Origin of the sequence: Halorubrum halophilum, from assembly GCF_000739595.1 — an archaeon.
Classification (GTDB): domain Archaea; phylum Halobacteriota; class Halobacteria; order Halobacteriales; family Haloferacaceae; genus Halorubrum; species Halorubrum halophilum.
On sequence record NZ_BBJP01000022.1, the window covers coordinates 1 to 57,671 of the forward strand.

Here is a 57,671-nt window from a genome sequence, read left to right on the forward strand (position 1 = left end):
GTTCTGTAAGCACCTGCGTGAGTTTTGGTAGGTTCATCAGGTGCGTATCCGGACAGCGGATGAATCAGGTTCCTGATTCATCCGCTTCACTCAGGACTACGTATCAGCTGCTGGACTCCTGAGCCAGAGTGGACAACTAGCGACTGTCCTCAATGTCGTACGTGGTACAAGTATTGCACCCGCCTGCAATGATTTTGACATCGTTATCCAACGCATCACGAGCGGATATTAGCACACGATGGAATCGGGCTGCAATCTTGTGGTCGTCACTCTGGAGCCCACAAGGATCGTCTTTCATATGTGTGTCAACTGTTCTAATCGTTTCAACGTGTCTTGGTACGTTTCTCATTGGTTGTTCAGAATAATTCTCAATCGGATGTGGTTTCAACTCCTACAGGCCTTCTGGGTCAAAATCAGCTAGTCAGCGTCGTTTCGGATCCGTTTGAGTGGTGCTTTGCAGTCTCGGTCCCGCTCCCACTGCTCAGGACTTTTGAGCTTATCCAGTACATACGGTAACCCATCTTCAAGCTGTAGTGAGTGTGCTCCGCGGACATTCTCGTCCATATAGATCGTCGTTTGTGATGCTGAATCCCATGAGACGGGACCATCGAACGTAGCGAAGACGGTGAACGGTACCAGAAGTGTCTCATCTCCTCTATCTAATGCGATCTTGTGGTCTGCGCTGAACAGCTGTAAGTAGTCCTCGACGCTATCTGCTTCGGCTGTATAGACCCTCACATCGATACAACTCGGCTGTTCGTACGTCCCAAGGTGACCAATAGTGATTGAGGAAACGTGATCGAATTCATCCATCGCTTGTTCGATTACCGTTTCTAATTCGACCTCAACCACGGTCTCGTCCAACAGCCTCTCTATCGTTTCTTCAACAGTCTGCTCGTCTTCTCGTGCGCGCTTCCTGAGTCGCAGTTCAATCGGATTTGCTATAGTTCGCGCCATTGCAAATGGGAAAATTACCCACCTTAAAAAAAGGGTTAGCCATATAGCCAGTTAGCAGGGGCAAAAACTAGCAAATCGGGGCTCGTAACCCGGTCACAGCGCATTAATATTTAAAATAGGTATTCCTGTACATATAGAATACTAAATACGAGTCGGCGATTGAATCTGGATAGTTGAGCTTTTCACCGATTCAATCAGGCCGCTACTAATCAGTTTCAGGAGATTCTGGAATAGAAATTCTATTAGTTGCTACTATCTGGTAGGAACAGTCGCACCCAGAATGTTTATAAATTGCTGTGGCTGGGTAGAGAACCTATCTGACTCGGCTGCTGACCGAGTAGTAGTTCACGCGGTCACCCGCTCGTCGAGCGCGTGTGATAGCTGGATCCAGGTTCAAATTCAGTAAGTTCCTGAATCCGGGCTTCGAGTTCCCCGATTTCTTCTCGAAGTTCTGCGGCTTCCTCGCCATCTGTAGCCGCGAGTTGATCTTTGAGACCTTGTAGACGCGTCTCCTTGCGCTCGTCATCAACCTCTGCTTTCCGAACGTACTCACGTTCTTCGATTTCGTACACGTCGGACTCGCTCAACTCCGTTACTTCCAGCGCATCATCGACTTTGCTGCGATCAACGCCCAGCACGCGGTCACGATCGATGCCAGCTGCTTCAAGCGTCTCCAGCACTTCTTCGTCGTCTTTCAGTGATCGATTCCGACGCGTCGTCCGCTGGACAGCACCGAACGGGCCAGTAACTGGGCGGTCGTGATGCAGCCGAGTCAACAGTATGTCTGCCACGTCTTTCCGAAGCGTATCCGCATTGCGCTGGACATCCGAGAGCAACGTGTAGAGGTTGACCAGCCCAGTCGTCTCTAACTCTTCAAGCACGTCCACGTCGTGACGTTCAAGCGCATCAACCAGCAATAGTGCGTCCGCATACACGTCTAAGTCAGGTTCTGTCCGGTCAACCGACTCTCTCGCCGCCTCTTTCTCAAGCAGTTGGCTCGTCGTTGGCCCCTCTGTTTCGACGATTATCTCTTGCTCTCCATCAATTTCGAACCGTGGATGGAGACTCAGTACCGCCGGATACGGATCGGCATCGGGTGGGAGCCGATCAAGCTCAAATCCATCTGGTTCGTCACTTATGCGACGGTACAGCGTTTCGAACTGGTCGCGCTGAAGGGGTCGCTGGTCATCTTTCTCGTCGAACTCAACAATAACGCGCTGTTGCTGCACGTCAGTAATACGGAATCGCTTGTGTGACAGCGGCGTAATGAGCGTCGCTCCCTCAGAAAGCTCATCCAGTTCTTCGAGAAGCGTGTTCCACGAAACGCTGAATGACATATCAGACCCAACGACCTGAAGTGGTAAAATCCTACAGGCCACAGCTATCCCCTACTGCACGAGTAATTGTTTGACAGATTACTGCGGCTGAACTGGTTCTTTGCACTTGGGACACTCAGCGTACACCCGTTCCTCATTATTAACGACGTACTCGATCAGAATTGCGTTACGAGGGACAGGTAGCTCACAGAAGGGGCACGCACCAAGACTGGATGGTGCTTGTGACATGGAAAGGGGGAACTTGGAGCGTGTGACAGGTTCCAAGTTCCATTCTATGATTCGTGTTCTGGGCTAAAATAGCTCACCCAACCAAAGTGAAAGTGGAACGGAGAGAAAAGATTCAGTTAGTCCTGACCGGCGTACTTGCGTGTTCTTCGGCTAATTCCACCACATCATACACATGGATTCCTGACTTGAACCAGAGTACTCTATCTTCGGTCCCAGAAAAGTCATCAGCAGAACACTCCAGGCGCTCCGAAACAGCAACCAAGAGATGGTCAAGATTGGCTTCCTGTATCTTCGCTAGCTTCTCATCCAAGTACTCCGGCGTCCAGAATCCCACAACTTCCAGGATAGCTCGCCTGCCATCGGGATGCTCAAGCGCGAAATCGGGGATCATCACTTCAGCACCCAAGTCTAGCACGTCATCTTCTCTCACTAACTCCCAGTCCGTGTTTGCTCGCGCCCATTTCTGCGCAAGCGTCTGCTCCAGATCACTATCGAAATCAGTCCGTGCGCTATAGTGCGAGGATAACCCTGCCGTGTGATCCAACTCAAACGGGACTGTCTCGTTCGTAGTGTCGTCGTGCAAGATCTCTGCAGTCATCTCCCACCGATCACATAACGGAAGTGCAGGTAGGAAGTTCGCCATCCGGATCCCATACTTCCGGGATTGGGTGAACAGAGATGCTGGCCCGTCAAGTACCGCTTCGTACCCGTCTGCAGAATCCGTATCAGGGACGCGGTTCCCGCCCGTGTCGATCGGGTAGATGCGATGCATCAGCCCGAACAGCTTGACGTAGCTGAACACGGTACTGAAATGGTCCCATACCCGGATCCGCATCCGTGACGCATCGTACAGCACCGCCTGTGCCAGTGCAAGGTTATATCGCGTCAACAGCCACTCAACGGTGATCGTATCCTCTGCGTAGACTTCCTCGCTATTCCCCGTCAACCGTGTCGTCGACACACTATCATCCGACGCCTCGTAACTATCCACGACTTGATCCCCGAAGCGAACGAGCCGCTTGTTATCTTCGAGATCCGCATACATCCCCCGATAACACTCTTCCAGGGAAATCCCGAGCTGGTCAGCTACCGTACTGTAGACTTCCAATTGTTGCGTATCCTCTCCAAGTGTCGGCTGCCGAACGATCGGATACGACTCGTTCGCTTTCTCAAACAGTCGCTGTCGAATCTCTTGTGGGTCGGCTGCTGCGACAGTCTCGAATTCACACTCGTCTTGGAGCAACTTCGCCAGCCCTTGAACGATCTTGTAGTCTGTATCTGCGATCGTCAACTGGTCAATCGTCTCCTCTAACTCGCCTTTCGGCTCGCCCACGTGCTCCCTGAAAATCTGAATCAATTCGGCAGTCGTCTCACGATAGCGCTCGTCGTCGGGATCGATGAACAGCGGCTGAATAGTCCCATCGCGTGTGCGTGTGCGAGCAAGATCAGCTGTCAGCACTCCCAGTCACCCCCTGGCGGCGATGTGATGAGACGTACTGTTCTTTCGTGCCCTCGGTGATGATCTCGTAGAGACGGGCTGGTTGGCGGTCGTCGGTGGGCCGCAGGATTCGGCCAAGTCGCTGGGCATACTGCCGTTTCGACGCGCTACCTGAAAGGATAATCCCGACGTTCGCCGCCGGCACGTCAATCCCTTCGTCAAGTACCTGCGACGTGACAAGCATCGAGTATTCACCCGTTCGGAACCGCTTCAGAATCTCCGTTCGCTCTTCTGTTTCCGTTTGATGGGTAATACAGGGCACGATGAATTCCTGGGAAATCTCGTACGCGAAGTTGTTGTTCGCGGTGAAGATTATCGTGCGGTCCTCATAGTGTCGCTTGAGTAGGTTATCGAGCGTATCCAGCTTCTTTTCGGCGGTCCGGGCGATCTCCTCGGCGCGTTGCTTGGCAATTAACGCCCGCCGTCCCTGCGGATCGTACGACGTGCGCTTCAAGAACTCCGCGTATCCGTCTTCTTTCCAAATGTCGAAGTTATGAGAATCGACGTAGTCGCGGTAGATCTGATATTCTTCGTCGTACTGTTTCCGTTCTTCGTCGGTGAGATCAACTTTGAGATGAATCGTTTCGTACTCGCTGAGATACTCGCCAGCGAGTTCATCTACCTCTTCCTCATAGACGACGGGCCCGATCAGCTCTTCTAGCACCTCGTGTTGTCCATCGGATCGCTCGTACGTAGCGGTGAGTCCGAGGCGATACGGGGCGATGGTCATCTCGGGAATCTGTTGGTAGGTCGGCGCAGGCAAATGATGAACCTCATCGACGACCAGCAGGCCGAATTGATCACCGTACTCGTTGATATACCGATACGCGGAATCGTACGTCGTGACGGTAATATCTGTCACGTTGTGGCTGCCGCCGCCGAGGACGCCGACCTCGTCAGGGAGTTGGTCGCCGAAAGCGTTCGTGAGCGTTGCGTGCCATTGGTTCATAAGATCAATCGTCGGCACGACAACAAGAGTGCTGACGCCAGCGTCAGCGATGGCTTGGACTGCAAGGAACGTTTTCCCGCTGCCGGTCGGAAGGATAACGCTCCCACGGTGATCGTGGTCAATCCATGCTGCGAGGGCGGCTTGTTGGTAGTCGCGGGGCTCGATTGCAACGGTAGGCGTTAGGTCCAGGTCAGTATAGACCCGCGCCGCATCTTCGAATGGTTCGATAGTCGCTGTCGATTCATGAAGCGTTGCTTGTCCCCCGCTGTCAGCCTGCGCCCATGATCGCAGGGCTCTGTAATGATGCGCTCGTGCTCGATATTTGTCGACGCGGTCGTCCCACTCTGCATAAGGGACTGACCCAGGTGCATCTTCCAAGAGCAACGTCCCGTCATCGAACACGATACGCATTCCGTACATAGCTTAAGATGGCCGCAGTACTTGTCCTTGCTGGACAGAAAGAGGTGCAACTTCCCCCCAACATTGCGGGTGAATGAAAGTGAAAGAAAATTAACCGAAATCAGGAAATTCGAGAATCATCACACTGGAGTACAACTCATGTTAGCTACTCTGCGTAGCTACACCTTCTATTGAACTACCTACCGCGCTTTAGCTGCCTATGATTAGGCTTCATCACGATCAGAGGACCTATCAATGGCGTCGAGATCGTCCAGCGTGTGTCTGCTCATATCTCCCGATCTCTGGCCAAAATTCGTCTGTACGGTTAAGCAGCCCTCTGTTTTCTCGTATTCAATCCTCTCGCTCCGCGAGGCGACCTGTTCAAACTTGCTTCTTGCCGCCTTCTGTGTCGTGCCTTTACCCAGAACAGCAACGGCATCTGCTGGTGTATATCGAATGTTTGATTTTGGTTTGCTGGTTGATTTCGCAGACTCGATAGCATCTTTCAAAATTATTTTAATCTCGTCATCTTCGTCTCGTAAGAACTGAAGCTTGTCCCGTGGATCCTGATCAGAACAATCAACCTTGTCGGTGGATATGAACAAACTTGGATTCTCGGGATGATATGTGTAGTCTAGCTCTGCAAGCACACGGGGGAGATATTCTTCTCGGGCATAATCTCCAGAATTAATACCACTTGCCTCTTCATCAACCGCTTGGTTGAAGTCCTCAAGCAGAAATTCGCCGGGAGTAACTGCTTCAATGATTGACTCAGTACGGCGTGTTTTCGCATCTTTATCAGATGTTTTAGCCTCAACGAAGGCTTCAATTCGATCCAACCGATCCGCTACTTTTGATTCAGTCTGGTTACCACACGCGTATGCCCACATAACTGATTCAACAATGTCGCGTGCGTAGGTCACATCCGCGGCGTTTTGTGCTTCCTTTTTTACCTTGTCGCGTATCTCTGCGTGTATCCGGTATCCGACCACTACAGTCTCTCCTGATCGGTTCGGAGATGATTTTTTATTTTCTCCTTGTCTCTCACCCAGAGAGCGTGCCAACTCGTGGGTCCGGTCTACCAGTTTAGATAGTTCTCCCTGCCCAATTACTACGCGTAATTCACGTTCCAACTCTGTTCCGGCATACGGCTCTAAGGTTCCGAATTTTTCCAGTATCCTGTTCTCATAGCGCTGTTTTATTCGGGAGTCGATCCTGAGACTGAGTGAGTCACGGGGTTGGGATGTTCCTGTCATAATTCTCGGACTGTAACCGAAGCGGTTGCACTTTTGGGTATATTATAACCAATACGATTACAGTATGTTGTTGTTGTTGAGGTTGACTTTGTCGCAGCTCTAGTCGTTTGGCTTCGGGGCCGCCGTCTAAAGCGTGTGTTAGCGACTCTAACGAGCGACTTCTCTGATAGGGCTGCGCCTTTCTGCTCTTGGTCGAACCGACACGGGGAAAATAAAAATTCTCTTCGTCCGTCTACTACCAGCTTCTGAAGCATTCGTGCCGACGCTTCCCTACGACGTAACAGCGGTATCGTCAATTTCAGCTATTGGTTCTCATGGATCATAAAAATGGTTTGTAAAATGACTTTCCGACTTGGAACTGTTGGGAATCGGATCTATCCGTGAGTGACTTTCCGACTTTATACAATAGTTCAGGAGAATTTGTGAGTATGCAGAGTATATGGAATACCAGACCTCTGGAAGGTGGTCTTCGACCTCGACCCCACGGGGTCACACGTGAATGTATGCAGTTGCCCCGATGTATGCACGATTTCACCAGCGAGGGTAGAGATGTGTGCATAGATCGAAGGATGTGTTTCCGTGATCGCGCTGCTGGCCAACCTGGAACTGCTGGCACTATTATAATCAATTGGCCTTCAGTCACCGTAGAACCACGGCGAAAACCCCACCGTATAGACATCTGTATATAAATGACTGACAGAACCACTCTCAGACTCAGCGATGAGCGGAAACGCAAGCTTGATCGCGCCAGCAAAATCGTCGCCGGTGGAGCGGATGATGACCCGCCGATGAGCGATGTGATCGACGCAGCACTGACGCACCTCATCGAGAGTGAAGACAATCTTCAGAAGGTTCGTGACCAGTACCCGCCCCAGGAAATCAAGGATTGCTGTAACACATCCGTGATTGGGTTACGGTATCGGACGAGTATTGACTCGAAATGGCGATAGCTAGTACTTCAAATCCTTTGACTCTCGGTTCCTGACCGACTCAGGCGTCTCCTGATCATATGTTTGTACTTGACATTACAGTTATTCAAATCGCGCCATACGGCCACCCCACCGATCACGAAACCGGCGGCATGTCCGCCAATAATCTAGTATGGGTCGAAGTACGGCCCGGTCAAGGGATCAACGATCACCTGTAACAGCGCTACGATCTGCAAGTTTTCCCCACACCTGAATTCGATGTTCATAAGGCCAGAAAAGTCTCCGCAACCAACTCATCGTGTCTAACATTAACTCTTCAGCCGCTATCTGTCCTTCTGTCTGTTTTACGATCCATATTAGCTGAGGGAATACAGTCTGATACGCAGCACTATCGATAGTTGAACTCTTTCTCCACGCTGTCAAGACTGTAGCTAATGCATCCTCTTCTGATAGATCCAACAGGGCCTTAGCAAGGGCTTCAAATCCTGGTCCGCCGATCCACCAGCTCATCAGATCACGTTCTGCAATGACTTTCATTAGAAGGTTCACAGCATCTTCTGATCCTTCCCGATCTGCTAGAACCCGAGCTAACGGGGCTGCTGCTACTGGTTCATACCGATAACTCCTCGCCTGCAGCAGTTTCCCTGCATAGCGTAGTTCATCCGTCGTGAAATCTTGAAAATCTTCCTCTGAAAGTGGATTTTCTTCTGAACAGTCGGAGAGTAACCCATGCATTTCCTCATGATCCTCAGGAAGTTCTTGCTCCTCATCAGATTCTATTCCATCAGATGACTCTTCTTCTTCGACATGGATATTCTCCGGAATACTAACCTCATGAGTCTCTGCGAGTGTCTCAAGAGTCTCCGCCAAGTCCTCACTTACTCCTTTATCTACGTATTCTCCTTTGTTCATTAGCACAAGTGATTTGATAACTAAATCATCCCAATCGTTATCTGCTGCAATTTCTGCAGTTCTCCCGAATATTTGCACCTTTTTATCAGTATATTCACTTCGAAGTACCTTTGCTCGCTCTGCGTCGATCATACCAGCTAGCTCGCTTTGGGAAATTCCGTGCGGGTTGTCTAAACGCCAATCGCGGAGTTTGTTTATCGTGGTTTGGTTAGATGCCCCTTCGAGAGCTGAATGGAAATCAATAACATCCTCGTCTAGCAGATCAGTCAAGAACATACCCTCATAGTGCCTAGTCTCTTTTCCGTCAGTCAATTCGTGAAGTAGTCCTGCCCAGTTGACTAACTGGATCGCAGTACCTATGTGACGATCCCAGTCGCCGTCCACAATCTCCTGAAATCCTTTCCAAACATCATTCAAGAAAACATCTTTCCGGTACCCGTAACGGAAACAGCGTTCTATCGCGCTGTCGAAATAATAATCAGCGTATTCAATATATCCAGCCTCAGCCGCGTTAAATGCTAGGTCAATTAGTGCTCTTGTTGGTGGTTCTTCATCGGGTGGTCGTTTCAAAACCTTCTCAAACTGTTCGTCTAAAGCTGCGGGTAACATCTCATCCGGATAGGTTCCAACAAGTTGCCAAGAGACCGTGGGCAACAGATTCTCGGTCTCACCGTGGGTCTCCTTAGCAAGTTCGTGGACTCGTTGTACACGAGCTGTTGCTCCTTCTTCAACCACGATCTCGAATTCCTTCACAGCAGCTTCTACAGATTTCCTATAACTCCAGTGCTCACTGGGAGACACGGATTCGTCAGCTAATGATCTATTATTGAAGCACTCTTCAAGGAAATCGAGAGTCGCATCAACCCATTGCTCTGATTCATCGGGAGATACTCGCGTTGTTGCTGCTCCCACCAATGCAATAAACTGGTGTAACTTTGGATGGTCAGAAGATATTCCTTCTACTGAAGAAAGTACCTCATTCGGGGATTCATCACAGGTTGCGAGGATTGCTCCAATATAGTAAGCCTCACTAAATCTCGATTCATTTTCCGTCGGACTTCGCTTCGGTTCTTCAAGCCGAAGATTATCGATGATCTCCATAATCTTATCTTCTGGGCCGCCACATAGAAGCAGTGTATGTAGCCCAGCAATCGACAGATCGGACAATGAAGGCGCATTAGCAAGAAGCTCTTCTCGCCACGATTCTGGGAGTTGCTGACCAATACCCTCACAAGCCTCAAAAGCCACTAAGGTATCTTCAAAAAGCCAATCGGGCGGTTCACTCTGATAATTAAGCAGGTCCGGATGTTGACGGACAGCTGCAAGCACTTCACGAGGGAAGTGCTCCCCTGTGTCGACGCGGCGGCTTTGTTCCGCCAGATCCCAAAACTCGTCTGGATGTAGTAGGATAGCTCCTAGTTCAAAATAGGCTTCTGGATCCCAGCTTGGTTTTTCAGCCTCTCGATAGTCCTCTTCCCACTCTTTCAGCCATTCGAGTTCGATCTCTTCTTCCCACTCTTGGGCAAATTGATGCATTGCTGAAAGTGCCTCTTCTGTACCACCACCGTATTCCCGTATCTGGTCAACTAACCGTATAGCGGTATCACGTTCGCCACGTGCTGTATAGAAAGCCAGACGGTCTGTATCGTCGGCATATATATTTAGCATATCACGTGTGACCCCACCTAAGATAGTGCAATCAAAAGCTGTCGTATAGTCACCATCCCGTAGGGAAGCATCAAATGCTAGTTCGATCGCTTCGAGGACCCGGTTTACGTAAACGCCATTTCGCCACCATTGCAGCACATTATCAAGGGAGACTAGATCTTTGAGAGCCTCACGCCCAGGACCGTTTTCTGCATGGTACGTAAGACTATCTAACCTATTGGGGATCTGTTGACATCGCTCAAGTAAATAGTCGAATATATGCCTATGTCCCCCCTCTATTTCATCCGATTCAATTTGATCTAATGTAAAGGACCGGAAACTATCATGAAACACCCTTAGTCGCCCATCGTCAACTTCATCAATAACATGAGATAGTGGTATCTCACCAAGTGAAAGTTTTTGCTGAATCCAGGGAAGATCAATAAGATCAGCAAGAATATCAGCATGAAGACCTAGTGGATTGAGCGCGATCAGAGTCGCTGCATCCCGTTCGTGAGGGCGTAGTGGCTCCCATACCGATTCATAATACTGCTCAAGTTCCCCATCGACATCAGATGCATCGTTTAGAGCAGATTCGAATCCATCTTCTCTATTACCCTCGAAGGCCACCGCCTTGCGAAGAAGGTGAGAGAGGATAACCGGAAGACCGCCTGAAACGGCTCTCACTCGATCAACCAAAGCAGCAGTTGTCGTAACATCATTCTCGTTAAGATAATGGGTGATTTCACTTTCATTCCATTCGGGAACGGTTATTGTTTCACTTACTCGCAGATCAGTGTGTATCTCGTGAGAAAGCGGTCGACTCACTAGTAACAACGATAACGGAGAAGGAAAGTCAAGCATAGCAAGTTCTTCGAGTACTGTCCCCTCAATCCGCTCACCGTGAGTGGTATCCCCAAATGACCGCAAAGCATGATCAAGCCCGTCAATAATGATGAGCGGCTGTTGTTCTTCGCTATTTGCCCAACTGGCCACGCTGTCAATGTATTCCTGAAGTGCTTCAGTTCCCGTCCAGACGGGAGTCACAGTTCCGTCAGTAAATGCCTCTGGAAACGTATTATGAAGCTGTGCAGCCAATTGGTGTCGAAACCAAGCAGGATCGTTCCTTTTTTTCTCTATGTGTTCTGCGTCATCAGGAATATACAGGAAAAACCGCAGTGTCCGCTCATCCGTACCTTCTGACCAGTATCGATGTAGAAGTTCGATTCCAGTCGACTTCCCAGTTCCTGGTCCCCCTTCAATTAATAAACGATCAGTTGTCCCATCAATCTGCTCTAAGTCTTGCACCCACTGGGGTTCGATGTATCCCTCTTGAAGAGGGAATTGTTGAGGTATGTCTGGAGTAGGAATATATCCTAGCCTTCGAACAATATCTTCCCGCGTAAGCCGCGAAATAGAAGAATGATTACGACTCCATCTCGCAAGATCTACAGCGTCTTTGACGAGCGTCGTTGGATTACCAATCTCCGGATTCTCTAGCTCATCAAAAATCGGGGTGATCTTCTTTTCAATCAGCCTAACTAAATCCGTGTCTCGTATGGTTTCAGCGAGTTCTTCATCATCAGCGGTATCAATTCCTGGAAGACCAAGGACGAACTCGATCTCGGTTCCGGGGGACACTTCTCCAGCATCATTAGCTAATTCTTGGGCTGGGAATTCGAGATCATCAAAGAACGATATTTCTCTCTCCTCATCAGCAAAGTTGATGTCCGGACCTGCCTCTTCACGATGCGACGTTAGAATAACAAACCGGGATCCTTCCTCTGCAGAAAGTCGGTCTTGCGCTGAGTCAACGAATTCGTCTATATGGAATTCTGAGGATGTGTTTTCCAAATCGCTCGAAGTTAGTCGTTGGCCTGGCCGGTTTTTTATCTGAAAACAAATTTGCGCACCGTCCTGTTCAAGGACTAAATCATCAAATTTATCTCCTGATTGTAAAGCATCTTCAATAGCTACCGCTTCCGCGTCTTCGAGTAATACTGAAAGGATTGCAATGCCGCCTATAGCGTCTTGAAATGTATATCCTCTGGCCGCCGGAGCCAGACCAGTTGACATCTCTTTAACCCTACAATCGATTGTTGATAAAACCCCAGTTTCCACAGGGTGAGTACTGATTTGACGATACGACATCGCCTTGATTATGAATCCTGAATTCCTACACTTTGTAGCGTAGCCGAAGTCCTGGATTCCCGGAAGGGTGTTCCCGGTTAAGATCATGTCTGAGTCAGTTCGATCAGTTACTGGGTCCACAAAATGTCCCCGATTAACTAATGATGCGCCAGATACTCGGTGGTTCGTCACCTCAGGCTGGATAGCAGTCAGTAGTCATATCCCAACCTTCCTCGAAATGTGATTCGAGCGAACGGCGCGCCGGGTTCAGCAATCTCATACAAGTTCAAACGTCTCATCAACAATCCTCTCTACAAAAACGAATGGTAGCTATTCGTTGCAGGCTGTGAATTCAGCAGGTCTCTCTGGGTGCCCATCCAGCCCCAGATTCCAGAGTTCCGTCATATCCACCATCATACCGACGGTCATTAGCTGCTCCGTTGCTTCCTGAAGATTAGAGACTTTCCGTTCTCGTAGCCCCCAGTAATCATCAGTCCTGCTCCGGCAGGAAATGCGATTTCGAGCGCTATCGATTCGAATCTGACGGCCTTCTGGATGATCGATGACGATGTCGTGGCGCTGGTCTGGATGACGCGCTGGATCCCATGGTTCGTCAACACACTCAATGAATGACTCATATTCCGAGGTTGTGTATGAAGTGGGATGAACGGTCATAGGTGTCGAGCTTATTGGTCCCAGACGAATGAAAAGGCGTGTATATCGAACCCAGTAGGCAAATCACGGAATGTGTTCCGAGAGAGTGAGTGATGGTCAGACCACTTGTGTCTCGCACGAACTCCCGTACGATACTTGATTCAATCATCAGCTTACGCCGACAAGCTGGCGCGCGCGCCAGATGATCCAGTAGTGGCGGCACATCCAACGACCCAACTATTATGCCCGATGCGCGTGAGTTTGGATGTACGCGAACCGCCGGACGGCACCGGCCTCATCGGGAAGCGTTCGATCATCGAACGAAATCAAATTCGGCAGCCAAAGTCGCTTTATAAGTGACCCGCCGCTGTCTGTCGGATGTTGGTCGTTCGAAAATCGGATGGGCGCTGCAGGATTTGAACCCGCGACAGCTTGGTCCGAAGCCAAGCACTCTATCCAGACTGAGCTAAGCGCCCGTACGCCTCGCTACTTCGGTGAGGATGTTAAGTCCCGCGATTCGAAATCGGCGCGGACCGCCCGAAACCGACGTCGGCGATCCCGGCGCCACGGGCGATCAAAAAGAATATTATCGGGACCCGGTATGGTTTCCGTAGTAGATGTGTCCTGGTCGCACGGCGTCACCGCCGAACGAGTGGCCCGAGTCGGTTCCGTCGTCGCTGAGGTACGCCCATGTATGACCTGAGGCCACACTTCGACGAGGAGGTCGAACCCGGAACGAACCTCCTGTTCACCGGACCGCCGCTCACCGGCAAGCGCTCGCTGATGATGGACCTGTTGGCTGCCGGGACCGAGCGCGGCGACGGCGCGATCGTCGTCACGACGAAGGACGGCGCCGACCGCGTCCTGAAGGACTACGAGAAGCGCACGCCGTACGAGGGGAAGCCGGTGGCCGTCGTCGACTGCGTCACCCGCCAGCAGGGCGTCAGCGACGCCCGCGAGTCCGATCGGATCAAGTACGCCTCGTCGCCGGTGGACATGACCGGAATCGGGATCAAGCTCTCGGAGTTTCTGCAGGCGTTCGGCGACCGCGGGATCGAGGAGAACCGCGTGATGGTTCACTCGCTGTCGACGCTGCTGATGTACTCCGACCTCCAGACGGTGTTCCGATTCCTCCACGTGTTCACCGGGCGGATCCAGAGCGTGAACGGGCTCGGACTGTTCAGCATCGACTCGACATCTCACGACGAGCAGGCGATGAACACTCTCAAACAGCTCTTCGACGGCGTCATCACGGTCCCCGAGGACGGCGAACCGGAGATCCGGATCGCCTGAGCGGCGGGCGGGTCGGCTGACGGGCGCCGAGCGGTTTGGCTGCCGAGTCTTTAATCCGCGCGACCGCGTACCCACGGCTATGCCCATCACCGACGACGAGGGACTCGACCGACTGCTCGACGCCGACACCATCGCCGTGATCGGCTGCTCGACGACGCCCGGGAAGGCCGCCCACGACGTGCCGGCGTACCTCCAGCGTAACGGGTACCGCGTGATCCCGGTGAACCCCTTCGCCGACGAGGTGCTCGGCGAGGCGGCGTACGACGAACTGGCGGACGTCGAGGCCGACGTGGACCTCGTCGACGTGTTCCGGCCGAGCGAGGAGGTGCCGGAGATACTCGACGCCGTGCGCGAGCGACACGCGGCGCGCGGCGACGCGGGCGCGGCGTGGCTCCAGCTCGGGATCAGCCATGACGAGGCGGCCGCGGACGCGGAGTCTGACGGGATCGAGGTCGTGCAGGACCGCTGTATCAAGGTCGAACACGGGCGGCTACGGGGGTAGACGAACGGACGCGGCGATCCGCTTCGACCCTACCCCTCCCACTCCTCGAACGACCGATAAACCCCCTTCGAGAGGTACCGCTCCGAGGAGTCCGCGAACACGGTGACGACGGCGTCGTGGGGGGCGTCGATCTCGCCGTCGCGAATACCCCGTGCGACCCGCTTGGACGCGATCGCGTTCGCGGCCGCGGAGGAGGCGACGAGCTGCCCCTCCTCGGCCGCGAGCCGACCCATCTCATCGTGGACGGCGCGGTCAGGGATTGACTGGATCTCGTCGACGAGCGCCGGGTCGAACAGCTCGTTCCGGTCGATGTCGTGGGTGCCGATCCCCTCCGTCTTGTACTCCTCGTGGTCGACGTCCTCGCCGAGGAACTCGCGGTACGCGGAGCCCGCGGGCTCGACGGCGACGACGTGGGTGTCGGGGTGCTGCTCGCGGAAGTAGCGGGCCATCCCCATCAGCGTCCCGGCGGTGCCGCAGCCGGCAACGACGGCCCCGACCTCGCCGTCGAGCGCGTCGCCGATCTCGGGGGCGGTCGTCTCGTAGTGGGCCTCGGCGTTGAGCGGGTTCGAGAACTGCTGGGGGACGACCGCGTCGTCGAGCTCCTCGGCGATCTGGTGAGCGCGGTCGATGGCGAACCCCATCCCGTCCTCGCTCGGGGTGTTGACCACCTCGGCGCCGAGCGCGCGCATGAGCTGCTGTTTCTCCACGGAGAACCGCTCGGGGACGACGAACACCGCGTTCAGCCCGAGTTGCTTGGCCGCGACCGCCAGCCCGATCCCGGTGTTGCCCGCGGTGGGCTCGACCACGGTGCCGCCCTCTCCCACGTCGCCGCGTTCGAGCATGCGTTCGAGCATGTACTTCCCGATGCGGTCCTTGATGCTCGCACCGGGGTTGAACGACTCCAGCTTCGCGTACACCGGCGCCTCGTCCGGGGAGTCGTGTACCCGGACGAGCGGCGTCTCCCCGATCGTCTCCAACACCGACGACAGGGGTTCCCGATGGGTCGTCATGTTCCCGCAATCGTTGCCGGCCCTTTTGCGTGTTTCCATGATCGGCGCGGCCGCCCCTTCTCGTGCCCCCGGAGGGCGTGAGGCCGTGCCGGGGATCGAACAAACTTATGCCCCTCGTCCGGCTCCGAAGAGGTATGAGCGAGACCGATGCGCAGGCCGACGTGACGGTCGTCCTTCCGGACGGATCAGAGCTGGACGTGCCGGCGGGGGCGACAGTCGAGGACGTCGCCTTCGAGATCGGCCCCGGGCTCGGTCGCGACACGGTCGCGGGGAAGATCGACGGCGAACTCGTCGAAAAGCACGCGACGGTCCACGACGGCGCGCGGATCGAGATCGTCACGGACCAGTCCGACGAGTACCTCACGGTGCTGCGCCACTCCGCCGCCCACGTCTTCGCGCAGGCCCTCCAGCGGCTCCACCCCGAGGCGACGCTGACGATCGGCCCCCCGACCGACGACGGGTTCTACTACGACGTGACCGACGTCGACCTCGACGAGGGCGACCTCGACGCCATCGAAGACGAGATGGACGACATCATCGCGGCCGACTACGACATCGAGCGCGAGGTCCGCTCTAGCGAGGAGGCCAAGGAGATCTACGCCGACAACGAGTACAAGCTGCAGATTCTCGAGGAGGAGGCCGACGACGAGGAGGTCACCTTCTACGTGCAGGACGGCTGGCGGGACCTCTGTCAGGGCCCCCACGTCGAGTCGACCGGGGAGATCGGCGCGGCGGCCCTCCTCGAGGTCTCGGCCGCCTACTGGCGCGGCGACGAGGACAACGACACGCTCACCCGCGTGTACGGGACGGCGTTCGCCTCCGAGTCCGACCTCGAAGAGCACCTGGAGCTGCGCGAGGAAGCGTTGGAGCGTGACCACCGGAAGATCGGGCAGGAGATGAACCTCTTCTCGATCCCGACGGTCACCGGGCCCGGGCTCCCGCTGTACCACCCGCCGGGCAAGACCGTCCTCCGCGAGCTGTCGGACTTCGCGAACGAGCTCAACCGCGAGAACGGGTACGAGGAGGTCGAGACCCCGCACGTGTTCCGGACGGAGCTGTGGAAGAAGTCCGGCCACTACGAGAACTACAAGGACGACATGTTCCTCCTCGACGTGAACGACGAGGAGTACGGGCTCAAGCCGATGAACTGCCCGGGCCACGCGACGATCTTCGACCAGCAGTCGTGGTCGTACCGCGACCTTCCGCAGCGCTACTTCGAGAACGGGAAGGTGTACCGGAAGGAGCAGCGCGGCGAGCTGTCGGGCCTGTCGCGCGTCTGGTCGTTCACCATCGACGACGGGCACCTGTTCGTCCGCCCGGACCAGATCCGTCAGGAGATCGAGTCGGTGATCGAGATGATCTTCGAGGTCGTCGAGACGCTCGACCTCGACGTGGAGGTCGCGCTGGCGACCCGCCCCGACAAGTCCGTCGGGGGCGACGAGATCTGGGAGTCCGCGGAGGAGCAGCTCCGCGACGTGCTCGAGTCGGGCGGCTACGACTACGACGTCGAGCCCGGCGACGGCGCCTTCTACGGCCCGAAGATCGACTTCGGCTTCGAGGACGCCCTCGGCCGCGTCTGGGACGGTCCGACGGTCCAGCTCGACTTCAACATGCCCGACCGGTTCGACCTCACCTACACGGGCGAGGACAACGAGGACCACCAGCCGGTGATGATCCACCGCGCGCTGTACGGGAGCTACGAGCGCTTCTTCATGGTGCTCATCGAGCACTTCGACGGCGACTTCCCGCTGTGGCTCGCGCCCGAACAGGTCCGCATCCTCCCCGTCTCCGACGAGACGCTCGGCTACGCGCACCGCGTGAAGAACCAGTTGGAGGACGCCGGCTTCCGCGTCGAGGTGGAGGACCGCGACTGGACGGTCGGCCGCAAGATCCGCGCCGGCCACGACGACCGCCTCCCGTACATGGTGATCGTCGGCGACGACGAGCAGGAGGCGGGCACCGTCTCGGTCCGCGACCGCTTCGAGAACCAGCGCGGCGACGTCGACCTCGACGCGTTCGTCGACCACCTCGTCGACGAGCGCGACGAGAAGCGGACGGAGCCGGACTTCGTCGACGCGGAGTGAACTCCTCGGCGGCCGGACGCTCCGGCCCGCCGCTCGGGTTTCGTCGTGCTTTTGACGCTGCTCCGGATAGCTCGTCGCATGAGTGACGCATCCGCGCTGACCGAGCCGGAACGCGACGTGCCGGACGTCGGCGAGCTGACGCCGCCGGACCGAACGCTGATGGGACCGGGGCCGAGCGACGTCCACCCGCGCGTGCTGAAAGCGATGAGCACCCCGCTCGTCGGCCACCTCGACCCGTCGTTCGTCGAGATCATGGACGAGGTTCAGGAGCTGCTGCGCTACACGTTCCGGACCGACAACAAGTGGACGATCCCGGTGTCGGGGACCGGATCCGCGTCGATGGAGGCGGCCATCGGCAACCTCGTCGAGCCGGGCGACACGATGCTGGTCCCGACGAACGGCTACTTCGGCGGGCGGATGAAGTCGATGGCCGAGCGGGCGGGCGGCGATGTCGTCGAGGTCGACGCGCCGTGGGGCGAGCCCCTCGATCCGGTCGACGTGGAGCGCGCGTTCGACGAGCACCAGCCGGACGTGTTCGGGTTCGTCCACGCCGAGACCTCGACGGGAGTCCTCCAGCCGAACGTCCCCGAACTGACCGATATCGCACACGACCACGACGCGTTCGTGATCGCCGACTCGGTCACCTCGCTGGGGGGCGTCGAACTGCGCGTCGACGAGTGGGGGATCGACGCCGCCTACTCCGGCCCGCAGAAGTGCCTCTCGTGTCCGCCCGGCGCGAGCCCGCTCACGCTCAGCGACCGCGCGATGGACAAGGTGCTCGACCGCGACGAACAACCTCGGTCGTGGTACCTCGACCTCTCCCTCTTGGAGGGGTACTGGGGCGACGACCGGTCGTACCACCACACCGCGCCGATCACCAACGTGTACGCGCTCCGCGAGGCCCTCCGCCTCGTCGCTGAGGAGGGGATCGAAGCGCGGTGGGAGCGCCACCGAGAGGTCGCCGGCGACCTGAAGGCGGGCCTTCAGGATCTGGGACTCGAGATGAACGCCCCCGACGAGTACTGGCTCCCGAGCCTGAACGCGGTGCGGGTGCCGGACGGGATCGACGACGGCGCCGTCATCGAGCACCTCCTCAAGGAGTACGACTTGGAGATCGCGTCCGGACTCGGCGATCTCGAGGGCGACATCTGGCGGATCGGCTGCATGGGATACTCAGCCCGCCCGAAGAACGTCGAGTACGTTCTCGCGGCGCTGGAGGACGCGCTCGCGGAGCAGGGGTTCTAGTCGGCTGGAAGCGACGCGGGGGCGTCGGAATCGGACGCGACCGCGGACCACCGCCGAGGGGTTTATCAGTGCGTGTCTCTCCCCTCGGTAAGGGTATGAACGATCTACGAACCGGACTCAGCTACGGGGACGTGCTGCTCGTGCCGCAGCGGTCGCCGGTCGACAGCCGGAGCGACGTGGACCTCTCGACGCGGCTCACGCCGAATGTCGAGCTGAAGACGCCGCTCGTCTCGGCGGCGATGGACACCGTCACGGAGGCGGATCTGGCGGTTGAGATCTCCCGCGCCGGCGGGATCGGCGTGCTGCACCGATTCCTCACCGTCGACGAGCAGGCGGCGCAGGTCGAGGACGTGGCCGCGGCCGGCGAACGGGTCGCCGCCGCGGTCGGCATCAACGAGGACTACGTGGCCCGGAGCGCCGCGCTCGTCGCGGCCGACGTGGACGCGCTCGTCGTCGACGTGGCGCACGGCCACCTCGAACGGACGATCCGGGCGGTCGAGGAGATCGCCGAGGAGTTCCCGGAGACGGATCTGGTCGCCGGCAATGTCGCCACGCCCGCGGGCGTCGAGGACCTCGCGGCCGCCGGCGCCGACTGCGTGAAGGTCGGTATCGGCCCCGGCTCGCACTGCACCACGCGGAAGGTCGCCGGCGCGGGCGTGCCGCAGCTGACCGCGGTCGACGACTGCGCGACCGCGGCCGAAGACCTCGACGTGACGATATGCGCCGACGGCGGGATCCGCACCTCCGGCGACGCGGCGAAGGCGCTGATGGCCGGCGCCGACACCGTGATGCTCGGGAGCCTCTTCGCCGGCACGGCGGAAGCGCCCGGCGCGGTCGTCGAGGTCGAGGGAACGCGCTACAAGCGGTCGCGCGGGATGGCGACGACCGCCGCCGCCGAGGACCGCGACGACAAGGGCACCGACGTGGTCGCCGACGAGGGCGTCGAGGCGCTGACGCCGTACAAGGGGCCGGTTGCGACGGTCACCGAGGAGTTCTGTCAGGGGATCCGCTCGGGGCTGTCGTACTGCGGCGGTCACACCATCGAGCGGGCTCGCGACCGGGCCGAGTTCGTCCGCGTCGCGCCCGGCGCGAAGGAGCGCGAAGGGTTCCACACCGACGACGACTGGGAGGGGATCAGCGTAGACAGCGAGACGGAGCGAGTCGCCGATTCGACCGGCGGGTCGGCGGCCGAAAGCGACGACTGATCGAGCGATCGAGACGGCAAAATCGACCCCGCGACCATCCGATCGAGGCGTTCTATGCGGTTCGCGTACGACCGAGAGACAGATCCGACGCTCCACTTCAGGCTGTTCTCGCCGGACCGGCTCCGCGAGGCGGCTCTCGGGACCGAGTGGGAGGTCGCAGCGATCGACCGGCAGGGAACCGGAAACGGGCCGCATTACCGAGCCGCGCTCCGGAAGTGGTAGGTGGAACTGAAGGATCACAGCTCTCGGATCGACGATTCACGCGCCCTACCACGCCGTCAGCGCCGCGCGTCCGTGGTCGTGCGCGAGAACCGCGAGGAACGCGACGACGCCGGTGATCGCGAACGCGCCGCCGACGTAGAAGACGGACGCCATGCTGACCTCGACCATCAGCCAGCCGGCGATGAGGGGGCCCGCCACCGATCCGGGCCGCCAGACGAGCTCGCGGATGCCGAAGCTGGACGCGACGCCGCCGTCGTCAGTCCCCTCGTCCGCGAACAGCGCCATGCTGGCCGGCTCGCGGAAGGAGTCGGCGACGCCGAGCAGCCCTGAGAAGGCGACGAGGGGGAGATACGCCGGCGGCAACTCGCCGAGGATCGGAACCGTCACCGCGGCGCCGAGGGCCGTGCCGACCATCGGAGCGAAGGGGATCAGGACCGCGATCAGCCCGTAGGCACCGCCGCCGGCGAAGACGAACAGCGACCGTCCGTAGGCGTCCGAGAGCCGGCCGGTGAACAGCTGACCGACCATGTTGGTGGCCTTCTCCCCGGTGACCGTCACCGCGACCGCGGTCGCGCCGACCGCGAGCCCGCCCGCGGCCATCTGCGTGCCGGCGTAGATCGGGATCCAAGTCCGTACCATCGTCACCGCGAAGGCGTACTGCGTCCGGAACGTCGAGATAGTGACGATCCGCCGGTTGACCGCGAGGTCGGTGAACGGGAACCCCTCGACGCGGGTCGGGTCGGCGTCGAGGACGCCCCAGGTGATCACCCACGCGACGATCATCAGCACCGTGATGATAGCAAACACCGGTCCGAACCCGACCGAGTCGTACACCGCGCCCGCGCCGAGCGAGCCCACGATCGAGGCCGCGAAGGCGGCAGCGTTCGCTTTGCCGATCTTGTCCGCGCGCGTGCCCACGTCGGCGATCTCCCCGACCAGCGAGAGCGTCATCAGCCCCGCGCCGGTAACGACGAACCCCTGTAGCGCCCTGACGAGGACGAACGATCCGGAGGAGTCGACGAACGGAAACAGGGTGTAGACGCCCGCGCCGACACCGAGAACGGCGATGAGGACGAGCCGCTTGTCGAACCGATCGCCGGCCCACGCCAGCGGGATCACGGCGACCGTCTGCGCGAGGGTGAACCCGGTGGTGTACATCCCGATGATAAACCCGGCCGAGATGGTGACGCCGAGCACCGTCGTCGCCTGCGGATCCAGCGTGTTGATGTAGGTCGGCAGCAGCGTCAGCAGAGTGATGAAACCGAACCCCTCGGCAAATCGGGTGAGGTAGAGCGCCCAGAACTGCGATCGCTTCTCCCCGTTACCAGTGTCCGCGTTGCTCACACCGGATCGGCACGCACCGGTTCAAAGTGGGTTTCGGTTCGAAGCGCTCGACGGACCGGACCGGGGTGGAGTCGCCGTCGGACTTATGAGCCGTCCGGACGGCCGTACGGCCATGGGCGACCCAGTCTGCGATCGCCGGTTCTGTCCGGAGTGTGACCTCGCCGTCTCGTGCGCCGACGACCTCTGCCCGGAGTGCGGTGCGCCGATTGATGGCGCCGACGCCTGACGGATGTCGATCGCTGACCGATGCAAAAATACAGCTACATGTCAGTGGAAGCCGGAGCGAGATGTTAACAGCGGACCGAGCACCTGGTCGCTTCACCGTATCGGCGTCGCTCCGAGATTCAGTGTACGGGCCGGGCGCGAATACGTTCTACGTAAGTCGCCGGGGTACAGCGGTTCCCTGGCGCTTACGCAGAAGCCTGTGCCGTCTGTGCTACTGCGCACAGACAGGCACAATAAACACGCGACCGACGGATTAAGCAAGATCTGCTCCTCCCGGACGAGGTACTCTGTCTGCCCCCACGGTTGGCATCGCACACGAGCCATGCCAGAACTTGAACCTCTTGAACCAGAACGAGGCGTAGAGCTTTACCTCAAACACAGGGCAGACGATTGTGCTGACTCGACTCTCAACGCACACCGACTTCGGCTCAAACACCTACTCCGATGGTGTGATGAGCGTGATATCACCAATCTCAACGAGCTCACTGGACGACGTCTCCATGAGTACCGCCTCTGGAGAAAAGCAGAGGGTGACCTCAATCGCGTGTCTGTTCGGACACAGATGTCTACCCTCAGAGCCTTCCTCGATTTCTGCGCGCAGATCGACGCCGTTGAGATGGGACTCAAGGAAACCGTTGATGTTCCAGAGCTCGATGACGGCGAAAACGCACGATCAGTACACATCGATAACGATCACGCAGAACAGATTCTGTCTAAGCTTGCTAAATATGAGTATGCGAGCCTTCGGCACGTTCTCATCCTGTTGCTCTGGAAAACGGGAGTGAGAACCGGAACTGTGCGCAGCATCAACGCAGACGATGTCGATAGTGACGACGGATACATCGAAGTCAGACATCGACCAGAATATGGAACACCACTGAAGAACAAATCCTCTGGAGAGAGGTTCATCGCAATCTCTGAGGAGACAGGACGGATCCTCACTGACTGGATAGAGGAGCAACATCCAGGCACGGAAGATGAACACGGTCAGACACCACTGCTAGCCACTAACTATGGCCGAACCAGCCGAAGTAATATCCGGAAAAATTCGTACTGGGTCACAAGACCGCAGTTCATCGGAGAGGACTGTCAATGCGAGGTTGAGGATCATTCGTATGACGAAGTCCACCAGTGTGAAGACGCGGTAAGTCCCCACGCGCTTCGAAGAGGATCCATCACCCACCATTTACGATCTAATGTGCCTCGTCCAGTCGTGTCCGAACGAGCAAACGTCAGCGGAGACGTACTTGAGACGCACTACGACCAGACCAGTTTGGAGGAGCAAATGAATCTGAGGAGGGATCACTTAGACAACATCTAATTTCTGATCGTGTCAAATATCTTTATTTCTATGAGACGGCACAGGCAGCAGGAGAACACGGATGGGGGTTCATCCTGACACAGTATGTTGTACACCTTACAGTCTATCGTACACAACCCATCTACTTCCTCTCAACAGAGAACGACACACCAAGCTAGGTCGACCCAGACCAATCAAGGGTCATCTGTAACAGTACCAAACTAAGCAACAAACAGTCGCCCTCTTATAGAGAGAAATCCACACTGGCATCGGACTAATACATTGTTCGGACACACTCTGACAACCCTCTTCACTATATACTATGCACATTGTAGATGCGATCTGCATCGCGTTACTCATTGAGTGAGTGGCCCACCAGCAACGGGTCGGCCACTGTATTTTATTTAGTACACCTATTTTCGAATATAGATCGTTGTGGACAGACTTGCGAGTAAACCAAGATGGATATCGAACTCATCGGCGCTACTGGAATTCTCATAATTTGACATTTCACGCCTCTAATCGCTCAGTACAGAGTAAGTATGTATCATCGGATCTTCTGTCAATGCCAGAGTGGGTTAAGTATTATCTGCAGAATACAGAGGATCTGTGGTACGGTGATCACGTCTATTTCGCTCGAAATCTACTAGATTATCTGTGATAAGCGAATTGTGCACTTTCCGGTTCGATTTGTGATAGAACCCATGACATTTGATCGGTATCAGGGTGAGTTATTAATAAGTTCATCACCACCTGATGAGATACCGACGCCCATTTGGAACGTTTTTTGTGCAGTATTCAAGAGTAACTCTGAAATTTCTCCCTGGATCTGGCCAGCTCGTATAGGAACTTGCTCTGTATTGATACTAATTTCGTAGTTCCCATCGTCGTTTATTTCCTGATCATACTCAAGCCCTAATCTATCATAAACACCCATATCCTGTACGGCGTTACCCGGGTCGTTGTAGGTGTACCTCTCATGCATCATCCCTTGGAATTGTTCCGATAATTCGAATAGGGCTGTGAGTCTTCCCACTTTTTCTTCCCACTGTTCATAGAGACTTTCGAACGATCCTGCACTCTGTGCGACAATACCCACTACCTCACCCGTTTCCTCGTTCACAACTGGACCACCACTATGGCTGGGATTGAACAGTCCATCAACCTCAAAAAATGTACCATCGCCATTCGGATACGATTTTGAAGCGATTCGACCCCAACCGAAGCGTTGGCGGTCAAGAGAGTTCTCTCCTACTAATCGCGCGTATCCGGACCATATTACCTTCGTTCCAATCGGTGGGACTGTAGATGACACTGGTAGTATTTGACATTCGTCAGGGTGTCTATTAGAAGTGAGAACGGCAATATCGGACCCAGGATCTTCAGGGGCATTTTGGTCTTCGTAGATAACATCAACTTCCAAGACGCTACCGGCGAAAGTCCGAATTGTGAGGTCCTCTGGCTTAGAGGCAGCAACGACATGGGCTGCTGTAATAAGGTGGTTTTCGGCCACCCAGAAAGCGGAAGCTTGTCCCGCAGTTCCATCCACTCGACAAGTTGCTTCTTGGATCTTTTTTTCAACTGCCATATCGTGCTGTATATGACTAATGACTAATAGGTTAGTGTGTTTAATGAATGGGGAACCTTGTCTCTCCCACTAGATGAGCATTCTTCAGCGACCCGCTGTTTCGGACGATGATGTAAAAATAGGATTTAACAGAGCTAGATCATCCTATTCTGCGATATCATTGTAAGGGAACCAGTACATATTTTCCGCTAGCTTGATACGAATTACATCCAAAATTGGCCAATTCTTTTTGTAGCTTAACCTGTATCTCTCAACTACTCATGTTTGGACACGGAAAGTCAAAGCCTCGCTCCCAAACTGACAGGGAGCTCGCTCAACGTGTCCGTGACGTTGTCCCCGACCGCGTCAAATCTGCCCTGCAGAAGCGGTCTGATAGTAACTGTGCTGATCAGTGTCTCTGTCATAATCTGACGAAAAAGCGGGTGGCTGAATTAGTCAAACAGTTCTCCGACGGCACGACAACGAAAACTAACGCGGTGTACGTTCTTGAGTGTCAAATGAAATTTGTCACTCAGAAAGTGGTCCGCGAAGAGCTCCGTCTTCAGAATGATGTCTCATGGATAGACGATGCCCAAGAGAACAGACGACTGGTCTACGTCGGTGTTTCCACCGTCGTCCCAAATCGTCTTTGGAAGCATGCCGTTGGCAACGGAGACGGTGCTAACTTCACACAGATGTTTCCTCCCACTCGATTGCTCTCAATCCAGTGGTTTGAGAGAGAATCTGATGCCTATCGTGCTGAAGAGCTCACAGCCGAAATCTTGGAAGAGGAGACCCACGACGGGATCTACATTTCTCAGCCTGGTTAATTCGTAGCCGGGAAAGTACATCTACACTTCAGTCAAGTGGGTATCGAGTCACCCTCCGCCTTTGAAACATCAACCTAGGACCGGGGTTTATTCCAACTTAGTGTAGATACTATGCCATGATACCACAGTTCAAAGATGAGCATAGGTTCATCAAGTGGCTGGAGGACGCTCTTGACGGGTCTCGTGTGAAACGTGGTAGAAGTTATTCAGGTACTGGTGAAAAGAGCTACCCTACCATACGGGCTAGTAGCGAAGTTGGCAACCGAAAATCTGGAGAAATCGTTCCCGATATTACGTTATCTCACGACATTTGCTTTGAGATATCTCACCCTCATCGGAGAAAAATTGTGACACCACCAACAGAACCAGCATACATCGAGTGTAAGATTGGTCCAGCATATCGGGGAGAGGGCGAGATTGCTACTGAACGATCAGACACGGGCATTCCCGAGATCCAACGTGAGCTGAACGGTCAACTGAAGAGATATCAGTACAAGAGTAGCACGGCAAAGCCTACTGATGCTAGCAAAAACACCGTATTTGTAACATGCCCATATATGCTAGATGTCGATTTTCACAAAAACCATCTTCTAGACTTCTCGGTAGCTCAGTTCGAGCAGACTCTCCGCTCCCACAATTTAGGATGGGTATACAGGAATCAACATGGAATCGTTCTACAACTGGACTCAAACAATTCGTATCTTGTGCCTGAGTCCAAGTGAGCCTGATAGCGGTTCTGAATCATGCTGTACTACACGCAATTCGACCGATCCTGGCTCTAAAAACCTCCAAATTTTTCGAGAGGTTACCCCCGTTCTAAGCAAGCCTCAGTTTGCTCCAATATAAAAAAATCTTGAGCACAATTGGCACCACGCTAGCGCCATTTGGGAAACAGTTTAGTCAGTGACAGCCCATGACCTAGTGTAGCTAATACCCGACACGTTGGCAGTTTGTTTCGGGTACAGTCGCATGTGTCGCGCTGCTCAGACAACTGTGCTCGCTCAGAATCCAGTAGTCTACTGTAGGCTCCGAAATGAGCTGAATTCCTAGACCTGGGTAGAATCGACTGGGTCTACAGTCGAGTGAGGACAGTGTCAGCAGGTGGCCATGTGGCACCATGAAAAGACAAATCGCTACAGAAGATAGAGTACCGAACACCAACTCACCCGCTCCTGCTGACAAGGATGGCTCTGTCCGGGCCCACTACGGGAAAGTATCTGCTCCGCGAGAGCGAGAGAATAAGGTCATCTATGAACACGCAGATATGGAGTACACCGGAAAGAAGTGGGGCCAGACAACGGACACGGCTGAAATCACTGGTAGTTCAGCCCGAACAACGTTTCGATCATACGAGGCGGATAGCTCCAATCCCACCGACTTCGACAAGATGTGGAAATATCAGATGGGTCGCAAACAAACCTATGAGAACTCGCGAAACAAGAACGTGGTCCGAGATGATGCAACTTGGACGCTCTGTGATGCTGTCCTCCAACAGTGTGAGGTGCCTGATTGGGAGCGTCATACGGCTATTCGCAATGTGCTTCATCGCGATCTACAGGGATTCAGTAAGCACTACAGTGGCGCCGACGGCGCCTGTGTAGGGTTCGCCCTTATGGAGCTATGTGAGAGCCCAGAAGCAGCCAAAGACTGTTGGGTGGCAGACCAAGCTGTAGAAGTCCTCCCTAAGTTTGACCCACAAAAAGTAGAGGATCTGATCAGCTACGTGTTCGACGACGATAGGGAGTACAACTGATGTGGGAATCCGAACCGGCAAGAGAACACGGTGTGGGGTCTGTTCCAGAACCTCTTCGCGAGCGAACGCAGTGGATAGTCACTAACCACAAGGCCCCGATTCGGCCGAGAGAGGGGTGGAATGTGCCGGAGAATCAGCTACCGATGGATATCGCTCTAAGACAGTCGAAGCGGTACATTGGACAGCCTGCGTACGTACTCCAATCGGACGATCCGTTCGTGATTGTTGACCTCGACGATGTCGTTCCCGAAGGCTCGTCTGACATCACTCAAGAGGCTCAGAGGATCGTCCAAGAGTTGAGCACCTACACTGAGTGGAGCCGATCCGGCGAAGGCTTACACTTGATCGTTGAAGGAGAACGTTCTCTCGAATGGGGAGAAAAGGGAGCTCTGGACGACATCGGTGAGATCGAGATATACGATCGCGATCAGTATGTTGTGCTGACTGGGAATCGATCCAACCTATGTGAGAAAAGCACGGGGGCTATCGAAGAAAATGCTGGAGATGTCATAGCCAATCTCGAGCGTAAGTATCTGCCCATGCGGACAGAGTCGGGGGAGCCTGATGAGTCCTCCTCTACAGATGATCGAGCCTCAGAATCTAATAATTCAACAGGCCTCTGCGCGGAGGACATCCGACGCACAGTTGAGGAGTACGCAAAGAGTGGCTCCAATCAAGCGAAGCGGACGTTGAACCGATGGGATTCACCATCTAGCTCGAGCGAAGGTCTTTCATCACCATCTGAGGCAGATCTTGGCTTTGCCTCCGATCTTGCGTTCTGGTGTAGGGAGGACGCAAAGTTGGTGGATAAATGCTTCCGGCATTCGAGCCGAATCCGGTCTAAGTGGGATGAAGTTCACTACTCGGATGGGAAAACCTATGGAGATGTTACTATCCAAAAAGCAATCAAAACGAACGGTAGCACGTTCTCAGGACATTATGTAACAAGGTAGTGAAACAACAATAGATATCCATGGCTGATTGAGACAGCGATCAAAGACAACCTACCATTTAAGTTTAATATATCCGGGTTCAGAAACATCAACTATTTTTCCCGTGTTTTCTTCCAAGTGATAATATTTGATTGCCTCTCCATCCCAGTCCTGATCAGTATTTGGTATCGTCTCGTTTTTACTGTCTCTAATGAAAACGGGGATGCAGTAATTGTATTTTTCATCCATTGAGAGTCCATTTTTAATCTCATCAAGCAAATCATGCCGTTTATTTCTAGGTAAATTGTCAAATCGAGCTACCTCGTTAGAGAGGCGAATAGCAGACCTACGTACACCGCGTGAGAATGCAGTCAAATTATCTTCACTAACTCGAAAAATATCAAATTGATCGATAATATCTAGATCTATATTTTCCACTTCCGTGTGAGCAATCGGATATTGAATATCCTCTCGGAGGGATTCAATCTGCTTATTAACATCAAAGAGAGACTCTAAGTAATCCTTAATAGATCTACGATAGGACTCGATGCTGAAATCTTCACCAGGTCTCACAAGCGTTATACTGCCATCCCTGGACTCCAAATCTCTCGAAATTGTATCTCCAAACGGGCATAAAAATACCATTTCTGTGGAATCTAAGAGGAAAGCATAGCTGAGCATTCGGGACCGGACCTCAGATTGTTGACTGGGGTCATTGTGGCGAGAATAGTATTTACTGTCAAGAACTGCGACTGTGTCACCTGAATTTTTGAGGACATGGTCTGGCCGATATGTAGCTACTGTGTCGTCGTTGAATACTTGCAGCGTAGGTTCTTCCTCAACCGTGATCTTTTCCTCAACATTACCTGGATCTAACTCATTCAGGTATTCGACCTCTTTCTCTAATGTAATCTGGCTAAATGTCTCGAACACCTGATCCATATCCAAAATGAAGTCGACCGTGAGATCTTCTCGTCCTGATTCAAGTGATTGGCCAGTAGTTGATGAAATTATAGTTTTAGATGTTTTGACTGCATTAGAGTAATACCGACGCTGTCGTGGAAGATCAGATATATCTGTGGTTTTCACCCTATGTAAGTCGACACAATCTGTGGAGACGCCGAGATCCTCTAGATGTCTTACCTCTTCCCGTAGCGAGCTGAAGATCTGGAAATACTGTTTATGATTATACTCGCTGGATGAATCTTGAAATAATTGTAATAGTTGCTTACCTGCTAGATAAATCAGACTGTTAACTGGGGTAGAGTAGTCGATATTTTTCTTAACAAATCGGTGTTTTGGTACTCCGTGTGCCTTGTTCAGTAAGCTCTTTTCAACATCGATTCTTCCACGACCAGAGACTGCGTCATATTGTTCGTTCTTAAAGTGTCGGATAAATCCATTTCGGTGGATTGGCTGCAGACTATTCAGGTAGTTGATGGCAATCACGACAAATATATCCTCTATTTCAATATCTTCTGAAAGAAAGTCATCAATTGGAATTCCGTGGTACCGTAGCGATCTGTTACGTCTCTGGATCGCTAGGAACATTTCAAGGATCTCCTCCCACCCGATCTTGGGATTGATCTGTAGTTTCGAAGTCGGTGTGAGGTTGACAACTCCTACAACATCTTCGACAGAGATTGTTAGCGATCCTTCATCTACAGTCGCTTTGACAACGCTTCTCTCCTCTTTGCTTTCCCTCGTTGTGCGGGTTTTTTCGAATTCGTTAGCAGCTACTTTGTCGAATGCTGCTCGTTGGAGTTGCTCTCCTATTTCAGGCGGACAATTGTTGATTGTTTTCTCATTCCGCTCCTGAATCTCGACTCGATTCGGGAGGGCACTACTGCTCATGGAAACTACGTCCCCATCCTCTGCTCCTCAGATTCGAGTTCGGATTCTACGAGTGCCATTGCCCTCGACAAGTCGTATGCAAATTTGTTGTCGAGGGAGTCATAATGATCTACGAGTTTGTTAATCTGTGAATAAGTAGCAGCATTTAGTAACCGAGGAACAATGTATGTTCTAAATGCCTCTCCAACGGCTATTTTAGGATCATTTTCATAGACTCCATTATTCCTAGTAGTCTCGCCAATAAACTTGGCAACATCTCTGTAATGCATCGGCCCAAACTGGATGATGCCTTCATTATCAGGTCCGATGCCGTTGAGCTGTGTGTAGTCTGTTTCGAACAGAGTTTGCAGTTCTTCTGCGTCGACAGTGATTTCTTCAAGCTGATTCCTAGTCCAAGTTGAGAAGAGCTTCTGCCGATCTTGATGTTCGTATTCAGAGACCTCGATCATGGCGAATCGACGAGTAATTGCATTATCTAGCTCGTTCACAGTTCGATCCGACATATTCATCGTACAGATAATGTTTACGTCGGGATCGAGCTCGATGGTTCGTCCAGTGTCAGTTGTGAAGATAGTTTGGTGGTCGTTTTCGATAGCGGTATAGAGTGGTCCAAAAATCTTAGATATATCTGCTCTGGTGAGCTCGTCGATGATAACAGTGTAGTCCTCTCCGAAGTCACGGGCCCGTAGAACAGCTTTTGAGACGCAACCAGGTTCCTTTCCGTAGCTGATTGTATCCTCATTATATTTTGGTTCCACTCGACCAATAATATCTTGTTTAGTCCAAGATGGAGATGCTGTTTCGAGAGTATATCCGATACTAGCATCCAGAGCCAACTGTTTAGCGAATGTCGTCTTTCCGGTTCCCGTTGGCCCGTAGAGAACAACCGGTTTGCCTGCTTGAAGAGCCCCTAACGCTGTCCGATGAACCGAATCGGGAACTAAGGTATCTAAGTTAGTAGTGTCGTCCCCTCGACTGGCAACTTTTTGTTTCAACTCCCTAGAAGCCATGCCGGATTCCAAAATCGCACGTCTAACCGGTCCTAAACTATTTTGTCCGTCATGCTCGACATCAATTTTATGATCTTCAACGAGAAATTGGAGTACTTCAGTTTGTTCAGCATTATTAATAGCGTCAACAGCCATATCGGGATTTGATTTTAGTGGGCGATCTAACAGATCCTTAACGTTTTGTATCGAGTATGTGTCTTCCCGTTGACTGGTTGCCATTGAATAACGGTTGGACTACAACATTATATATCTTCGTTCCAATATAACGGACGTAGATAGACTGGTTATTCTCTTGAAAACACTACTGGATACAACTAATATTCTTCTGCGGGGATCTCGTAGCCTTTAATAAATCTACAATCACGGTGCCTGCCACGATGTGCATAGCATATAGTGGAGGGAGTCGGTCAAGGTGTGTCCTTACTGTGTTCTAGTTGGATACCGAATTTGACTCTTCTGTAGGATTGAAAATTAAAGAATTGGTGCTGAGTTTGTAACCTTGTACTAGCTGATCATGACCTGTTGTGGTCCGACTGTTTGGTGTGCTCATCTTTGTTGAGAAGGAGCCTGGATGTGTTGTGTACGACTGGGTGTGGTGATCTCAACCCCCCACCGTGTTCTCACTGCTGTTCTTTGAGATCTACTAATCTAGCTCAGTATCATTCAGAATTGTGCCAAATAGTTCGTCGAGGACTCCCGAGAAAATCGCTTCCTCGTTTCGCGCGTGCGCGAGGCTCTCATGTCTTGGATTTCGAGAACGACGGGGTAGCCTCAAAATTCTCTCTAAACCCCACACAGAGACCTCTGCCATGTTTTCTCTGAATAGTATCTCGCCTACTCTGAGCAGATTGCGAGTCCGTTCCGAGCACAGAGGATGTGTACAACAATTGAGCCTAGGCGCAGGTGGATTGTTCGTGCTGTCCTCACACGGCGCACAATCGGTCACAAAGATGTCTGTTCATCGTTGACCTTGGGCTCAACCTCATGGAGATAACTACTCATGATGTCTTCACAGCCCACACAGGTGCTATTGGTGCGGAAGGCGACGTGGGCCCAACAGCGTCGCCGGAATCGACGTCGAGTCAGTGTCGGCTTCTCATAGTCGTATCGTCGCACTAGACTCTGAGAACAGCACTCCGCATCGGCCCTGCACAGCATTGTCGTGGATGCTCGGCAGATAACCGAGATATACTCCGGCGACAGCTCCCGTTACAGGCTGACTTGTGTCAAACATAATCCCTCACCTCGACACCAACAGGATTGCCATATATCAACACCAACAAATGACTCGTAGGGTCAACACAGTGCGATATTGTAGACAACTAGCGAGGGTGTTATAGAACGATTCACAGGGCTTGATTTCATCCGTGGTTAGACTGAGTCACCTGTGAGAACACACCTGCGTATTGAGCGTTGAGGATTCTACCAGCTCAACGAAGTGTCCCGATACTCGTGCGAGATACAGCGCGCGTATCTTTCGCTGAAGATGTAATGAGCTCTTATTATCACTAGGCTGACTTCGTATATCTTCAGCTGTCAGCATATGACGCTTTCAACTGTACCGTTGCAACATCGTCATCGAAATTTGTCGGTGGTGAGACATCACCTACTTCAGTATTATCAATCAGCATTTGTGTGGCGGTATTAGCCGACACTGTTACAGAATCAACAATAGCAGCGTCTGGAGGTGAATCGGTAGTATGTGACAAATAATTAAAACTTTGACCGTTCTCATATCGATCCACATCCTCAGGAGTCAGAAGATAAACATCAACTTCAGGACCACTAGTCACAGTGAAATTATAGCCTATTTCGCCTTGACGGTCACTATTGAATATACCAGTAGTTGCATATTCATCCTCAGGTATCTCATATTCTCCACTAAATGGCCCGATATTAATTGAATTCGTATCAGGTTGATTATCGTCTCCTGAACAGCCAGCTAAAGATACTGCGATAGCGGTGACAGTTGAAGCGATAACATTCCGACGTGATAGATTTCTCACAACTAATTGTAGTATTAAGACTATAAATAATTCTTTGGTATTTTTCTAGCTCAAAATTTTGTGAGATATTCCATTAAGTAGGGTGGCCTTATCGGTTCAGTGAACAGCTAGTTTAACGTCTCCGCTACAAAAATAGGCCGTCCTGCTGTATACACCATCTGTGTTGACCGATCCGACCTGATCGGAGATAATTCTGTGCGAGATACGCACGGTGCATCTTGCACGGCTACCAGTTCGGGGACGGCACAGAGCGCTTGCAGGCGCACATGCTCGAGCTGAAGCGGAACGCGCCGAAACGGGCTGTACTCCCCAACGGTGGCTCGGACTTCGACTGGGACGTCTGGGCGGTGCTTGAGCCCATCTTCAAACACTCGCGGTCGGAGTCGAACCGTGTCTACGACATGGTCGCCAATCTCGTCAAAGCGAGTACGATGGTCAACTTTCACTCGCGTGAGACGGTCAACTAGAACATCCGTACTGAAGAGGGACTCGAACAGGTCACTGGTGGTGTCGCAACTGCTCAGGACGTCGCAAACGTGGTCCGCTGCCTCGACGTCCTCCGAGCAACGACGCACGAGATCGATCAGTGGAAGCGTGCAGTCGTCGACACCATCAATGTCAAAGGCGACGGAGTTGTCGACGGACTTGAGCCGATCATCGACTACCTCGAAGAGTCAGACGTGTCGCAGGTGAACCTAACCGAGCTCAAGAACATCATCGACGACTTGGAGGCCAACTACCTCATCAGCGTCGACGGCGACACGTGCACCGCGAACCGATCATGACGTGCGGACACAGTCGATCTAGCCGGAATACTAATTGATCTGTTCTACGGCACCCTGTGCAAGTGTTTTCCAGTACTCTTTATCACTATCCACTTCTGTAAATCTCTTCATCGAGCCCATACCTCTAAATCCGTAATGGAAGCTAGGAAGAATTTCAGCATCAAGAGATGAACTTTCGTATGTTCGTACCTTCGTCCCCTTCTTCCCGTCAGCAAATACAGTGTCCGTGACTGAAGATGGAAGTTCAGTTTCCACACCTACATCCCTCATAGCACGTTGTAGGTGGTTGTTCGGTTTGCCACCCATTACTAGGACAATATCTGGCTGAACAACCTCTAATTCAGGAATCAAGTAGCTGACACACCGATCTTGCCCTTCGTCATTCTTTGGGTCGAACCAGTCAACGTCGTTGATATCATTGCATTTCGTATGTTGAGTGTAGTACAGTCTGCAAGAACGATCGAGTAGGTTCTGATATGCCTCCTCAAATGCATTAATGATAGGAGCGATGTCGTCCTCGTAATTCCCGATCGTATCCAGATTGGATTCCTGAAATCCATCGCGAGGTGTTGGTGTAGCACTGCTGTCGCCGGTATCTGAGTAATTCTGCCACGTTCGTCTTCCATTGCCAATTCTAGATCCAGTGGTATCTTTCACATCATCACCGCCCGGCGCCTGAGCGACAATTGCAACATCAGCCGGATTATCACCGTAACCATATACTGGTGCCGTAACGTGGTCACAATCACGACGGGGGCATCCTTCGCAGGCTCTTTTCCCATCATACCATAATTCATGAATATCCGATAGTTCAGAGATGCGGTATTCTGAATTTTCAGCCATAGAAGGTCAGTATCAAACTAAACATTCAAGTTTTCGGTTGACAATTCATCTATAGTTTAAAATTATTGGTGTATCAAGGAATGCGGAGACCACCGACGCACTTGGTGAGATCGGCACCGTCAGTAACATCACTTGCGAGACGAGCAAGGGGGACTAGGACACACAAAACGTTGGCGCCCCGACGCTCTTTGTAGGGGAAATTAATCAACAGAGCGGGTGTAGCAGGATATCATTGGTTAATCTCTACTCGCCAGGCTCGTCCTCGATATACACGCGTCCGTCTTCATAGAGAATTGAGCCGACGTGGAAGGCAGGGAATGATTCCACCTCTCTGTGGTCTTCGTAGGCGACTACACTGCCTCCGGTGTCATCGTATTCAACTCGTTGGAACTCACGCTTCGAGCCGTTTTTGAGGACGATCGTTGCCATTAGAATAGGTTAGATATTTGCGTCGTATAGTTCGTTCGCTGATGAACTGTGATAATTGCGCGAATACTCTGTTTTGGCCTTGTTTAGACGCACCGGATAACCTGAATTGAGACTGTAATCGCCTCTGCACAGCGTGTCGAAACCCCACAGACACCCGATCTTCTATCTCGTATCAGCACTAGCACGACACACCGACTGCCACTATCACGGGCTGAGTTACGTCAGACGGAAGCCCCAATAGTCGATGTCGACGTAGTAACTAGTCCAACGCACAGGAAGATCACTCGTCTTCAGCTAAAGACGGATGGCCCGCATGGTTATTCTTCGATGTCAAGTTCGAACTGCTCGTGTTCTGTGACAGCGTTTAGTACGACGTTCGTGTTCGACTCGCGGATGTCCGCGTCGTTGAGCAGCGACTTGATCTGATCGTTCATATCATCGGTGTCAATGAATTTTCCGATTGCGATGATATCGGAGTCGCCGGTGACTTCATACACGCTCACCATCTGCTCTTCCTGTCGTAGCTTCTCCGTAATCTCCGGCAGTGCGTGACCCTCGACTTTGAGCTGAAGGACGGCCGTTACGTCATAGCCCAGTTTGCCGTAATCGACGATCGGTGTGTATCCTCGCACCGCGCCTTCATCCTCGAGATCACGAAGGTGATTAGAGACGGTTGTTACAGAGACATCGAGTTCCTCTCCCAGACTTCGGAGGCTACCCCGGCCGTCTCCGAGCAGAGAGTTCACGAGTTTGCGATCGAGATTGTCATACGTCATTACGGTCATCCATGTTCTACGGTTCTATAATACTACGCATGTCCACCACGTTACTATTAACTCAGCTAAAGACGAGCTATATTCAAAAAATACGACGGTGGCGATGAGTAGTTCGAGTCGTCGGCTAGCTTAACCCAACTATCCAGTGGTCGGCGAATATGACATGTAGACACCATTCGATTTGTCTTCATCAATTCTTTTCTAAACTGTGCCTACAGACCATCTACTACCGGATTCCAAGCAAAGTATAGATAACTGGAAAGATATGGGTGACAACCTGTTTGATTGTCGTATGGAACGCCCAAAAGAACCGGCCACCTAGGTATTCCAGGCTGTACCGGTGTGTTGCGAAGGAGGTTCTCCTGAGGTCGACAGTTGAGTGGTGATACCTGTTTTATCATTGGATACGGGTCATCAAACAAGGTCAGACTACGATGTGCATAGTATATAGTGGGGAAGCAGTCGAAGTACGTCCACACTTCGTACTGTATCTGTGTCAAACAGGCCTGTCTCCTAATATGGAAGTACAAGCTTGACGCACAGTTCTTGCATTGTATTATCCAACTGAGATTGACTGTGATCTATTGCCCTGTGTGCCTTCAGTTGAGGAAGATCGGATATGCTGGTACGAACGGGCTTGTGTAGTACCAACCCCCACCGTGTTCTCTCTGCTGTCCACTGGGATGCAACCACTGAGATCTGTTAATCTAGCTCAGTACCATTCACAACTGTGCCAAGTGCTTCTGAAATAGTTCGTCGAAGGCCCATGAAAAAACGCAGAGTTCCTCGCGCGTGCGCGATGCTTCATGCCTTCGATATTCCGAACGGCGGGGGAAGGTCGAAATTTCCGCTAAAGCGTACACAGAGTCACACTGCTACGGTTGCTCCGAGTAGGTACCTTATCTACCCTGAGCAGGTGAGGAGTCCGTTCCGAATCATTTCTAGCTTTCATGTGTTAGCGTTCCAGATCACAGAGCCGGACACACCACTTTTCCGCAATTCACCACACCACTTTTCCGCAATTTGTAACGCCGAACACGGCTGTTTTCGGGCAGTAGACACCACTTTTCCGTAATTACTATGACGTACCGTTAGCGGAACCAACTGTAATCTCGTGGTTCTGGCTGCCCACATACCACTTTTCCGCAATTACTTGTTCTCTGATCAGGGGATCGCATCATCAGCATCTTTGTCTGTCGTCACCATATGCAGATGAGAACACACCACTTTGCGGGTGTTCGCATCGCGATCTGCACGAGATACAATCCCATTTCCGCATAATCTACTGCCAGCCATTGCTCAGATCGCTGGATAAGTGAACCTCCTCGCTGAATATTCCGATTGGACGGAGAGTACCTATTGAGAGGATCCGATCCACCGAGGATACCTCCGCCACCGCTACAGCCTCCCACCTGTCGTTGTATGCCCGCAGGTGTCGGCAGTCATCCACACAGCAGACGCCCCGCTACAGGCTTAGTTGCGTTAGACGGAAGCCCCCAGGATTCCGTCGCGACTGAGTCTCGGTTGGTCCCTACATAGGCGCTGGGTGGGCCTCGAGACTACAGCGATTGTCACAGCAGTGTGGTGGTCGGGAACCACTCAGTATTGGGGGCGTCGGTCGGAGATGACGCGGTACCTGGTAGTGACGAAACGGGGAGTCCGTTGCCGGCTGTGCTGAGTAGAGGTCTAATGTGTGGCTAGTTCCGGAGCTCCAAAAAACAGCCTCGCCTCCGACCAGCTGGCACCCCAGTCAACACCGACTCGGTGCCGGCGACGTCGATCTCGCAGCGCTTACCAAGTCGTGGCCGACTGACCACTAACAGTGGCAAACAAGTATTGTGTGGTCTGAACAATTTATAAGCAGATTAAAAATTTCTTAATAGTATAATATTTTGTATACAAGCCGAAAACGAATCATGAGGACTTGCGCTAAGTAAAACCCTCCAAGACTAAATCGCGAATCTGAATAGATGGAGGTCCACACAGGCTGAGTCAGGGGGCAACCCCTCCAAATAGGCTCCAACAGTAGTTGAAGCCCATTTGTGTAGCTGTTAGTTACAACCTTACAGTGTAGTGACTTGCAATTCTTCGAATTGAAGAGTACTACAGTCGATATTTACTGAGACATCTCAGGATGCCTCAGGAAGCGTCGCAATCAACTCCGAGTCGCCTACCACTTAGAGGGGGTCCGGAGTTGCTAAGAAACGCCTGTAGACACCGGAGAATCGATTCTGGCTGGTGAAGTTTGATGGGTTTCAGGCTGGAGGTCTCAGTGGTAGGAGCTGAATCCTCACTTCCGACACAGCTAGCAGGTGGAAGTATCAATAGTTCAAGAAATATAATAATACATATATGTATTTACTTCAGACATCGAGATGATACGTTGATCTTGTGCTATCCATACAGTTTTATCTGTGGCGTAAGTGGGTTAATTACACCAAGATCAGCATTATCGCTGAGGTCTGTGATCGCTGTGAGACGACATGGCCATGTTGATCTCGAGACAGCTCCCAGCGATACAGCGAGACACGTGGCACCCCACACGTCCTCAGTCGGCTTCGATGTCGTCGGCGAGTCGGGAGACCTGTACCGTAAACGTGGGAGGCAAAACGGACAGCTGCCAGTGTGAGACGACTGACGGTGCCTGCTGGATACGTCGGCAGGCAACTAGGGGCCAAGCTGGACATCGACGTCTACTGCGTCGCTGGCATCGACGACTCATCACCCACCACAGCAAGCTCCATCCGCGTCTGGACGGTGGCGATTTCGATCTCGTCGCCCTCGAATGCGTCCTCGAGGCCATTCATGTCGAACGACACCTGGTGGAGACCTACGAGGCGTCGTCGTCAGCTAGTTCGTCGATTTTGGAGACGATAGACTGCGCAGCCGTCTCCGCAATAGTCAGCGACGCCGTCTCTGTCGTCTCAAAGGTGTCGGGTTTGATTGGAACGGCTCTGTTGAAATCCTCAGAAGGTGATACATACCCATCGATCTGTGGTCAGTACAAGGGACTCACAATTCATTTCACACAACCACACAGCGCAAGACAATAGTCAGTCAACAATATGTTACACAAGAGCGCAGCTATTCAGCTATCTGTTTCCCACCGATATCCACATTTTTCGCATACAAATTTTGGGGAGGTGTTATTCTCTATATCCAAAGTTGCACCTACTTCGTTACAACTAGGACAAGAAAGCGGTATAATTGTACTAGTGACTAAACTGAGTTTGTTACGAACTTTGCTTAGCTCACTCTGAGTTGATCTTCGTTCTGATTTCTCGCTACGAATTGTGTCGATAGTTTCTTCTGAAGCACCTGAGTCTTCTGAAAAGTTGAATCCACAATTTCTACAAGTCCATCCGTCACCCGTTGAAGACATCATTGACCCGCACTCATCACAATGTTCCATGTGACAAAGACCTGAGTAAAGAATAAAATTGTTTGGGTATGAATAGTATACTTATTGTCATCACACACCCTTCAGCGACCAGATGTTTCAGACAAGAATATGTCTGAAGGAGAGGATTTCGACAGAGCTATTGGAACCTCTACTCCGTATGTATTCAGCGCGACATCGTCGAGTGGATCAGTAGCAGACATTGAATAGCAACCTCAATTCTCGATCAAAGAGAGATAGAGAGGGAGAGAGTCGTCGACAACTCGTCTGGTACTATGTTACCCACGGTAGTAACACTTCACAACCCGATAGGTAGCGACAGAGACGACTGGGGGGGAAGTCGGCCTACCCCGCTGCCAGCTCGTCGAACTTCTCTAGTACAAGATCGAAGTACTCGTCTGTCATTACCCTCGGACTCCGCACCTTATGGAAGTCCTCAAGCATGAATTTCGTTTCTGTTCGATCAAACTCGTAGGCATGGAACATCGCAGCGTCTATCTCCGCTTGTAGGATCTCTCTTTGGGAATCACTCTCGACAGGCAGAATACCAAGTCGAGATGCAATATCATCGAATTCGTCCCCATAACAGTTGAGTTTGGCAGAGCGCTTCCACACATCCTCAAACCAGTCGTCTCCTTTCGTGAGACGTGGTGCCTGACACTCTTCGAACATATTCATGCTAAGGCTGGTGTCGAGTTTCGTGCGAACGATGTAATCGAATGGGACACTATTTAAGATGCCAAGCGCAGCGAACAACTCCTTATCAGTAAAGATGCGCTCGTAGACACCGTGTGCGGGTTCTTTTTTGAGATCATCCTCCGTAGGGTTGATTTCGTACGGCCGGATTGTCGGACACTTATGATGACAAACGACACCGCGAGGCAATACCGCAGCAACACTGCTCCGTTCGTTAGTGTTGTTTGAGATCTCTCTGATTCCGATTCGATGTGTAGTACAGTCGAGAAGTACGTCCGACTCTGAGAATTCGGTTCCTCTGTGCTTTTCTAGAAGATCTCTCACGAACCCGATCTGAGACCCACTCCCATCGAATGCGTTGAAAATGGCTGTTTTCAGGCGCTTCGCATTCTTTTCCCTTACTCGTCGTTTTGCGCTTTTGTCGGGGTTGACATCTTCTTCGACGCTCCAGAACGTTGGCGGTGCAATATCATCCCAAAACGTATTGTCGTAAGCGTACTGCCAGATGTTCCCGCCACCGTATACAGGATAGTCACCCTCGACTTCATTCTCTACAAATCGATCTGAGTCGCGGGTGCGATTGAGTTCCTCTTTATACAGATCAATGTACCAGTTGTCTTCTAACGGTTTATTGATTGGTGGGTTTTGGACGATTTTTCTGAGGAGCGGAACCTCTTTTTCGTTAGTTATCTGAGGGAAAATTGCCGTCTGTGGTGAGTAATCCCTCAGTACCTCCACTGGGACATTGAACGTGTGCTCTTCAACGTCTTGGAGTATTCTTGGATCTCTATTAAGGAATTTCACGCGAAGCTGCTGAGTGCTACCAGAGTTCTTGTAGGTTACCGCTCCAAATTTGTATCTATCGTCTATCTCCTCAAACATTCCCTTGTTCTCGAAGCCAACGATATATCCAATCTCTGTGTTTGAGAGAAGGTGGTTCCGTAAGTCCTTATTCGCAGTCCCAGTGAACAACTTTCCAGGTAGTAACTTGGAGACATACCCGTCTTCATCAGTAAGAGAAAACACCCTTTCAAGAAACAGCATCGAGAGATCTCCTTTTGCTTGTCCACCCACATCGGGACTTTGAAGAGAATAAGACTTGCTTTGCTTGAAGTATGTACTCAGAATGTCCATACGACGTTGGTGCTCAATCCAACCTTTCGCTGTTTCTGGGTTATCTAGTAGATCAGATTCGATCCGATCCTTCTCATCAAGCGAACGAGTTCTGAAGAGCGCGTCAAACTTCGAGAAGTACTCCTCTCTGTTGGATGTAAGTACCTCCCATGGCGGATTTCCAACTACGACATCGAATCCACCGTGAGCATAGACTTCGGCGAACTCCAAAATCCAGTGGAATGTATCGAATGCATCGATATCCTCTTTCGTGATTTCCGTCGCGAGATCTCCTTCTATTGCCTCAAATACCTCCGCGCTGATTTTCTCACCATAATCGTTACGCAGGGTGTCTGAGTCAACGCTTACGTCCAAGCTAAGGAACTCATCGTAGATTAATGAATCTAGCTCAGGCCGATATTCCTCCAACAATTCGTTAGCCTTCTGGTAATGCTCATCAGCACGTTCCGACAATCCTTGCTCGCCAGCTCTTTCGTATTTGTTAATTTGCTCAATCACATCCTGATATCGCGATCTCACACTGTCTTCGTTGAATGCCTCAAGTGTATACCCCCCATCGTCAGTCGACTCAGGGAATGACGTGAACCCAATCAGACTGTTTCCTGTTCGGAGGTTAAATGCGATGTTAGGAAGTGCCAGTTCTGTCGGATTGAGGTTCTCAATATCATCGTTGGACAGCTCAGCAACAATTGACAGCCAGCAGCGGAGCTTTCCAATCTCGACTGCTGGCCCAACAATATCCACTCCGTAGATGTTATTCTGGACAGTCGCCTTTTTCAGCCGGAATCGCCTCGGGTGGGAATCAATCTGGGCGTATAATGCAGTGCGGATTGAGACAATTTCTTCTAGTACAGAGGTGAGATAGTGGCCACTTCCACAGGCCGGATCTACGACGTAGAATTCATCGACGACATCCTCAAGCAGGCCTCTAATAAGCGAATCTTTCGGTGCGAGATCATTGATGAGTTCATAGACAGTATCGCTCTGGCGTGCTTCTACCTCACGCCATCCGCGTTCTTCGATTAGGTACTCTTGAAAACGCTCGTGGAGAGCTGGCTGAACAGTTTCCTCAGCAGAGAACCGTGTGATTTCACTCGGTGTATAGTAGGCACCCAGCTCTTTGTTCTGATCACCTGGATCCGTCGTGAGATAATTGATCGTTTTCTCGAATACAGAGCCGAGTACGGACGGATCAATATCTGTCGGCCCCCCATCAGCGGAGAACTGGTAACGTTCGAGTAGGTTGATGATCGACTTGAGGACGCTGTCTCGTACGTCGAACTGGCGCTCATCGACATCGGAGTCTGTGCTGAGTTCCGGCCGGAATAGGCCACCATTGAGGTACGGAATGTCGGAGTACAAATCGATCACGTCCGTACGCTCTCCGTCTTCTCGATCCGGCTTGACGTTCATGACGTCGTAAAACAGCGGATCAAGGAACGTCTCGTACATTGACTGAGTATAGACGCCATCCTCGTACGTATCGACAATCGTGCGCAGTAAGTCCGGCCGGACGATGCGCTTGTCTTCGAGGAACTTAATGAACACAAGCCGATTCATCAGCTCCACAGAGAACAGTCGTGTGTCGTCACCAGTAGCCTCTCCCGGCGCAATGACACCGTCTCCGACGAGACTCCGCGCCCGGCGTTCTCCGTCGACGTCGCTGTCGTCGACGCCGAACACATACCGGATGTAGTCGTCGTAGAACTCGTCTGTGATCTCCTCCTGTTTCTCTTTGAGCACTTCCTGCGCGTCGTCGATAATCGAGCGGAAGTTGTCGAAATTGAAGGTGCGGATAAGCTCGGCGATGAGCTCACGTTCCTCTTCAGAAACAGCGTCCGTTGGAGCCATCGACGCCCCAGTTTGATTCTCGAACAGCGTCAGGAAGACGGGTTGGAGATCAACGTCAGCAACGGTAGTGTGGGTGTACGAGTCTGCGTCGTAGCGAATGAAGATCCAGCGCAGTCCGTCCGTCGCAAAGCCGAAGTCTGACTCGAACTCGCGTTGGCTAAGCCACGACTTCACCTGATCGACGCCATGCCCACGGTTTTCGAGTTGCTTCTTGAGGGGTTCTGCCTCAATCAGTAGCCGACTTGAGTCGACGCTGTCGATGTCACGGAGGGACACAGCGTAGTCTGCTTGCTCGCCACGAGTAGAGGAGAAGTCACCAGCTTCGGCCCCGTAGTCTGAGTAGCCGAGTACATCGAGCAACGGTTCGATAACTCGATCCTGCGTTAGTGGTTCGGGATCAAGCTGATCCCGTGTGTAGTCCGATCGGGGGACGTATTCTCCCCGTCCTCGAGAGAACGTTTTGTCGAGATCGTCATCATCCGTGTACTGATCGCGAAGGCTCCGGATGCACGAGTCGATAGCGTTGATTACAATATCGACATCGTCGTCTGAGACAGTGGTGTCGAACTCATCAAAATCAAACTCAGTCTGTGCGTCGGAGGCCGACATTGATGACGGCTTTCGCGTCCGACGACATGAAAGTGTGTGTACGAATCTACGGTGTCATACTAGCCTTAGTCATCTCAAATGGGACAGCATAGTCCGGACTCAGGCGTTGATTGCTTCAACTATGATCTCTAGCTCCCCAGAGAGATCACCGGTGGGATTGAATCCATCAAAATAATCTGTATTGTCAATAATCATTTCCCAAGTTCCCCATGTCTCAGCAAACACTTCATCTTGGTTTCCGATCTCATCAGAGCCCGTTCGCATAAGATACGGATTCAGATCTCCATCGCCTCGATACCCATAAAGATCCTTTTCATGTCCTAGAGCAATCTGCATTGAACCAGAACTAGGCTGAGAATCCATATAAAACCAGCAATCAAAATCAACAGGGTACTCTACGCTAGCCCATTCGCCCTCTGATAGATTGATCTCATAATTCAAGACTAATATTTGATTTCCTCCAGACATGGTAGTATGTCTGTTTGTTACCCTTATTCCATCTGAATTCTCTTCATGAGAGTCACTAATACCAACACACCCAGAGAGTGCTGCGCTACCAGCAATAGTCCCAAGTACAGTTCGGCGACTTTTCACGTAGATTTGTTATTAAACGTTGCATATAAAGATGGTTATCAAAATGGAATGTTATCTATTCTAGTATCCCAACACTACCGGAAGCGAGGTGTCCAGTGTTTGTCCAGACAGTACTAGGTAATCACCGACTTTGGTTGGCACATGGTGTTGTGCGTTGGTGCTCGACGTCGCCCCCGAGGACAGCAAGTTAGTGACACGTCAACAGTGGTTCTCGAACGCGTGCGGGTGGAGTTCGACGGGCGCATAGTCGGCGTCGACGCCGGCACGCCGGCAAAAATCGCGCGCTGCTGAGTCGCCCCCGACTGAGGCGCTCGTCGTCCTCAATTCCGCGCGGTGGAAACATAAGTTTTCATAGGTGCATAAGAAATCCTACTATGCACCGCACAGCAACACGCCCGCGAGGGACTCCAAACTGACGGCCCACTCAGCACCCCCAGCAGTCGGCTGAGTCAGCCACAACTCGGAATCGGTGGCAGTGCCAGGGGGCTCACATCGATTGTGTGGTACTGGACCGGCCCGTCGACGTCGAGTTCGAACTGGTAATCCGTGAGATGTCTCTCACAAGTGTACGAAGAGGCGGAGTCCAGGCTACCCCTAATCGATATGTCCGAACGAGCATCAGCTGCTGAGCCAGCTCGTTCAGAATGCCGTCTGTACGTCGGCGTCTCCTAGTTAACGATCTACCGATATGAGGGCCCCATCTTACATATACACACCACTTTGTGAGTGTAACTGTCTGGCTACGTTGAGGCTACTTCAGGTACGTGGTCCCCGACTTTTGACTCGGTTGTATTTACCATTTTAGACGATTTCAGACCGAATCGTCTGCGGTGAATATACCGATACTCATGCGTGTCAGCGGTGCGGGTAGGGACTAGCTGAAGATCATCTGCGGGCATACCCACGACACGGCGGAGCTGTCGCGGTTCGTTTTTCGAAGCATTCTGACCGAACAATAATACCACCTCGGTGGAAGCAAAATAGGAAATCAGGCAAAGTCCCAATACATCTCGTTGAAACAGAGGAATTTCCTCTACTGAGTTCTGAATATCTCGATGGAAAGGTCCATTGACCGTTACTCAACAAAAAGGAGAGAATATGAGTTTCTACAGATTACTAGGGGTCGGAAACATGTACGAAACAACTAGTAGCCCAATCGTCAATTTCGCAGAGAACTTCCACTCGTTTCGAATCAACTATATTCGCGCCCTCTGATGCCATCTTAACCAATCTCTGTGACACGTTGACTTTCGAGGGAGCGTCCAAACCACTCTCCTCGCACCAATTTTCTACAGCATGAACACGGGCTACATCCGGGATATCATCTACATCCAGTTCAACACCCGGCTCCTGCCACTCGTTCAGTTCGTCATTAACCGCTTCAATATATTTTTCCGGGTCAATAAAATCCTCCAGAATCAGCCCCTCATCCGAAAACGTACGATAAGTCTTAATTTTCTCGGCGTCGGCTCCAGCTTCCACGAGATCTTCTCTGTTTTCCACACCACCTCCATCACCATCAAGCAAGATCACCGACCTGCCAGTCTCTGACAGCAATTCCGAGATCCGTTTCTCCCCAACATTTGCAGCTCCCGGAGCAATCTGATACTCTAATTCTTCTTTCCCAGTCGCTTGACGGATAAGAGTCGGTAATAGAATAGTTTCGCATGGGCCTTCAGCAATCAATGAGTTTCGAGCAACTGTGAAAGCTAGCGGATTCAAACCCATTGCCATCATAATCGGTTTGAACCCCGGCTCATCAACCCAAAATCCGTTGTTGATGTCGCTTCTCTCACCTTCTTTTTGTATAACAGGACGGATACCTCTGCCAAGATCAGAGGGAAGACAACCAGCAGAGTGGGTAGTATAGATCACTTTTTGCGCAACGGTCTGCGTCTCAAGCACCTCGACAAGTTCCGCCTGAGCATCATAACTCAGATGCCTCTCAGCCTCATCAACCAGCAGAACTGGATTCTCACCGGTATCTCTTTGATTCAAGAAGGAAACTAACGCTACAAACCACCGTAAACCATCACTCCGCTGGTGAATTGGCGCTCGATTCTGTTCATCTGGTGTACGGACGTTTATATGGAGAACAGTCCCGTTTATATCGAGAACCGGTACGACATCGCTACGAACCCATGACTTGGAAAATTCTTTCTCCAGTTCTTCGCTGGCATCCTCTGTTAAATCTCTTGTAACATGCACCTTACCGGACTCAGCTGCTTTCTTGAGTTCCTGAAGATTCAGATCGGCTAACTTTGCCACATTAGACAGGGCGCTCGGAGGATTGGGTATTGTATTACTCAGGTCGTATTTCGATTTTAGATCCCGATCATCCTCGTCAAAAGAGAGAAACTTCGGACGCCTGTTAAGTAGAATATCTCTTGCCTGTTTTGGTGATGAATTTCTCTCATGCTCCGCCAACTCCTGAAAAGACCCAATCATCTCCTTGACCGAATTTGCATCATACTGATCTGATTCCAGATCTTCTACAACTTTTTCTAAATTCGAGGCAGATTCCTGGATCCGAGTTATCGTTTCATCTCCCAAATAATCCTCGTCAGATTCTAACTGCTTCGACAATCTCTTCAAATTGGAAGACGGGTTTCGACCAACCCTTTCATCAAACACCTCTGTCTCAAGAAATGACTCTAGCTTAGATCGTACCTTTTGGCGAGGCTGGAGATCGTGGTTTGGCTTAGGTTGCGTTTTAGCGGTTATTTGACCGCTCTCTGTCTTTACGAACGTACACTTCTCAATTACATCGCTATTCTCAACAGGTCCTAAATCTGTATAGTCCCCTTCTTCTAAACTGAAGGTTGCTGCTATCGTCGTATCTGTATCCACCCTGCGAGTCTGATCCTGATCACTGATTTCTTCCTCATGATTCAGTTCTTCCAAAGCCTCCAGAAACGAGGTTTTACCTGACTCGTTCTGCCCAATCACCGCAATCAAATTCTCCAACAGTCGCACGCTGGTAGGATCGTTGAAACGGCGGAATCCCTGAATCTCTACCGCAATCAACTCCATGTCATCTGACTTTCAGCCGAAAATGAATAAAACTGATTCCATAATATCCACTCCGAACAACCCATCTCTTTCAAAACCAACAGACAGAACCAACCGCTTGATGTGTGATCTGTACTGACTGCAGCAAGTCAGAATGTATCCCTTGCTTACGATTTCAACAGAGCCGGTATCTTCAATCGCTATTGGAGACCTGTCTGATAGACATCGAATTTACCTGGGATGTGGGATATCTATCTACAGTAGTTATACTCTCTGGTCACGATCTCGCCAGCTGTCGCGGTCGTGCTGGGTGGTTGCGGAAATTCCTATTTGCTGGCATCTCCACGACATGCGTAGATGTGGCGTCGCTGATATCGAATCGGACTAATCAGAATTAACCAACAGAAGAGCTCTGTAATCACTATCGTTGGTTAATCAGTTGTCCACACCAATTTACCGACTGTGCTGTTGAGTAGAAATTTGGGCTAGACCAATCCTTGCTCGGTTCAGAACCATCTGGTGGCCTCCCACACAGTATGTTGAATATGGAACAAATTTATGCTGTAGTGCGCGTCAACTATGACCTAGATGCCACACGTGAGGAGGCACCGTTCGGTCATCGAACGAAATCTACCCGCGAATGCGCCGGATCTGAGTCGATCAGGTCGCCGTCATGCGATCAACACGACTCGGAATAGTTCGGTGAAGAAGCGGGCCGGGCGCGATTTGAACACGCGACCGACGGATTAAGAGTCCGTCGCTCTCCCTAACTGAGCTACCGGCCCTCACAGAGTTCTACCCGTGTCGACGTAAAAGGCCTTTTCATTCGGCGGCGAAAGAATTTGTGTCGATTGATCGAGAAACCGACGGATGAGAGCACGATATTTGCAACCGTCGCGGTCGTTTTCATGGGAAACCGTTATCAACTCCCGTTGTGTACCACGTGTCGTATGTCAGACAACCCAATCAGTGAACGTATCGACCGTCGGACGCTCCTCCGCGGGGCGGCAGCGGCCGGCGTCGTCGGCATTGCCGGCTGTTCGGACAACGGCGGCGACGGCGGAGACGGTTCCGACGGAAGTGACGGAAGCGACGGAAGCGACGGAAGCGACGGAATGGACGGCGACGACGGAAGCGATGGCTCCGACGGCGAAGACGGCGGCAGCGCCGACGTCATCCGCTGGCACGCCGGCGGCACGGGCGGGACCTACTTCCCGCTGTCCGGCGAGTTCGAGGGGATCATCGAGGACAACACCGACTACCCGGTTGAGGTCTCCTCGACGGGCGCGTCCGTCGAGAACGTCGGCAGCCTCGGTAACGGCGACGCCGACTTCGCGCTGATCCAGAACGACGTCGCCTACTTCGCCCGCAACGGCGAGGGGCTCGACGCGTTCGACGGTTCTCCGGTCGAGAACCTTCGCGGCGTCGCGACGCTGTACCCGGAGACGATTCACGTTCTCCTCAATCCCGAGGCCGACGTGAGTTCGCTGTCCGATCTCGAGGGCATGCGCGTCAACACCGGCGACCTCGGCAGCGGGACGCAGGTGAACGCGCTCCAGATCCTCGAGTCGGCCGCGGGTCTCACGACCGACGACTTCGAGGAGCAGAACACCGACTTCACGCAGGCGGCCAACCAGCTCCGCGACGGCGACGTCGATGCGGCGTTCGTCGTCGGCGGGTGGCCCGTCGGCGCGGTCGAGGAACTCGCGACGACCACGGACGTGCAGATCCTCAACATGTCCGACGAGGAGCGGCAGGCGGCCCGCGACGACGCCTCGTGGTTCGCTGACGACACGATCCCTGGCGGCACCTACGAGGGAATCGACGAGGACGTCAACACGGTCTCCGTGCAGGCGATGATCGCGACTCGGTCGGAGTACTCCGCCGACGCGGTCGAGTCGGTCACCGAGGCCATCTTCGAGAACGTCGATCAGCTGTCGATCAAGACGGACTTCATTAGCGTCGACTCCGCGCAGGACGGGATGTCGATCGAACTGCACGAGGGCGCGGCCCGCTACTTCGAGTAGCGTGACAGTCCGGTCACGACTCCCGTCGGGCCGACGCGGGACCGCCCTCGTCGCGGTCGCCCTCGTGGCGGTCCTCGCGGCCGCGACGGGGGCGGCGTTCGCCGTCGGCGCGGTCGACACCGTCGCCGGCGGCCCGACGCTGGTCGTGACCGACGAGCGCGGCACCGAGGTGGTGACGGCTCCGGTTTCCGACGAGACGGAGATCGTCATCGAGTACACGCACAGCGTCGAGAAGACGACCGTCCGCGACGTGTACGTTCCGAGGGACGGGGAGCTGGTCATGACTCGGATGGAGTTCAGCTCCTTCGGAGCGGGGCTCCCGTCGCAGGCGGACGTGACGGAGCGCGACGGCCGGTACGTCTATGAGCCCCCGTCCGAATCGTACACGACGTTGCATCTCAAGACGGGTCACGTCGCCGACCACGACTTGATCGTCGGCGACGAGCGGTACGACCTCGCGGGGATGAGCGACGGCGGCGCGGTCGAGCTGACGGTCGAGCGGCGGGTCGCGCCGAGGCTGTAGTCGCCGCCGTCGCGCCGCCGCCGCGGGGAGACGGGAACGAGACAGGGACACGAGAGGGTGACACAACTGTGACGACGAACACATCAGACGGGATGGAACCGGACGCAGATGGAACCGAAGCGGCCGACCAGGTATTCGAGGAGATCGACAACCGACGATCGCTGACGGGGATCGCGCTGGTTGCCGTCGCGCTCGTCGGGATCACGTTCTCGGCGTACCAGCTATGGCTCGGCGCTCGGGGGTTCGTCTTCGAGTTCGCGATTCCGGGTCTCACCACGGTTCGGCTCGGCGCGCTCTCCTCGCTACAGGTGCGCGCGATCCACGTCAACTTCGCGCTCGTGATGGCGTTCCTCCTGTTCCCTGGATCTGCTGGTAACGGGCCTATAACGGGAAGAATAGCCGATATCCCCTCGCTCGCACGAGACCGCCTCGGCGACTCGCCGGTGACACGAGCGGTCGAGGGAGTCCGCCGGGGGGTCTGGTGGCTCTTCGTCGACGAGGAGTCGACTCGGATCACGCCGTCCGATCTCGGGCTAGTTCTGCTGTCGACGTTCCCGACGGCCTACTACCTCACCCAGTACGACGAGATCACGGACATCATCCGCGTGCGAGGACTCAACGGCGCCGGGACGCTCGGCGAGGTCGTTCCGTGGCTCTCACTCGCGGAGGTCGGGTTCCTCGCCGACTACAGCCTCGCGTATCTGATGGGCGTGCTCGCGATCCTCCTCGTGCTGGAGGCCACGCGGCGGGCGCTCGGCCTGCTGCTCACGATACTCGTGAGCCTCTTCCTTCTGTACGCCAAGTACGGCTACCTCCTGCCGCGGGACGTGCCCGTCGCGCGGACGTTCGCCACCTCTCAGCTGCGATGGAACCAGATCGTCCAGAACCTCTGGTACACGGTCGAGGGGATTCTCGGTGTGCCGGTCGGCGTCTCCGTACGGTTCATCTACATCTTCATCCTCTTCGGGGCGTTCCTGGAGATGTCCGGCGCCGGCAAGTGGTTCATCGACCTCGCGTACTCGATCACGGGCACGCGGAAGGGCGGCCCGGCGAAGGCGAGCGTCGTCGCCTCCGGCTTCATGGGGATGCTCTCCGGCTCCTCGGTGGCGAACACGGTGACGACCGGGGCGCTGACGATTCCGCTGATGAAACGCTCCGGCTACTCACCAGAGTTCTCCGGTGCGGTGGAGTCGTCGGTCTCCTCCGGCGGGCAGATCCTCCCGCCGGTGATGGGCGCGGCCGCGTTCCTCATCGTTGAGTACACGGGGACCCCGTTCCGCGACGTGGTCATCGCCGCGACGCTGCCGGCCATCGCCTTCTTCTTCGGGATGTGGGTGATGGTCCACTTCGAGGCCGCCAAACACGGGATCGGCGGGCTGAGTCGGTCCGAGCTGCTCGATATGGGGCCGCACATGCGTCGCGGGTGGTTCTACCTCGTCCCGCTCGGGCTCCTCCTGTACTACCTCGTGATCGCCCGGCTCTCGGTGGGACGCGCCGGGTGGCTCACGATCATCGCGACGGTGGCGCTCATCGCGATGGTCGCCGCCTACAACGAGCGGACGGGACCGTACCTCGTCGGAAGCATCTTGGCCGGGTACGCGCTGTTCGCCGTCTCCTTGGCCTCACTCGGCGTGACACCGATCGAGTTGGCGTACGGCGCCGAGGCCTCGGAGTTCGGCGCGATGGGGGCACTCAGCGAGGCCGCCTCCTCGCTGCCGACGATCATCGCGGCGATCAGCGTCGTCTTCCTCCTCGCCGACCCGCGCGGGGACGCGCCGCTGCTCGACCTCGACGACGACGTGATCGACGCGGCGACGTGGTTCGACGATCGAACCGGCTTCGAGGTCGCGTCGTCGCGGGCCGGCCAGTTCGGGTCGTTCGTGCTGAAGGCGATGGACTCCGGCGCGAAGACCGCGACAATCGTGGTCGTCGCGGTCGCCGCCGCCGGGATCATCCCCGGCGTCATCGGAATCACCGGTCTCGGCGGCAGCCTCCGGGCGCTCATCATCAGCGTGAGCGGCGGGTCGCTCGTTCTCCTGCTGATCCTCGCCGGCCTCGCGGCCGTGATCGTCGGGATGGGGATGCCGACGACGGTGATGTACATCATCATCGTCGTGCTGCTCGGTCCCGTCCTCCCCGAGTTCGGGATCGCGATTCTGGCGGTCCACCTGTTCGTCCTCTACCTCGGGCTGATGGCGGACGTGACGCCGCCCGTGATGGTCGCCGCGTACGCCGCGGCCGGGATCGCGAAGTCCGACCCCTTCGACACCGGCAAGCAGGCGTTCCTGCTCTCGCTGAACAAGATTCTCGTTCCCTTCGCCTTCGTGTTCTCGCCGGGGATCCTGCTGCTCCGCACGACCGACGGCGAGGGGTCGATCTTGACCGGCGCCGATGTCTCCGACCTCGGCTTCTTCCTGCCGGAGGTCGTGGCGCCGATCCTCGCGGTGTTCGCCGGCGTGTACGCGCTCGGCGTCGCGATCATCGGCTACTACCACACCGACGTGCGGTCGGGATCGCGCGTCTCGCTCATCGTCGCCGCGGTACTGCTGTCGGTCCCCGGCATGGTGCTGTTGCCGGCGAGCGCCGCGTTCGGGCTCGTCGGCGTCGACGTCGCGCTACACACGATCACGAACGAGCTCGTCGCTCGGGGCGTCGGCGCCGCGCTGCTCGTGATCGGCCTCGTCCGCAACCGCCGGCGGGCAGGCGACGACGATTACGAGGAAGAGGAGTCGAACAGGCGCGGGCAGCGGGACTCCACGACGACGGCCACGCAGTAGGTCCCCATCCCCTCGCGCCGAGAGCGCACTCGTTAAGTGTCGTCCCGCGGAAATCACGGGCAATGAGTAGTGGGGCATCCGGATCGGCGCGAACGCGATACGCGATCCTCGGCTGTGGGAGCGTCGGGCACGCCGTCGCGGAGGACCTGACCGGCCGCGGCAAGGACGTGCTCATCCTCGACCGCGACGAGAGCCGGGTCGAGGCGCTCCGCGACCAGGACCTCAACGCCCGCGTGCAGGACATCGCCGACCCGGACGTGGTCGAGGCGCTCGACGACCGAGACATCGTGCTGATCCTCGCGAGCGACGTCGAGGCCAACAAGGCGGCCGTCTCGGCGGTGCGCGACACCGGGGGCGACCACTACGTCGTCGTCCGCGCCTCGGACCCCGTCAGCGAGGACGAGCTGCGCGAGCGCGGCGCCGACGTGGTAATCAACCCCTCGACGGTGATCGCCGACAGCGCGCTCCAGTCGCTGGAGACCGGCGAGCTGGAGTACATGGCGCGGCAGCTCGCGGAGATCATCGAGGGCGGGGACGGGCGGATGGCGATCCTGACCCACGACAACCCGGAGCCAGACTCCATCGCGTCGGCGACAGCGCTGCAGGCCATCGCCGGGGAGTTCGGCGTCGAGGCGGACATCCTCTACACCGGCGACGTGGGCCATCAGGAGAACCGGGCGTTCGTCAACCTCCTCGGGATCGACCTCGTGGCCCGCTCGGAGGCGCCCGACCTCTCGGAGTACGGGACGGTCGCCGCGGTCGACCTCGCGAAGTCGGCCGAGGACGGCTTCGACTTCGACGTCGACATCGACATCTACCTCGACCATCTGGAGGCTGAGGTCCCCTTCGACGCCCGCTTCGTCGACGTGCGGACCAACGTCTCCTCGACGTCGACGATCCTCACGAAGTACCTCCAGGAGTTCGACCAATCGCCGACGGAAGCGGTCGCGACCGCCCTCCTCTACGGGATCCGCGCCGAGACGCTCGACTTCAAGCGGGACACGACTCCCGCGGACCTGACGGCGGCCGCGTACCTCCACCCGTTCGCGAACCACGACACGCTCGAACAGGTGGAGTCGCCGTCGATGAGCCCCGAGACGCTGGACGTGCTCGCGGAGGCGATCCAGAACCGCGAGGTACAGGGGAGCCACCTCTTCTCGACGGCCGGGTTCATCCGTGATCGCGAGGCGCTCGCACAGGCGGCCCAACACCTCCTCAACCTGGAGGGGATCACGACGACCGCCGTCTTGGGGATCGCCGACGACACGATCTACCTCGCGGCGCGCTCGAAGGACATCCGGCTGAACATCGGCAACGTCCTCGACGAAGCGTTCTCAGAGATGGGCGACGCCGCCGGCCACTCGACGCAGGGCTCGCTGGAGATCCCGCTCGGTATCTTCACCGGAATCGAGTCGAGCGGCGACAACCGCGACACGCTGCTCAACCTCACCGAGGAGGCGGTCCGCCGGAAGCTGTTCGACGCGCTCGGCGTCGAGGGCGGCGGCGAGAGCGGGAACGGGTCCTGAGCCGCGGTCGGGCGTTCCGGAGGCGCTCTTAGAACGCCCGGTCGAACTCCCCGAAGGACTCTATGCCCTGATCGTCGAGAGCGGTATCGCCGCGTGGTTCGCGACCGGGTCGAAAAGCGAAGACTGAGACGGTTCGCCCGCGGTCACTCAACGATAACGGCGCCGCGCTGTCCGATAGCGCGGTGTGGGTGACAGGAGTACCGAAAGATACCGGTCTCGGTGAACGTCTCTTCGAAGTGGACGCCGGGCTCGACGTGAATAGCCTCGTCGCCGAAGTCGGCGTCCTCGAAGACGACGTTGTGGCCGCCTCCGCGCCCGGTCCACGACCACCGGACCGTCGTCCCGGCCGAGACCTTCACTGCCTGAGGGTCGAACGCGAAGTGGCCCTCGGCCCCCTCCGCGCCGGTGGCGACCTCGACGAGGTCGGCGTCCGTCCGATCCGCGATGGTTCCGTCGTATCCGTTCGTCCCGGCGAGCCACTCGTCGACGGTCGGGTATCCGCTTGACGGCGCGGTTTCGACCACGACGACGCCTTTCATTCCCGCGTCGGCGTGCGGTTCGCTGACGTATCTGTGCGTCCCTTCCGCTTCGAACGTGTACTCGAACGTCTCTCCCGCCTCCGAGACCGGCTGACCGCTGTCGAAGGTCTCGTCGATCGCCGCGACGTTGTACTCGGTGTTGTTTCCGATCCACTCCCACGTCACCGTCGTGTCGGGCGCGATCTTGATCGCGGGCGGCGAGAACGACTTCGTGTTCGACATGCCGAGGTACACGGTCGGAGGGTCGTCGTACCGGAGATCGAGAACCTGCTGTGTCTGTGGATCGTTCGCCGTCGCGAGCCACGCGTCCAGTGACTCCCGGTCGCCACTTTCGCCCGTAGAGGGCGTCGAACTGGTCGTGTACGTCTGAAGGCCGTTGAACCCGGCTAGGGAGCCGAGTCCGAGAGCCACGCCTGCTCCGAGGAACGTGCGTCGATTGCTGGAGGGCATATCCGGGCGAACGTTGACGCGGACGGAAATACAAACTGTGGGGCAATTCCCATATGTTTAAAATCGGTCCGACAGGATGCGGACGTTGCTTGTCCCGGAGTCCAGTCTGAAGAGAGTCAGTGGAGCCTCGATCTCACGTGCGGAACGACCGGTACCGACGTGAATCGGGATCTCGCGTCATTCGTCGAGATGTCACCGACGAGAACCCCACTCGATCTGACCGTCGCATTCATTTTACCCGTCGCGACCGTAATCGCGGTACGCACGCAGCGAGTTCATCCCATGTACGTCCCCGACGACCCCCCGGAGACCTGTCCCGCCTGCGGCGACCCCTACGCTTCGGTGTCGCGCCACGACGACGGGTTCGTCGTCAACCTCCTCGACAACGAGCGGTACCGGCGGGTGTGTTTCCACCCGGTCGATCCCGAGGCCGACGCGGACGCCGCGTTCGACTGCTTCCATCACACGCACCGACAGACCGGGAGCTCCGCGGCGGAGTAACACGTCGAAAAATCGGAGCTAGTTCTCGCGGCCGGCGACCGAGCGCTAGAAGCCGTCGCCCTCGGTGATCGAGGTGTATGACCCGATCAGCGCGCCGGTGAGATCCACGTTCTCCAGCGTGACGCCCTCGTCGATGACGGAGTTTCCGATCTTCGAGTCCGTGATCGTCGCGTCCGGGAAGACGACCGAGCGTTCGAGCGTCGAGTCGGTGACGGTCGCGCCCGACATGACGTGGACCACGTCGCCGAGGTCGGAGTTCTCGACGGTCGCGTCGTCGGCGACGAGCGTGCCGCCCTCCAGGGCGTACTCGACCGCGTCGAGGTAGCTGTCGGCGGTGCCGATGTCGAACCACGCGCCGTCGAAGGTGTACGCGTGGACGGCGCCGCGCTCCTGAAGCCACTGGAGGAACCAGCCCGGCTCGTCGGGGTTGTTCCCGTCTTCAAGGTACGTCGAGAGGTCCGGCAGCGTCTCGGCCGGGAACGCGTAACACGCGATGGAGACGAGCGTCGACTTGGGGTCGTCGGGCTTCTCCTGGAAGTTGACGACCTCGTCGCCGTCGAGTTCGACGAGGCCGTACGACTTGGCGCGCTCGCGGTCCTCCACGTCGTAGGCGGCCAGCGTCGGCGTCCCCTTCGATTCGAAGAAATCGGCGAAGTCGCCCAGATCGAAGCTGATCATGTTGTCGCCGGCGACGACGATGAGGTCGTCGTCGACGCCCTCGCGCTCAACCAGCTGGGCGAGCGCGCCGACGACGCCGAACTTCTCGTCTTCTTCCACAGTCTCCTCGACCGAGAGGGTGGGCTTCTCGAACGGGCTGTCGGCGAGGTAGTCGGCGAACGCGTCGGCGAAGCGCTCGTTCGTCGAGACGAACACCTCGTCGACGCGGTCGTCGGCCTCCAAGTCCTCGAAGATTTCGTCGATGACGGTGTTCTCGCCGACCGGGAGGAACATCTTCGGTCGGGTCTCGGTGATCGGCCAGAGCCTGGTCGCGTAACCCCCAGCGAGTACGACGGCTTTCATAAGACACCCGTCTCACTCCGGTGTGATACCTTTTATGCTCGTGTCAACGCCAAGAAACAGATAGAGAGTTGTCTTCGCAGAGCGAACGTCGATCGCGACTCCGCCGCCGTGTCGCCGACTACTCACTCAGTCGGTCGGTGTCGATGTTCACGCTCGGCGGCGTGACCACGAGGAACCCGCGGAAGTGCATCAGCTCGCCGCCCATGTCTTTGACCTCGCGCGCGAACCCCGCGGCGAGTTCGTTGAGGTCGCCGTCGACGGACAACACGAGGGTGTTGCCGTAGTCGACGCTGCGGACCCACTCGTCGGGATCGGTCGTCCCGTCGAGGACGCCGAGGACGACGTCGCCGGCGGCCGAGAACGCCTCGTCCATCTGCTCTTCGGCGTCGCGCAGGTCGAGGTCCCAGTCGCTCATACCACAGGGTTGCGAGGCGGCGGCAAAAACGTTCGGACGCGAAACGCCGGTCCCCGATCGCGGAGTCGTTAAGTGCTCGCCGACCCCAGCGGACGTATGGAACGCACGCGGCGGTCCCTGCTCGCGGGCGCGGCGTCGGTCGGCGTCGTCGGCGCGGCGGGATGTCTCGGTGGCGGCGCAGGAGGCGGAGGCGGCGAAAGTGACGCCGGCGGGAACACGCTCGACACGGGCGAGTACGACTGCGACCTCTCCGAGCCGTCGGACCCGGACCTCGACTTCCGGCCCGTCATCGGCGACCCGGAGGCCGAGGTCGTCGTGCAGGCGTTCGAGGACTTCACCTGCGGTCACTGCGCCACCTACAAGCTGGACCACTTCCCGACGATCCGCGAGGAGTACATCGACCCCGGCGAGGTGCGCTACGAGCACTGGGACTTCCCGATTCCCGTCAACGAGACGTGGGCGGTCCCCGTCGCCAGCGCGGCCCGC

Annotated in this window: 41 protein-coding genes, 2 tRNA genes and 2 pseudogenes (1 of these 45 running past the window's edge); 20 read left to right on the forward strand and 25 right to left on the reverse strand. The window is 54.8% G+C overall.

All coding sequences use genetic code 11. The features are described from left to right. Positions 1 to 417: 417 nt before the first annotated feature. The 6 genes from ACP96_RS07305 to ACP96_RS18545 all read right to left on the reverse strand — a co-directional run bounded on the left by ACP96_RS07305 (position 418) and on the right by ACP96_RS18545 (position 6,624). Complete coding sequence (locus ACP96_RS07305) at positions 418 to 957, reverse strand: hypothetical protein (RefSeq protein WP_050032835.1); 540 nt, start codon at positions 955 to 957, stop codon at positions 418 to 420. Positions 958 to 1,310: 353 nt separating this feature from the next. Continuing rightward, a complete protein-coding gene (locus tag ACP96_RS07310; protein ID WP_050032836.1) occupies positions 1,311 to 2,294 on the reverse strand; it encodes a hypothetical protein in 984 nt (327 codons plus the stop codon). 78 nt (positions 2,295 to 2,372) lie between these two features. Next, on the reverse strand, positions 2,373 to 2,522 hold the full coding sequence (locus tag ACP96_RS20000) for a DUF7837 family putative zinc-binding protein (protein ID WP_449272137.1): 150 nt from the start codon (positions 2,520 to 2,522) through the stop codon (positions 2,373 to 2,375). Positions 2,523 to 2,634: 112 nt separating this feature from the next. Beyond that, on the reverse strand, positions 2,635 to 3,981 hold the full coding sequence (locus ACP96_RS07315) for a DUF790 family protein (RefSeq protein ID WP_050032837.1): 1,347 nt from the start codon (positions 3,979 to 3,981) through the stop codon (positions 2,635 to 2,637). Next, positions 3,968 to 5,380, reverse strand: coding sequence for a DEAD/DEAH box helicase family protein (locus ACP96_RS07320; protein WP_050032838.1), 1,413 nt, complete (start codon positions 5,378 to 5,380; stop codon positions 3,968 to 3,970). The genes ACP96_RS07315 and ACP96_RS07320 overlap by 14 nt, the downstream gene beginning before the upstream one ends. Positions 5,381 to 5,592: 212 nt before the next feature. Continuing rightward, on the reverse strand, positions 5,593 to 6,624 hold the full coding sequence (locus ACP96_RS18545) for a hypothetical protein (RefSeq protein ID WP_154020419.1): 1,032 nt from the start codon (positions 6,622 to 6,624) through the stop codon (positions 5,593 to 5,595). 689 nt (positions 6,625 to 7,313) lie between these two features. Between ACP96_RS18545 and ACP96_RS07325 the strand changes: the two genes are divergently transcribed. Continuing rightward, on the forward strand, positions 7,314 to 7,574 hold the full coding sequence (locus tag ACP96_RS07325) for a DUF7386 family protein (protein WP_050032839.1): 261 nt from the start codon (positions 7,314 to 7,316) through the stop codon (positions 7,572 to 7,574). Positions 7,575 to 7,754: 180 nt separating this feature from the next. Here the strand turns inward: ACP96_RS07325 and ACP96_RS18550 are convergent, their stop codons facing one another. Both ACP96_RS18550 and ACP96_RS07335 read right to left on the reverse strand, forming a co-directional pair. After that, positions 7,755 to 12,188, reverse strand: a complete 4,434-nt coding sequence (locus tag ACP96_RS18550; RefSeq protein WP_161785354.1) for an NACHT domain-containing protein — start codon at positions 12,186 to 12,188, stop codon at positions 7,755 to 7,757. 1,109 nt (positions 12,189 to 13,297) lie between these two features. Next, positions 13,298 to 13,372, reverse strand: a tRNA-Arg gene (locus tag ACP96_RS07335). A 214-nt stretch (positions 13,373 to 13,586) separates the two neighbouring features. Here ACP96_RS07335 and ACP96_RS07340 point away from each other — a divergent pair. Beyond that, a complete protein-coding gene (locus ACP96_RS07340; RefSeq protein WP_050025164.1) occupies positions 13,587 to 14,189 on the forward strand; it encodes an RAD55 family ATPase in 603 nt (200 codons plus the stop codon). Positions 14,190 to 14,268: 79 nt separating this feature from the next. Then, positions 14,269 to 14,691 (forward strand): CoA-binding protein, encoded by a 423-nt coding sequence (locus ACP96_RS07345; RefSeq protein ID WP_050032841.1) that lies wholly within the window; start codon positions 14,269 to 14,271, stop codon positions 14,689 to 14,691. 29 nt (positions 14,692 to 14,720) lie between these two features. On the opposite strand, the gene ACP96_RS07350 is transcribed toward ACP96_RS07345, so the two are convergent. After that, positions 14,721 to 15,701 (reverse strand): PLP-dependent cysteine synthase family protein, encoded by a 981-nt coding sequence (locus ACP96_RS07350; protein ID WP_050032842.1) that lies wholly within the window; start codon positions 15,699 to 15,701, stop codon positions 14,721 to 14,723. Between the two features lie 107 nt (positions 15,702 to 15,808). Between ACP96_RS07350 and thrS the strand changes: the two genes are divergently transcribed. The 4 genes and pseudogenes from thrS to ACP96_RS17615 form a co-directional block, all read left to right on the forward strand. Continuing rightward, on the forward strand, positions 15,809 to 17,785 hold the full coding sequence (gene thrS / locus ACP96_RS07355; RefSeq protein WP_200895691.1) for a threonine--tRNA ligase: 1,977 nt from the start codon (positions 15,809 to 15,811) through the stop codon (positions 17,783 to 17,785). Positions 17,786 to 17,863: 78 nt separating this feature from the next. Then, positions 17,864 to 19,030: a pyridoxal-phosphate-dependent aminotransferase family protein gene (locus tag ACP96_RS07360; RefSeq protein WP_050025160.1), complete on the forward strand. Its 1,167-nt coding sequence runs from the start codon at positions 17,864 to 17,866 to the stop codon at positions 19,028 to 19,030. A 95-nt stretch (positions 19,031 to 19,125) separates the two neighbouring features. Next, a complete protein-coding gene (locus ACP96_RS07365; protein ID WP_050032843.1) occupies positions 19,126 to 20,235 on the forward strand; it encodes a guanosine monophosphate reductase in 1,110 nt (369 codons plus the stop codon). Between the two features lie 48 nt (positions 20,236 to 20,283). Continuing rightward, positions 20,284 to 20,457: pseudogene (locus tag ACP96_RS17615) on the forward strand (class I SAM-dependent methyltransferase); the annotation flags it as partial. Positions 20,458 to 20,502: 45 nt separating this feature from the next. Here ACP96_RS17615 and ACP96_RS07370 read toward each other — a convergent pair. Further along, entirely contained in the window at positions 20,503 to 21,801 is a 1,299-nt protein-coding gene (locus ACP96_RS07370) for an MFS transporter (RefSeq protein ID WP_050032844.1), read from the reverse strand. A gap of 547 nt (positions 21,802 to 22,348) precedes the next feature. On the opposite strand from ACP96_RS07370, the gene ACP96_RS17620 reads away from it, so the two are divergent. Next, positions 22,349 to 23,347, forward strand: coding sequence for a tyrosine-type recombinase/integrase (locus ACP96_RS17620; RefSeq protein ID WP_082222483.1), 999 nt, complete (start codon positions 22,349 to 22,351; stop codon positions 23,345 to 23,347). Between the two features lie 700 nt (positions 23,348 to 24,047). On the opposite strand, the gene ACP96_RS17625 is transcribed toward ACP96_RS17620, so the two are convergent. Beyond that, entirely contained in the window at positions 24,048 to 24,914 is an 867-nt protein-coding gene (locus ACP96_RS17625; protein ID WP_082222484.1) for a S1 family peptidase, read from the reverse strand. Between the two features lie 518 nt (positions 24,915 to 25,432). On the opposite strand from ACP96_RS17625, the gene ACP96_RS07385 reads away from it, so the two are divergent. The 4 genes from ACP96_RS07385 to ACP96_RS18560 all read left to right on the forward strand — a co-directional run bounded on the left by ACP96_RS07385 (position 25,433) and on the right by ACP96_RS18560 (position 28,429). Then, positions 25,433 to 25,723, forward strand: a complete 291-nt coding sequence (locus ACP96_RS07385; RefSeq protein WP_154020421.1) for a GIY-YIG nuclease family protein — start codon at positions 25,433 to 25,435, stop codon at positions 25,721 to 25,723. Between the two features lie 116 nt (positions 25,724 to 25,839). Further along, a complete protein-coding gene (locus ACP96_RS18555; protein WP_154020422.1) occupies positions 25,840 to 26,445 on the forward strand; it encodes a hypothetical protein in 606 nt (201 codons plus the stop codon). A 395-nt stretch (positions 26,446 to 26,840) separates the two neighbouring features. Further along, positions 26,841 to 27,476, forward strand: a complete 636-nt coding sequence (locus tag ACP96_RS07390; protein ID WP_154020423.1) for a hypothetical protein — start codon at positions 26,841 to 26,843, stop codon at positions 27,474 to 27,476. Further along, the gene (locus ACP96_RS18560) at positions 27,476 to 28,429 is read left to right on the forward strand and encodes a phage NrS-1 polymerase family protein (RefSeq protein WP_154020424.1); all 954 of its coding nucleotides are present in this window, start codon (positions 27,476 to 27,478) and stop codon (positions 28,427 to 28,429) included. Before ACP96_RS07390 ends, ACP96_RS18560 begins: the two co-directional genes overlap by 1 nt. 51 nt (positions 28,430 to 28,480) lie before the next feature. Here ACP96_RS18560 and ACP96_RS17630 read toward each other — a convergent pair whose 3' ends face one another. From ACP96_RS17630 to ACP96_RS18565, 3 genes are all read right to left on the reverse strand, one after another. Further along, entirely contained in the window at positions 28,481 to 30,262 is a 1,782-nt protein-coding gene (locus ACP96_RS17630) for a 5-methylcytosine restriction system specificity protein McrC (RefSeq protein ID WP_082222485.1), read from the reverse strand. Positions 30,263 to 30,267: 5 nt separating this feature from the next. Further along, a complete protein-coding gene (locus ACP96_RS07395; RefSeq protein WP_050032849.1) occupies positions 30,268 to 31,491 on the reverse strand; it encodes an AAA family ATPase in 1,224 nt (407 codons plus the stop codon). A 1,310-nt stretch (positions 31,492 to 32,801) separates the two neighbouring features. Continuing rightward, positions 32,802 to 33,278, reverse strand: coding sequence for a hypothetical protein (locus tag ACP96_RS18565; RefSeq protein WP_154020425.1), 477 nt, complete (start codon positions 33,276 to 33,278; stop codon positions 32,802 to 32,804). A gap of 218 nt (positions 33,279 to 33,496) precedes the next feature. Between ACP96_RS18565 and ACP96_RS07400 the strand changes: the two genes are divergently transcribed. Then, a complete protein-coding gene (locus ACP96_RS07400; protein ID WP_050032850.1) occupies positions 33,497 to 33,745 on the forward strand; it encodes a hypothetical protein in 249 nt (82 codons plus the stop codon). Between the two features lie 69 nt (positions 33,746 to 33,814). Then, positions 33,815 to 34,063: a hypothetical protein gene (locus tag ACP96_RS07405; protein ID WP_050032851.1), complete on the forward strand. Its 249-nt coding sequence runs from the start codon at positions 33,815 to 33,817 to the stop codon at positions 34,061 to 34,063. Positions 34,064 to 34,093: 30 nt separating this feature from the next. Here the strand turns inward: ACP96_RS07405 and ACP96_RS18570 are convergent, their stop codons facing one another. The 8 genes from ACP96_RS18570 to ACP96_RS07435 all read right to left on the reverse strand — a co-directional run bounded on the left by ACP96_RS18570 (position 34,094) and on the right by ACP96_RS07435 (position 48,192). Further along, positions 34,094 to 34,906, reverse strand: a complete 813-nt coding sequence (locus ACP96_RS18570; RefSeq protein ID WP_154020426.1) for a hypothetical protein — start codon at positions 34,904 to 34,906, stop codon at positions 34,094 to 34,096. A gap of 243 nt (positions 34,907 to 35,149) precedes the next feature. Next, entirely contained in the window at positions 35,150 to 35,335 is a 186-nt protein-coding gene (locus ACP96_RS07410; RefSeq protein WP_050032852.1) for a hypothetical protein, read from the reverse strand. A gap of 317 nt (positions 35,336 to 35,652) precedes the next feature. Further along, the gene (lrp, locus tag ACP96_RS07415) at positions 35,653 to 36,111 is read right to left on the reverse strand and encodes an HTH-type transcriptional regulator Lrp (RefSeq protein ID WP_050032853.1); all 459 of its coding nucleotides are present in this window, start codon (positions 36,109 to 36,111) and stop codon (positions 35,653 to 35,655) included. Positions 36,112 to 39,199: 3,088 nt separating this feature from the next. Beyond that, positions 39,200 to 39,523, reverse strand: a complete 324-nt coding sequence (locus ACP96_RS19835; RefSeq protein WP_342764808.1) for a hypothetical protein — start codon at positions 39,521 to 39,523, stop codon at positions 39,200 to 39,202. Positions 39,524 to 39,856: 333 nt separating this feature from the next. After that, positions 39,857 to 43,801 carry an Eco57I restriction-modification methylase domain-containing protein gene (locus ACP96_RS07420; RefSeq protein WP_050032854.1) on the reverse strand — a complete coding sequence of 1,315 codons (3,945 nt, stop codon included), beginning with the start codon at positions 43,799 to 43,801 and terminating at the stop codon, positions 39,857 to 39,859. A gap of 99 nt (positions 43,802 to 43,900) precedes the next feature. Continuing rightward, complete coding sequence (locus ACP96_RS18575; protein WP_154020427.1) at positions 43,901 to 44,395, reverse strand: hypothetical protein; 495 nt, start codon at positions 44,393 to 44,395, stop codon at positions 43,901 to 43,903. Between the two features lie 1,116 nt (positions 44,396 to 45,511). Continuing rightward, the gene (locus tag ACP96_RS17635) at positions 45,512 to 47,428 is read right to left on the reverse strand and encodes an AAA family ATPase (RefSeq protein WP_082222486.1); all 1,917 of its coding nucleotides are present in this window, start codon (positions 47,426 to 47,428) and stop codon (positions 45,512 to 45,514) included. Positions 47,429 to 48,118: 690 nt separating this feature from the next. Beyond that, positions 48,119 to 48,192: transfer RNA gene (locus tag ACP96_RS07435), tRNA-Lys, on the reverse strand. Positions 48,193 to 48,357: 165 nt separating this feature from the next. Between ACP96_RS07435 and ACP96_RS07440 the strand changes: the two genes are divergently transcribed. From ACP96_RS07440 to ACP96_RS07455, 4 genes are all read left to right on the forward strand, one after another. Then, complete coding sequence (locus ACP96_RS07440) at positions 48,358 to 49,434, forward strand: TAXI family TRAP transporter solute-binding subunit (RefSeq protein ID WP_050032857.1); 1,077 nt, start codon at positions 48,358 to 48,360, stop codon at positions 49,432 to 49,434. A gap of 1 nt (position 49,435) precedes the next feature. Beyond that, positions 49,436 to 49,957 (forward strand): DUF1850 domain-containing protein, encoded by a 522-nt coding sequence (locus ACP96_RS07445; protein ID WP_154020428.1) that lies wholly within the window; start codon positions 49,436 to 49,438, stop codon positions 49,955 to 49,957. A 68-nt stretch (positions 49,958 to 50,025) separates the two neighbouring features. Continuing rightward, a complete protein-coding gene (locus tag ACP96_RS07450) occupies positions 50,026 to 52,734 on the forward strand; it encodes a TRAP transporter permease (protein ID WP_050032858.1) in 2,709 nt (902 codons plus the stop codon). Positions 52,735 to 52,796: 62 nt separating this feature from the next. Next, positions 52,797 to 54,260 carry a DHH family phosphoesterase gene (locus ACP96_RS07455; RefSeq protein ID WP_050032859.1) on the forward strand — a complete coding sequence of 488 codons (1,464 nt, stop codon included), beginning with the start codon at positions 52,797 to 52,799 and terminating at the stop codon, positions 54,258 to 54,260. Positions 54,261 to 54,403: 143 nt separating this feature from the next. Here the strand turns inward: ACP96_RS07455 and ACP96_RS07460 are convergent, their stop codons facing one another. Then, on the reverse strand, positions 54,404 to 55,249 hold the full coding sequence (locus ACP96_RS07460; protein ID WP_202593924.1) for a halocyanin domain-containing protein: 846 nt from the start codon (positions 55,247 to 55,249) through the stop codon (positions 54,404 to 54,406). Between the two features lie 282 nt (positions 55,250 to 55,531). On the opposite strand from ACP96_RS07460, the gene ACP96_RS07465 reads away from it, so the two are divergent. Continuing rightward, positions 55,532 to 55,750 carry a hypothetical protein gene (locus tag ACP96_RS07465; protein ID WP_050032860.1) on the forward strand — a complete coding sequence of 73 codons (219 nt, stop codon included), beginning with the start codon at positions 55,532 to 55,534 and terminating at the stop codon, positions 55,748 to 55,750. A 45-nt stretch (positions 55,751 to 55,795) separates the two neighbouring features. Here the strand turns inward: ACP96_RS07465 and ACP96_RS07470 are convergent, their stop codons facing one another. Next, the gene (locus ACP96_RS07470) at positions 55,796 to 56,770 is read right to left on the reverse strand and encodes a sugar phosphate nucleotidyltransferase (RefSeq protein WP_050032861.1); all 975 of its coding nucleotides are present in this window, start codon (positions 56,768 to 56,770) and stop codon (positions 55,796 to 55,798) included. 121 nt (positions 56,771 to 56,891) lie between these two features. Beyond that, positions 56,892 to 57,185 (reverse strand): annotated as a pseudogene (locus ACP96_RS07475) (DUF5779 family protein); the annotation flags it as partial. Positions 57,186 to 57,281: 96 nt separating this feature from the next. Here ACP96_RS07475 and ACP96_RS07480 point away from each other — a divergent pair. Next, positions 57,282 to 57,671 carry the 5' portion of a thioredoxin domain-containing protein gene (locus tag ACP96_RS07480; protein WP_050032862.1) on the forward strand. The gene runs 297 nt beyond the window's last position, so 390 of the gene's 687 nt are visible here — the first part of the coding sequence; its start codon is at positions 57,282 to 57,284; its stop codon lies off the right edge, out of view.

What these genes read in the sequence shown, in the direction of transcription:
- ACP96_RS07305 (WP_050032835.1), bottom strand. Translation starts at nt 957, where the DNA reads ATGGCGCGAACTATAGCAAATCCGATTGAACTGCGACTCAGGAAGCGC.
- ACP96_RS07310 (WP_050032836.1), bottom strand. Translation starts at nt 2,294, where the DNA reads ATGTCATTCAGCGTTTCGTGGAACACGCTTCTCGAAGAACTGGATGAG.
- ACP96_RS20000 (WP_449272137.1), bottom strand. Translation starts at nt 2,522, where the DNA reads ATGTCACAAGCACCATCCAGTCTTGGTGCGTGCCCCTTCTGTGAGCTA.
- ACP96_RS07320 (WP_050032838.1), bottom strand. Translation starts at nt 5,380, where the DNA reads ATGCGTATCGTGTTCGATGACGGGACGTTGCTCTTGGAAGATGCACCT.
- ACP96_RS18545 (WP_154020419.1), bottom strand. Translation starts at nt 6,624, where the DNA reads ATGACAGGAACATCCCAACCCCGTGACTCACTCAGTCTCAGGATCGAC.
- ACP96_RS07325 (WP_050032839.1), top strand. Translation starts at nt 7,314, where the DNA reads ATGACTGACAGAACCACTCTCAGACTCAGCGATGAGCGGAAACGCAAG.
- ACP96_RS18550 (WP_161785354.1), bottom strand. Translation starts at nt 12,188, where the DNA reads ATGTCAACTGGTCTGGCTCCGGCGGCCAGAGGATATACATTTCAAGAC.
- ACP96_RS07340 (WP_050025164.1), top strand. Translation starts at nt 13,587, where the DNA reads ATGTATGACCTGAGGCCACACTTCGACGAGGAGGTCGAACCCGGAACG.
- ACP96_RS07345 (WP_050032841.1), top strand. Translation starts at nt 14,269, where the DNA reads ATGCCCATCACCGACGACGAGGGACTCGACCGACTGCTCGACGCCGAC.
- ACP96_RS07350 (WP_050032842.1), bottom strand. Translation starts at nt 15,701, where the DNA reads ATGACGACCCATCGGGAACCCCTGTCGTCGGTGTTGGAGACGATCGGG.
- thrS (WP_200895691.1), top strand. Translation starts at nt 15,809, where the DNA reads ATGCCCCTCGTCCGGCTCCGAAGAGGTATGAGCGAGACCGATGCGCAG.
- ACP96_RS07360 (WP_050025160.1), top strand. Translation starts at nt 17,864, where the DNA reads ATGAGTGACGCATCCGCGCTGACCGAGCCGGAACGCGACGTGCCGGAC.
- ACP96_RS07365 (WP_050032843.1), top strand. Translation starts at nt 19,126, where the DNA reads ATGAACGATCTACGAACCGGACTCAGCTACGGGGACGTGCTGCTCGTG.
- ACP96_RS17620 (WP_082222483.1), top strand. Translation starts at nt 22,349, where the DNA reads ATGCCAGAACTTGAACCTCTTGAACCAGAACGAGGCGTAGAGCTTTAC.
- ACP96_RS17625 (WP_082222484.1), bottom strand. Translation starts at nt 24,914, where the DNA reads ATGGCAGTTGAAAAAAAGATCCAAGAAGCAACTTGTCGAGTGGATGGA.
- ACP96_RS18555 (WP_154020422.1), top strand. Translation starts at nt 25,840, where the DNA reads ATGATACCACAGTTCAAAGATGAGCATAGGTTCATCAAGTGGCTGGAG.
- ACP96_RS07390 (WP_154020423.1), top strand. Translation starts at nt 26,841, where the DNA reads ATGAAAAGACAAATCGCTACAGAAGATAGAGTACCGAACACCAACTCA.
- ACP96_RS18560 (WP_154020424.1), top strand. Translation starts at nt 27,476, where the DNA reads ATGTGGGAATCCGAACCGGCAAGAGAACACGGTGTGGGGTCTGTTCCA.
- ACP96_RS17630 (WP_082222485.1), bottom strand. Translation starts at nt 30,262, where the DNA reads ATGAGCAGTAGTGCCCTCCCGAATCGAGTCGAGATTCAGGAGCGGAAT.
- ACP96_RS07395 (WP_050032849.1), bottom strand. Translation starts at nt 31,491, where the DNA reads ATGGCAACCAGTCAACGGGAAGACACATACTCGATACAAAACGTTAAG.
- ACP96_RS18570 (WP_154020426.1), bottom strand. Translation starts at nt 34,906, where the DNA reads ATGGCTGAAAATTCAGAATACCGCATCTCTGAACTATCGGATATTCAT.
- ACP96_RS07410 (WP_050032852.1), bottom strand. Translation starts at nt 35,335, where the DNA reads ATGGCAACGATCGTCCTCAAAAACGGCTCGAAGCGTGAGTTCCAACGA.
- lrp (WP_050032853.1), bottom strand. Translation starts at nt 36,111, where the DNA reads ATGACGTATGACAATCTCGATCGCAAACTCGTGAACTCTCTGCTCGGA.
- ACP96_RS19835 (WP_342764808.1), bottom strand. Translation starts at nt 39,523, where the DNA reads ATGGAACATTGTGATGAGTGCGGGTCAATGATGTCTTCAACGGGTGAC.
- ACP96_RS07420 (WP_050032854.1), bottom strand. Translation starts at nt 43,801, where the DNA reads ATGTCGGCCTCCGACGCACAGACTGAGTTTGATTTTGATGAGTTCGAC.
- ACP96_RS17635 (WP_082222486.1), bottom strand. Translation starts at nt 47,428, where the DNA reads ATGGAGTTGATTGCGGTAGAGATTCAGGGATTCCGCCGTTTCAACGAT.
- ACP96_RS07440 (WP_050032857.1), top strand. Translation starts at nt 48,358, where the DNA reads ATGTCAGACAACCCAATCAGTGAACGTATCGACCGTCGGACGCTCCTC.
- ACP96_RS07455 (WP_050032859.1), top strand. Translation starts at nt 52,797, where the DNA reads ATGAGTAGTGGGGCATCCGGATCGGCGCGAACGCGATACGCGATCCTC.
- ACP96_RS07460 (WP_202593924.1), bottom strand. Translation starts at nt 55,249, where the DNA reads ATGCCCTCCAGCAATCGACGCACGTTCCTCGGAGCAGGCGTGGCTCTC.
- ACP96_RS07465 (WP_050032860.1), top strand. Translation starts at nt 55,532, where the DNA reads ATGTACGTCCCCGACGACCCCCCGGAGACCTGTCCCGCCTGCGGCGAC.
- ACP96_RS07470 (WP_050032861.1), bottom strand. Translation starts at nt 56,770, where the DNA reads ATGAAAGCCGTCGTACTCGCTGGGGGTTACGCGACCAGGCTCTGGCCG.